Source organism: Arthrobacter sp. Sr24, assembly GCF_054511175.1.
Map to the genome: position 1 here is coordinate 57,672 of NZ_JBTNDB010000002.1, position 56,930 is coordinate 114,601.

The window sequence follows — 56,930 nt, forward strand, 5'->3', positions numbered from 1 at the left end:
TGGTCTCCGCCATCAACGGCGCAGCGCTGGGCGGAGGGTTGGAAATTGCCCTCGCCACTCATCACCGCATTGCCGCAGATACACGCGGCTCAGTCATTGGGCTGCCGGAAGTGACGCTGGGCCTGCTCCCCGGCGGTGGCGGCGTGGTCCGCACAGTGCGCCTGATGGGTATTGCCGACGCCACCATGAAGGTGCTGTTGCAGGGCCAAAAGTACAAGCCCCGCAAGGCTCTCGAGGTGGGACTGGTCCACGAGGTAGTTGACACGGTTGCGGAACTGCTCCCAGCGGCGAAGGCGTGGATCGCAGCCAACCCGGACGCCATCCAGCCGTGGGACGCGCCCAAGTACCGCATTCCTGGTGGCACACCCACCACGCCCGCCTTCGCCGCGAACCTGCCAGCCTTCCCGGCGAATCTGCGCAAACAGCTCAAGGGCGCCAACTACCCGGCGCCACGGGCCATCTTGGCCGCGGCGGTGGAGAGCACCCAAGTGGATGTGGACACAGCGTTTGAGATCGAGTCGCGCTACTTTGTTGAGGTGGTGACCGCGCCGGTCTCCTCCAACATGATCAAAGCGTTCTTCTTCGACATGAGCCACATCAGCTCAGGAGGCAGCCGCCCGCAAGGGTTCGACAAGTACACCGCGAAGAAGGTGGCAGTTCTCGGCGCCGGCATGATGGGCGCGGGCATCGCCTATATATGTGCCCGCGGTGGCATGGACGTAGTGCTCAAGGATGTCTCCTTGGAAGCGGCGGAGCGGGGCAAGAGCTACTCCAAGACGCTGACCGAGAAGGCTGTGTCCCGCGGCCAGCAAACCCAGGAAGCTGCGGACGCGCTGCTGGCCAAGATCACACCCACGGCTGACGCCGGTGATCTCGCCGGAGCTGATCTGGTCATTGAGGCCGTATTTGAAAACGTAGCCGTCAAGCAGGCAGCGTTTCAGGAGATCCAGGACCTGCTCGGGGCGGATGCGGTGCTTGGTTCCAACACCTCCACTCTGCCCATCACCACGTTGGCAGAAGGCGTGAAAGCCCAGGAGAACTTCATTGGTCTGCACTTCTTCTCGCCCGTAGATAAGATGCCGCTATTGGAAATCATCGCCGGTAAAAACACCTCCGACGAGACCCTGGCCAAGGCCTTCGACATCGCCCAGCAGATTCGCAAAACCCCCATTGTGGTCAACGATTCCCGGGGTTTCTTCACTTCCCGCGTCATTGGAACGTTCATCAATGAGGCCATGGCGATGCTCGGCGAGGGCATTGCCGCCCCATCCATCGAGCAAGCGGGCCTGCAGGCCGGTTATCCGGCGGCACCGCTACAGCTGGCGGACGAGTTGAACCTTTCGCTGTTATCCAAGATCCAGAAGGAAACCAAGGAAGGTCTGGAGGCCGACGGCGGTGTGCAAAAGTACCAGCACCACGCCGGCTATGACGTGGTGGACCGCATGATCGAGGAGTTCGATCGCAAGGGCAAACTGGCTGGTGCCGGGTTCTACATCTACGCCGACGGGCACCGCACCGGGCTCTGGGAAGGCTTGAAGGAAAACTATGGCGGTACTGCGGACATCCCATTCGAGGACATGAAGGAGCGCATGCTCTTCGCTGAATCTCTCGAGACCGTCAAGTGTCTGGACGAGGGTGTGCTGCGCAGTGTTCAAGACGCCAACATCGGTTCCATCCTGGGGATTGGTTTCCCCGCGTGGACCGGCGGCGTGCTCCAGTACATCAACGGGTACAGCGGCGGTCCGGCAGGTTTCGTAGCCCGCTCCCGTGAACTGGCGGCCAACTATGGCGATCATTTCCTGCCACCGGCATCGCTGGTAGCCAAGGCTGAGAAAGGCGAAACGTACTAAATGAGCACTGTTGCCGCGGCCGGAGCCAACGACGTAACGCGAGAGGCCAACGGAGGCATGACGGGAGGCGCCGCATTCACCCAAGTCTGGACGGCGTTCACTGTGACTCAGGCACCCAGCCCAGGCGTGGCGCTGGTGCATCTGGTGGGGCCCGGCCGTGGCAACATGATGGGGCTGGCCTTTTGGGAAGAGCTGCCCCAGATTTTCGCGGCGCTGGATGCCGATAGTAGCGTCCGGGCAGTGGTGCTCTCCGGGGCCGGAAACCATTTCAGCACAGGCTTGGACGTGCAGGAGGTATTGGGCGAATGGCTGAACAGCTTCAGCGCGGATACCTTGGCACAGGCCGCCCAGCGCGCCGATTTTCTGGCCACGGTAGGACGGCTGCAGGCGGCCATCACTGCTGTGGCAGCGTGCCGCAAGCCCGTCATCGCGGCCATACACGGCTGGTGCATTGGTGGCGGAGTTGACCTGGTCAGTGCCGCCGATGTCAGGCTCGCTTCAGCGGATGCCAAGTTCAGTGTCCGGGAGGCGCGGCTGGCGATCGTGGCCGACGTCGGAAGTCTCCAGCGCCTGCGCGGCATCATCGGTGAAGGTCATTTGCGCGAACTAGCGCTAATCGGTAAGGACATCACGGCGGTCCGCGCGGAGAAGATCGGTCTGGTCAATGACGTTTTTGCCGACCAAGAAGAGCTCATGGCGGCGGCACTGGAGATGGCGGGCGAGATCGCAGCGAACTCCCCGCTGGCCGTAGCCGGAACCAAATCTGTGCTGAATGAGGACCGGGAAGAGCAGGTAGCGCGCGGGCTGCGACATGTGGCGCTATGGAACTCGGCATTCTTGCACAGCGATGATCTGTTGGAGGCCGTGGCAGCAATGGGGGAGCGCCGCCAAGGTGTGTTTACTGGCAAATAGCCTCTAATCATTAGGAATTTCCACTCTAAAATTTAACGTCTATTTTCTCAAGGAGCCTTTGATGTACCTCACCCAAGGATTACACCCTTCACTGCCGGGCTGCATGGACGCGCAGGATCAGGGGTAGCCCATGACTGGTCCGCTGCAGGGTTTGAAGGTGGTGGAACTTTCCGCCATGGGGCCGGCGCCGCACGCTGCCATGATGCTGGCGGATATGGGAGCGACGGTGGTGCGCATCGTTGGGCCCGCACCTCCCGTGGGAGGGTACGACGTCGACACTCACCTGCAGCGTGGCCGCACCACTGTCCGTGCGAACCTGAAGAACCCCGCGGATCTGGCTGGGGTACGTGAGCTGGTGGCCGAAGCTGATGTTTTCTTGGAGGGATTCCGGCCCGGAACCACCGAACGGCTGGGGTTGGGGCCTGCTGAATGCTTGGCTTTGAATCCGCGCTTGGTCTATGGGCGGATGACGGGATGGGGGCAGCACGGGCCCTTGGCTCAGAGGGCCGGGCACGATATCAACTACATCGCGCTGACCGGGGCCCTGCACGCCATGGGCCCAGCGGAAACCCCCCTGCCACCGATGAACCTCGTGGGCGATTTTGGTGGCGGCTCCATGTTTGTGGTGACCGGTATTTTGGCCGCGTTGTGGGAACGCGAGCGCTCGGGGCACGGCCAGGTGGTAGACGCCGCCATGGTGGATGGCGTCAGCGTGCTCTCACAGATCATTTTGGAATTGCGCTCCGTCAAGATGTGGAGTGACACTCGAGCCGTGAATCTACTCGATGGTGCCGCACCGTTTTACCGGACGTACGCCTGCTCCGATGGCGGCCATGTTGCTGTTGGCGCCATTGAGCCGCAGTTCTACGCTTTGCTGATTGGCGGCCTGGGGCTCTCGCTGGCGGAGCTGCCTGACCGCGACGATCCGCACCAGTGGGCAGCCCTCACCGAGCTACTTGCTGGCGCCTTTGCCACCCGGAGCCGGGATGACTGGGCTGACGTGTTCGACGGCGTAGACGCGTGCGTGACGCCTGTGCTCAGCTACGCAGAGGCTGTCGAAAACCCTCATCTGAGCGCTCGAGGCACCCTGTCGGGTTCGGGGCGACACATAGCTGCGGCGCCGGCTCCCCGTTTTTCTCGGACGCCCTCCGCGGTAAGGGAACCCGAGGGTGACACTGATTTTGCCAACATTCTGAGCTCTTGGAGGACATTATGATCACCGTTAGCGCCCCGGCGCAGTTTCAGGCTTGGCAGGCCAAAGTCATACCGCCTGTGGAGGAGATTCGTCCCGGTGTCTGGTCCATTCCCGTCCCCTTCACCGGCAACCCGATGCGTTACACCCTGTGTTATCTGTTGGTGGGAGCTGGGGAGGCTGCGCTTGTTGATCCCGGGTGGGATTCGGATGAGGGCTGGGAAATGCTCACGGCAGGGCTGGCTGTTGCTGGCGTTGCTCCCCAACAAATTACGGTCATTGTTGTCACACACTTTCACCCGGACCACTTAGGTATGGCGGCACGCCTTCGGGAAGCGTCGGGTGCTCCAGTGGCCATGGGGGAGCACGAGCCGCTCCCAGCGCAGTGGCGCGAGAATCCTGCTCGCTTTGTCACCGAAGACAGAGAGCAGTTCCTAGCCTGGGGTGTGCCCGCTGAGTACCTCGACGAGGTCACTTTCCATCCGGACGACTGGGCGCAGATGACTAGGGTTGCCGAGCCACAATTCCGGTTAGCCGATGGCGATCTGCTGCCGGTCGCTGGACTCACGGTGCGGGCGCTGTCCACGCCCGGGCACACCCCCGGCCATATCTGTTTGGTGGATGAGGCGAACCAGCTCATTCTCACCGGAGACCATGTGCTCCCGCGCATCACCCCGCACGTTTCCCTGGAAGCCCAGAGCCAGCTGAACCCGTTGAGCGATTACTTAAAATCTTTAGAAATTATGGGTGCTGGCGCCGATATGGAGGTGTTGCCGGCTCATGAATACCGATTCTTGGGGCTCATGGATCGTGCTGCTGAGTTGACAGAGCACACCCTTGAACGTTCCCGGGAGGTCATCGCTGTATTGGACTCCCGTGCGGCCTCATCAGTCTGGGACATCTCCAAAGAATTGACTTGGTCCCGAGGATTCGAGTCACTGCGCGGTTTCACGTTGCGCCTGGCGCTCGCAGAAACAGCGAGTCATTTGGTGTATCTTGCGACGCAGGGCCAGATGGTGGATGTTAACGTGTCCAGAGGCGCCCCGGCCCGCCCCTCCCGACGCTAGCGCCCCTCCCGACGCTAGCGCAGCAATGGTTGAAAAGTCCGGGACGCTAGCGCAGCAGTGGTGTGATTTTCGCGGACGTTATCTCACCGGGGCCCGGGCCACCGGCCAGTGCAGCGCTAGCGTTCCTGAAAAAGTGACCATTGCTGCCCTAGCGTTGTAAGAGCGTTGCAGACGCGTTGCAGATGTCTAGAGGGGGTCGGGGTATTGCACGGGCTCGGTGAAGTCGCCCGATTCACGCCGGTAACGGGCCATAATCGCCGTCATGGTCCGCAGATCTTCGGCCGGGATACCCGGTCTGGCGAACACGGTGCTGTTCAAGGCATCGGTCGCTACCTCTACCAGCTCCCGACCCGTGTCACTGAGGACCACCAACGTTGCGCGGCCATCGCTTGGGTGAGCTTCGCGTCGCACCAACCCATCACGTTCCAGCCGATCCACCACACTGGTCACGGATGTTGGATGGACCTGCAGGCGGGCGCTGGCACTGGCCATCGGCAGGGCGCCGTCGCGCGTGAAGGACAGCAGACGCAACAATTCGAGCCGAGCGTAAGAAAGGCCCAGCGGTTTCAGCACGGCATCCACCCGGCTGTACATGATCTGGTGGGTCCGCATGACGGAGGAAAAGGCGGCCATAGCGTCGGCGGCATCGGACCATCCGTGGGCGATCCACTGCCGCTTGGCTTCGGCAATGGGATCCATCGGCAGCGGGGAGGCGGGAGCCATGCGAGCTCCTTTCGGGCCGGATAACGAATAGAAGAAATAGCAGAAGTAAGCGTCGCATAGAACGCAAACAACAATTTACTTGGGATACCTAGTAAATACTAGTACTACCTAGTATTGTCCTAACTGAGACCCATAACACGTTGAGCATGAAGGGGCAGTCAATGAAGATCGTCGTACTTATTAAACAGGTGCCGGACACCGCGCAGGAGCGCACGCTCGCGCCGGACACCGGATGGCTGGACCGCGAGGCCGCAGATAACGTGGTCGATGAAATTAACGAACGCGCCCTCGAAGTGGCATTGCGCGTGAAGGATGCGGATAAATCCACCGAAATCGTGGTGCTGGCCATGGGCCCGGATGAGGCCACCAAGGCCATCCGCAAGGCTCTGTCCATGGGCGCGGATTCCGGTATTCACGTGCTCGACGACGGATTGGCTGGCTCCGATGCGGCACGCACCGCCGCGGTTCTCGCCGCTGCCCTCAGGAGCACCAGCGCCGACGTTATTGTGGCAGGCAATGAGTCAACGGATGGCCGCGGCGGCGTGGTTCCGGCCATGATTGCCGAACATCTGGGCTTGCCGCTGGTAGGTGGGCTCTCCGCCGTCGAACTTGGTAGTGGAAGCGTGAGCGGCGAGCGATCAGGGGACAGCGGCTCGCTGCAGGTCACCGCTGCATTGCCGGCCGTGGTGACAGTGACGGAGCGGACCGCAGAGGCCCGATTCCCGAACTTTAAGGGCATTCTGACGGCCAAGCGCAAGCCCGTCACCACGCTCACCCTCAACGATCTTGACGTGGCACCCACTCCGGCGCATGCAGTAGTTGTTTCGCACAATGAGCGTCCCGCCCGCGAGGCTGGGGTAAAGATTGAAGACGACGGCACTGCTGGCACGCAACTAGCCAGCTACCTTTTCGATTACCGCTTGGTCTAGGAAGGCACATCATGGCGAATATTCTTGCTCTCATTGAACTCACCCACGCCGGCGATGTTGCCCCTTCGGCGCGCGGATTGCTGAGCGCGGCCGCCTCGCTCGGCACCCCTATTGCGGTGGTTGCTGCCACTGCCGAGGTCGACGCCGTCACCTCCGCCAGACTCGGACAGCTCGGTGCCGCTGTGGTGTACCAGGGCGTTGGCCCGGGTGCCGGATCGGTGCTGACCGGCCCCGCCGTCGAGGCCCTCGAAGCGGCTGTTGCGGCGTATGCCCCAGCTGCAGTGTTGACGGCCAACTCGGTGGACGGGCGCGAAGTAGCTGCACGGCTCTCCGTGCGGGTGGGCGGCGCGCTGCTAGTTGATGCAGTATCAGTGCGTTTGGATTCAGCGGGTGCGGGTGGCGAGCGGATCGTGGCCGGACACTCGATCTTTGGTGGCGCTTACGACGTGGAATCAACGGTGGAGGGTGGGCTGCCCATCATCACTATCCGTCAGGGTGCCATCGAAGGCAATGCTCCAGAAACCACAGACGCGACCGGCGGTGCCGCGGAACTCGTGACCACCGCGCTGAGCGGCACCGTCCCGAGCGCCCACATCACCGCCGTCAACGAGGCTCCAGAAACCAGCAGCCGCCCGGAACTACGCAGCGCCAAAACCGTTGTCTCCGGCGGGCGAGGTCTAGGGTCCAAGGAAAAATTTGTCCTGGTAGAAGAGTTGGCCGACGCACTCGGAGCAGCCATTGGCGCTTCCCGTGCAGCCGTCGATGCCGGGTACGTGGACCAGCATGCGCAGGTGGGGCAAACAGGTGTCAGCGTTTCCCCGCAGTTGTACGTGGCCCTCGGTATTTCCGGCGCCATCCAGCACCGGGCCGGCATGCAGACCGCCAAAACCATTGTGGCGATCAACAAGGACGGCGATTCACCCATCTTCGATGTGGCTGACTTTGGGATTGTTGGCGATGTATTCACCGTTGTACCGCAGCTCATCGAAGCGTTGGCGGCCCGCGAACGCTAATCGCATTACGGGGTGCCCGGCTACTCCAACAGCGGCGCCGCAAGCGACCCCACCAGCAGCCCCGCCGGGGCACGTGGCGGTCCATGACGGACAATGGATGGAAACGCACCCTAAACTGCTACAAATAAATGCTACAAACAGTAACTGTTGCAAAGCGGTGCCGACACCGCCCGGCTGCTCCCCTGGGAGCACGTGAAAGAGGATTCAAAAAGAATGTCGACCCCCAAGAATAAGCAGGCCGCCGGCATCACCGAGCGCTGGAAAGCGCTAGGCCTGTGGACAAAAATCGGCGTTTCTGCAGCCGGATTGGTCATTTTGTTCGCCATTGCCGTTCTGGCAGCGCGCTGGCTGACCGGCCTTGACGGCGTCAAAGACTTCATGGAAAGCTACCCGGGGCATTCGGAACTGCCCGCCAACGCCCCCGTGGGAATCCCCGCTTGGCTGGGTTGGCAGCACTTCATCAACATGTTCTTGATCCTGCTCATCATCCGCTCCGGCTGGCAGGTACGCACCACCAAGCGCCCAGCCGCGCACTGGATCCGCAACAACAAGGGCGTCATCAAGACCAAGGGCAACCCCACGAAGATCAGCCTGGACCTCTGGTTCCACTTGACCTTGGACGCGCTCTGGGTCCTCAACGGCGCCATCTTCATCGTGGCCCTCTTCGCTACCGGCCAATGGATGCGCATTGTCCCCACCAGCTGGGACGTTTTCCCCAACGCCATCTCGGCCGGCCTGCAGTACCTCTCGCTCAACTGGCCCACAGACAATGGCTGGGTCAACTACAACGGCCTGCAGCTCTTGGCCTACTTCATCACCGTCTTCATCGCCGCACCCCTGGCCATCATCACCGGCCTGCGTATGTCCGGCGCCTGGCCCAAAAACGCCACCACGCTGAACAAGATCTACCCCATTCAGGCAGCCCGCGCCATCCACTTCCCGGTCATGCTGTACTTCGTGCTCTTCATCATTGCGCACGTCACCCTGGTCCTAGCCACCGGCGCCCTGCGCAACCTGAACCACATGTATACCTCCTCCGACGTGGTCAACTGGTGGGGTTTCGGCATCTTCGCCGGCTCGCTGGTGGTCATGGCCGCCGCCTGGTTCCTCGCCCAGCCACTCTTCCTTCGCCCCGTCGCATCCCTGATGGGCAAGGTCACCAAGTAAAAGTACGACGCCGGACACCTCACCTTGGGTGTCCGGCCCCACGACGGCCCCACACCCTAGGGGCCGCCAGCTAACCACCCATACCGCAACGACGCGGTAGAAGGAGGCATCCCTCGTGAATCAGCAGACCGCCGAACAACAGGCCGTGGTGGAGATGGTGCGCGATTTTGCGGCCACCGCCATGGCTCCCCACACGGCCGAATGGGACGAGGAAAAGCACTTCCCCGTCGATGTGTTGGCTGAAGCTGGCTCCCTGGGCATGGGTGGTATTTACGTGGGGGAGGAGTATGGCGGATCCGGTCTGAGCCGGGTGGACGCCCTGTTGATCTTTGAAGAGCTCGCCGCCGTGGACCCCACCATTGCCGCCTATATCTCCATTCACAACATGGTGGCGTGGATGATCGACGCCTTCGGCAATCAAGAGCAGCGCGCCGCCTGGTTACCGGGCATCACGGCCATGACCGAGCTGACCAGCTACTGCCTCTCCGAACCAGGAGTGGGATCAGACGCCGCCGCCATCACCACCCGTGCCGTCCGCGATGGCGATGAGTACGTCATCAACGGAACCAAACAATTCATCTCCGGCGCGGGCTCATCCGCCTGGTATTTGGTGATGGTCCGCACAGCTGACAAAGGCGCCCGCGGAATCACCGCCGTCGTGGTTCCAGCAGATGCCAAGGGCCTCAGCTTCGGCGCCAATGAGAAGAAGATGGGCTGGCGTGCCCAGCCCACCCGTCAAGTGGTTTTCCAGGATGTGCGCATCCCGGTGGGGAACCGGCTCGGTGAAGAAGGCGATGGTTTTGGCATCGCCATGAAGGGCCTCAACGGCGGTCGCGTGAACATTGGCGCGTGTTCGTTGGGTGGTGGACGGGCCGCCTTGGAGCAGTCCATTGCGTACTTGAAGGAACGGCAGGCCTTCGGCGGCCCGCTTATTGAAAAGCAGCACCTCCTCTTTCAGATCGCCCAGATGGACACCGATCTGGAACTGTCGCGGACCATGCTGATGCGCGCCGCACAAGCGCTCGATTCCGGCGCCCCAGACACAGTGAAACTGTGTGCCATGGCCAAACTCGTTGCCACCGACGCCGGATTTGCCGTGGCCAACCAGGCCCTGCAATTGCACGGCGGCTACGGCTACCTCAGCGAATACGGACTGGAAAAACTGGTCCGAGATCTGCGCGTGCATCAAATTCTTGAAGGCAGCAATGAAATCATGCGTTTGATCGTTGGCCGTCTGGCCGTGGAGCGCTGAACCGTGGAGGATAGAAACATGGAGCACAACGACGTTCTCGTGGGACGCACCGGCCACTTGGGACACCTGATCCTGAACCGGCCAGCGGCCATGAACGCCCTCAACCACACCATGGTGCTGGCCATCGCCGCCGCCCTGGATGAGTGGGAAAATGATGATTCAGTCACCACCGTGCTCATCTCCGGCGCCGGAGAACGGGGCCTGTGCGCAGGCGGCGACATCGTCTCCATCTATCACGATGCCCGCAGCGGAGGTTCCGAAAGCGAGACGTTCTGGCGCGATGAATACCATCTCAACGCCCGCATCAGCCGCTATCCCAAACCGATCGTCACGCTCATGGACGGGGTGGTTTTGGGCGGCGGCGTGGGGATTTCCGCGCACGCCTCGCACCGGATTGTGACCGAACGTTCGCGGATCGGCATGCCGGAAACGGGCATCGGGTTCGTTCCGGACGTGGGTGGCACCTGGCTGCTGGCGCACGCTCCCGGTGAGGTGGGCGTCCACGCAGCACTGACCGGGGCCATGTTTAGTGGGGCCGACGCCATTCTCATGGGCCTGGCCAGCCACTATGTCGATTCCGCCGTTTTGCCCACGCTGGTAGCCGAGCTGGCGCAGCGGAACGCAAGCTCCGTCGTCGCACGTTATGGTCAGGTTCCGCCGGAATCCGCCCTGGGGCAGCAGCGCTGGTGGATCGATGAGGCCTATGCCCCGGACGACGCCGGAACCATCCTCGAGCGGTTGACATCCGTGAGTGACCCCGCGGCTTTGGCGGCAGGGGAGACTATTGCGGGGAAGTCGCCCACGGCAGTGAGCGTGACCCTAGCGGCGCTGCGGCGGGCGCGGCTGGCTGGTTCGCTGGAGGAAGCGCTGAATCAGGAATTCCGGGTCTCGCTGCGGGCTTTGCGCTGGCCTGATTTCGCTGAGGGTATCCGGGCGCAGCTGGTGGATAAGGACAGGAACCCTCAATGGCAGCCAGCATCTTTAGCGCAGGTTGACCCGGCGGTGGTAGAAGGCGCCTTTGCGGATTTGGGGGCCTTGGAGCTGGGGCTAACGGCGCCACACAAGAGTGCTCCGGATAGCCCGGTATCTGGAGCTTCGGTGGAAAAAACTGCGAGAGGGATCTGACAATGAGCCAGAACAATATGGGCCAGCAGGATGCTAGCGGCACCAGAGATACAGCAGTTGCCTTCATTGGGCTCGGACACATGGGCGGACCCATGGCGGCGAATCTGGTCTCGGCCGGATACTCGGTGACGGGATTCGATGTGGTGCCAGCTGCGTTGGAAGCGGCGGCTGCGGCAGGAGTAGTGGTGGCCGAATCTTCCGCTGCGGCAGCGCTGGGCGCCGATGTCATCATTACGATGTTGCCGGCCGGAAAGCACGTTTTTGCTGCCTTTGAGGGTGATGGGCCCGGGGGAGGATTGCTGGCTGCTGCTAAGCCGGGTGCCTTGTTCTTGGAGTGCTCCACCATTTCTGTGGAGGATGCCCGCACGGCTCACGAGATGGTAGTTGCCGGGGGTCACCGCGGTTTGGATGCTCCCGTGTCCGGCGGCGTCGTGGGCGCCGAAGCTGGCACCTTGACGTTCATGGTGGGCGGCTCCGAGGAAGACTTTGCCGCGGCAGCTCCTATTTTCGAGGTGATGGGCCGGCGGATCGTGCACTGCGGCGGACCCGGTGCCGGGCAGGCCGCCAAGGTCTGCAACAACATGATTCTGGGTGTGTCCATGATCGCCGTCAGTGAGGCTTTTGTCCTTGGCGAAAAGTTGGGACTGACACATCAGGCACTGTACGACGTGGCAGCCAATGCCTCAGGACAATGCTGGGCGCTGACAACCAACTGCCCGGTTCCTGGGCCCGTGCCCACTAGCCCGGCCAACCGCGACTACGTGCCCGGATTTGCTGGAGCGCTGATGGCCAAGGATCTGGGTCTGGCCGTTGAGGCACTCAATGCCACCGGGGTTGATGCCATACTGGGCCGCTCTGCCGAGGAGATTTACCGTGAGTTCGCCCTCGATGGGGGTGCTGGCACGGACTTCTCCGGCATTATCAACAGCATCAGAGCAGCCTCAGACCTCGCTGAAACTGACTAGATCCATCCACCGACCTTGAACCGATAAGGAACATTTCTTCATGACACAGCCTTCTTTGATCCTGACCGAACAACGCGGCCGGGTAGGCCTTATTACGCTCAACCGCCCTGAAGCGCTCAACGCTCTCAGTGATGCGATGGGCTGGGAGATTCTCGCAGCCGCGCAGACCTTTGATGATGATCCGGAGGTGGGAGCCATTGTTATCACCGGATCCTCACGTGCTTTCGCCGCCGGAGCGGACATCAAAGAAATGGCTGACAAGTCCTCCGTGGACATGTATTTAGCCAATTGGTTCTCGGCATGGGATGAGCTGGCCCGGGTTCGCACACCCATCATCGCCGCTGTGGCAGGTCACGCTTTGGGCGGTGGCTGTGAATTGGCCATGATTGCCGATTTCATCATCGCCGCCGACAACGCAAAATTCGGCCAGCCCGAAATAAAACTCGGCGTCATCCCCGGCATGGGCGGCTCGCAGCGACTCACTCGTGCCATTGGTAAGGCCAAGGCCATGGAAATGGTGCTCACCGGCCGGGTTATGGGCGCTGTGGAAGCCGAGCAGGCTGGACTTGTGGCCCGTGTTGTCCCCGTGGACTCACTGATGGAGGACGCTATGGCCACCGCCGATACCATCGCCTCGATGTCCAAGCCCGTGGCCATGATCGCCAAGGAAGCGGTCAATGCCGCCTTCGAGACCACCCTGGCCGAGGGAGTGCGGCATGAACGGCGCGGCATTTACTCTTGTTTCGCCACGGATGACCAAAAAGAGGGCATGGCAGCCTTCACGCAAAAGCGCCCAGCCAACTTCAAGCACCAATAGAAAGCGCTAGAACGCGCTAGAAGGCGCCTTCACTTCTCTTTTCGGGCGACGCTATCCCACCTCTGGTTGCCTTTTCGACGACGCTATCCCACTCCAAGGGCCCCTCGAGTTGGTGATTGGCCCAAAGTCATGTACTGTTGAGGACGCAACGCGGGGTGGAGCAGTTCGGTAGCTCGCCGGGCTCATAACCCGGAGGTCACAGGTTCAAATCCTGTCCCCGCAACCAGATGAGGAAAACCCTCGGCCACACGGCCGGGGGTTTTTCGTTTCCCGGGTGAAATAGAGGCCCGGATTTGAGACTGCAGCTGATGCGAGGAAAATCGTGGGAAAGTCACATCAGCTGCAGTTTCGAATGAGTGGAAGCGTTGCGGCGCCGGAATTAGGCCGGGTACAGCGCCACTTCGGCGGCTTTGACCACGAAAAATACCTCCGCGCCCGGCTCCAATCCCAGTTCGGCTATGGCCGCGGCGGAGACGTCGGCGGCGAGGTTTCCGGCCCGTACCCGGACATGTCCGCCCTGCGGTTCCAGTTCGGTCACCGTTACCAAGAAGCTGTTGCGCGGGCTTCCCGCCGGAGATGCCAAGAACACTGACACGGACGACGGCGGGAACGCGGCCAAGCCCTCTGACCCACCCTTCGACGGAGGTACTAGGGCACCTCCAACCGGTGAATCAAAACCCGCGTCGCCGGCAGGGCGGCCGGTGACCAAGACGCCGTCGGATGTTAGAAGAGTGGAGCCGGACAACGAACCAGTGAGGATATTGAGTCCAGCCAAGGAAGCCGCGAAGGCGCTACGCGGGTGTGCGAGAACGGCTGAGGTAGGCCCGGATTCCACAATGCGGCCGTGCTCCATGACGATGATTCGGTCCGCGAGCATGAGCGCATCGAGGACGTCGTGGGTGACGATGATGGCGGGCCGGCCGGCCAAAACCCGTTTGAGTAAGCTGCGCAGAAATGGGGTGGTGTTGACATCCAGCGCCGCCATGGGCTCATCGAGCAGGAGCAGCTCAGGATCGGTGGCCAGTGCACGGGCTAGCGCCACACGTTGTGCCTGACCTCCAGAGAGCTGTGCAGGTTTGCGTCCGGCGAGCTCGGAGGCGTCCACTTCACGGAGCCATTCCTTGGCTATTTTTGCGGCGCCAGCTTTGGGTGCTCCTTGACTGCGCGGACCGAAGGCTACATTGTCCAGGACGTTGAGATGCGGAAACAACAGAGGTTCTTGGGCCAACGAACCCACGCCGCGTTCGTGCGGAGGGAGCCAAGAACCACCGGAGGTGGCCGAAGCTAAACGGAACAAGGTGCGCCCGCCTAGGGTAGCGTGTCCGAAATCGGGCTTCACCAGCCCAGACAGTGCCTGCAATACGGAGGATTTTCCCGCGCCGTTAGCTCCCATGAGAGCTACGGTCTCGGTGGGGCCAACGCTCAAGCTCAGCTCAATATTACGGGCAGCGATGGCCATGCTCAGCTCGAGAGTCATGGCTGATCCTGTGATTTTTGTGGGCCGCCATCGCTGAGGCTGCGAACTGCTGCCCGGATGGGTGATCGGGGCGTGCGGTAAGCGAGGATCACTACCACTAGGGCTATGGCGATGAGCAGAAAGGAGAGCGCGATTGCAGCGTCGGGGTCTGTCTCGCGCTGCAGGTAAATTTCCAGCGGCAAGGTGCGGGTGACGCCTTGCAGGCTGCCGGCGAAGGTGAGCGTGGCACCAAATTCGCCCAGGCTGCGGGCAAAGGCCAGGACTGCTCCTGAGACCAATCCTGGCAGCACCAGCGGCAGCGTGATGCGGCGCAGAACTGTTGAGGGCCGCGCGCCAAGGGTAGCGGCCACGGCCTCGTACTTTTGCCCGGCAGTCCGCAACGAACCCTCAAGGCTGAGCACCAAAAAAGGTAGCGCCACAAACGCTTGGGCCATCACCACCGCTGTTGTGGAAAACGCAATGTCGATCCCGAGGGTGTTAGAGGTCCGGCCAATGAGACCGACACGGCCAAAGGTGAAGAGCAAGGCCAAGCCCCCGACCACCGGCGGCACCACTAGTGGCAGCAGGATCAGTGCGCGCAAAACACCCTGACCGCGAAAACGTGCCCTAGCCAGAACTAGAGCCAATGGAACACCAAAAATGATGCACAAAATGGTGCTCGCTGTGGCTGTTCTCAGACTGAGTGTCAGCGCCGCCACGGAAGATTCCGAGCTGATCAATGGGAAGAACTGTGCCCAATCGACTTGGGCAACCATGCCGAAAAGCGGCAGCAGAATAAACAAGGCGCCCACGGCCGCCAGCAGGAACACCCACCGCGGAACGGCCTGAAACTGCCACGGTTCCCCGGCTCTGCGAGGACCAAAGTGAGAAACACGGCGAGGACTATTAAGGGGTGCCAAAGCCGGCGTCCTGGAGGATTTTCTGGCCTTGGGCAGCGGTGACTAGGGCGATGAATGTCTGGGCCAGCTCCTGCTGCTTTGACCCTTGAACAACAGCAATCGGGTAATCGTTGACGGTGGGCGTGGTCAGTTGAAGGGGAATCGATTTGACCTTCTCGCCAGCGGATTCTGCATCGGTGAGATACACCAGCCCGGCATCGGCCGCTCCGGAGGTGACCTTGCCGAGAACGCTGGTGACGTTGAGTTCTTCGCTGACTGGGGCTAGTGTCAGGCCCGCAGTTTTGGCATCGGATAGTGCGGCTGCACCGCACGGAACCTGAGCGGCGCAGATGACCAACTTTGTACCGGTTTTGGTGGCATCGGCAAAGTTGGCAATGTTTGCCGGATTGTTAGGTGGGACCACTAGCGTCAAAACATTGGTGGCAAACTTAACAGGTTCTCCGGAGACCATCTTGGCATCACTGAGCTTGGTCATGTTCGTGGTGTCAGCCGAGGCAAGCACATCTGCGGGTGCGCCTTGGATGATTTGAGTGACCAGTGTGGATGAGCCATCAAAACTCAGTGACACCTGTACTTCCGGATGGGCTGCCTCGAACACGGCGGCCAGATCCGTGAAGGTATTTTTCAGCGATGCGGCGGCGAAAACGGTCAACGTTCCTGAGAAATCAGAGACGGACGAGGGCGATCCTGGTGGCGTGGAAGAGGTGTCACTAATGGGAGAACACGAGGCCAGAGACAGGGTGACTAAAGTGGCCGCCACCACGGCTGCGATCCACTGGAAGGAGAGCCTCATGCGGATTTTCCGCCGTTGGGTACTTCGATGATGACGTTGGTCGATTTGACCACGGCTGTTGCTACGGAGCCGGGCTCAAGCTTCAAGTCCCGCACCGCCTCACTGCTCATGAGGGAGACAACCCGAAAAGGTCCGCACTGCAGTTCCACCTGCGCCATGACCTTATCCATGATCACGTTGGTCACCAGCCCCACGAAGCGATTCCGGGCAGAGCTACCAATTCCCGTGGGATCATCAGGCAGCATCGACTGGGACTTGGCCAAAGCTGCCAGCTCGAGCCCATCGATGACCAGTTTGCCCTGTTGGTCCTTTTGGCCGCCGAGGGTGCCGTTATCGAGCCACCGCCGGACGGTATCGTCACTCACGCCCAGAAAGCGGGCCGCTTCGGAAACGCGAATATGTGTCATAGTCGCAGTCTATATCCGCATTTGCGGAATGAGAACCGTATTTATCCCGCAAACGCTGGATATAAAATGCGCTCTAGAGTGCAGTCAAACGATCCGAGAGCGCCATGTGCTCCGCATTCACCACGCGTGCTTCTGGATGCTCAACATGCCACGCCAGAATCGCATGGGCCGCATCCACAAAGCGGATGGTGGTCCCAAACGCGGGCACCAGGGACTTCACTCGGGAGTTGTCGAAAATGACCGAGTGCGCCTTATCACCCAGCAGCCCGGGTCCCAATTCCGGAGAAATGTCGGCGATTTTTTTGCTCGCCACATGCACCAGCAAGGGATCTGACACACCGGCCGCCGCGGCAACGCTGCGGTACACCGCATCCCACGGCAGCACGTCGTCGGAGGTGATCGTGAAGGCCTCACCCGCCACGGCTAGCCCGAACAGCCCCACAAACCCCACCGCAAAATCGTTAGTGTGCGTCAGTGTCCACAACGAGGTCCCATCGCCGTGCACCACCACCGGCAGCCCGGCCCGCATGCGGTGAACATCGGTCCAGCCAAAAAGCGACGGCAACCGGGTGTGATCATAGGTGGAGGACGGCCGGACAATGGTGACCGGGAATCCATCCTCCCGGTAGGCCGCGGTGAAAATATCCTCACAGGCGATCTTGTCCCGCGAATACTGCCAGTACGGGTTCCGCAGGGGAGTGGACTCCGTGATGGGCAAGCGGGACGGCGGCTTCTGGTATGCCGAGGCAGTGCTGATAAATAAGTATTGCTCTGTGCGGCCACGGAAAAGTTCCACGGCTGCGCGGGCATGCTCGGGCGTAAAGGTCACAAAGTCCGCCACAATATCAAATACCCGAGCGCCCAAAACGGCGGCAACGGCGGAGCTATCGCGGATATCTGCCACGAGAAGTTCGACGCCGGCTGGAACCGCCCGCACGGAACTCACCGAACGGTTCAGGATCGTTACGTTGCAGCCCAGCGCAACAGCCCTAGTTACGGAGGCCGCGCTGATGAGTCCTGTCCCGCCAATGAACAAGACTCGTCGGGGAGGCAGCCGCCACGAACCATCCGCTGAGCCGTGGCTATCGTTACCAGGAACCATTGCTGTAGCAAGCCGGGTGCGCAGAGCCTCGCCGACGCCGTCGTTGAATCCACTCACCAGGCGTAATCCTCTGGTGCAGTCTTCGGGCCGGGGAAGATCTTGTCCAAGGCGGTCAAGGCCTCCGCGTCGAGGGAAACCTCAAGTGCGCGCAGGCCTGCCTCGAGCTGGGCTGCGGTGCGCGGTCCAATGATGGGTGCGGTGACGGCCGGCTGGTGCAGGAGCCATGCCAAAGCAACCTCGCCCGGGGCATGCCCCAAATCCGCAGCGAAGGATTCAAAGGCGGCAATGGCGTCATGGTGCGTGGCCAACGCTTCGGCAGCGCGGCCCTCAAGCCTGCGGACGCCGTCGTTCTGCTTTTGCAGCACACCGCCCAGCAGTCCCCCATGCAAGGGCGACCAGGGGAGTAGCCCCAGACCGTAGTATTCAGCGGCCGGAATGACTTCGCGTTCCACACTGCGTTCCAGCAGGCTGTAGATGGACTGCTCGCTGACCAGACCAGTGACGGGGCGTCGCGCGGCGGCCTCCTGCGCAGCGGCGATGTGCCACCCCGCGAAGTTGGAACTACCGGCGTACAAGATCTTGCCCTGCTGCACGGCCACATCGATGGCCTGCCAGATCTCATCCCACGGGGTATTCCGGTCCACATGGTGGAATTGGTACAGATCGATGTAGTCCGTTTGTAGCCGCTTGAGGCTGGCGTCCAAGGAGCGCCGGATGTTCAGTGCTGACAGCTTCGAGTCATTGGGCCAGTCAGTCATGTTGGCGTAGACCTTGGTGGAAAGTACGGTCCGCTCGCGCCGGCCGCCACCCTTGGCGATCCAGCGGCCAATGATTTCCTCGGTCCAGCCGCGGTGGTCGTTGCCGCCATAGCCGTTGGCCGTATCGAAAAAGTTCAGCCCCGCCTCATGCGCCTGATCCATGATGGCATGCGCGTCAGCCTCGTCAGTATGCGGACCAAAATTCATGGTGCCTAGGCACAGCCGTGAAACGGACAGGCCGCTGCGACCCAATTGGGTGTACTTCATACTCACTTGATTCCTTCTGATTCGGTTGAAAGTGGCGAACCCGTGGAGTCAGATCGACCGGCCCAGGACGAGAGCAATTTGAGGGCGTCGTGCGATGGCGAGCCGTTCTTGGCTGTATAGATGCGCAGGCTTTGATCCGTGTCGTCGGGCAGGATCAAGTGCTCAAAATCTAGCGATAGATCGCCCACGATCCCGTGGTGCAAGGACAATGTGCCGGAGGCTTTGCGGGCCACCGTGTGCCGTGCCCACCACTGCCGGAACTCTTCGCTGTTCACGGCGAGCTCACCGACCAAGGCCGTGGCAGCCGGATCTCCAGGGTGGCGGCCAACGTCGGCACGTAAGGCGGCTACGGCGTCGGACGCTGCCCCATGCCAGTCACGGAACAATACCCGGGCACCCGGATCCAGCATGATCCAGCGCGTGTAGTTTCGTCGTTCGCGCCCCATGGCCGGGAAGTCAGCAAAGAGCAGACGGGCCATGCGGTTGCTGGCCAGGACGTCGGTTCGCCTACCCAGTACGACGGCGGGTACCTCACCCACCGCGTCTAGAAGTTGCCGCATGGAGGCCCGTACACGTTGAATTTCCGGTGGGGTGCTGAGCTGACCACCGCAGTTTTCGAGCAGATCGTACATATGGGAAGATTCTGAATCATTGAGTTGCAGCGCCCGGGCCACCGACGCCAGCACCGAGCGCGAAGGGTGAATATTACGCCCCTGCTCCAGCCGCGTGTAGTAGTCGGTGGAGACACCAGCCAGCTGAGCCACTTCCTCACGGCGCAAGCCCGGGACTCGGCGAGTGGTCTGAACGGTTGCCGGATCCGGTGCCAGACGGGCACGCATGGCTGAGAGGAAACTACCGAATTCTATGCTTTGTCCCATAATTCCATTCTGCCCCGGCACCACCAACGAACCTAGTATGAAGGTAGGACTGCTAATCCTAGGATCGTTTCAAACACCCTAAGGTACTGCAGTGGATCACTTTCGCGCCTAGGCTGAAAGAAACAGCCCTTGATGATGGGCACAATGAAAGGAATCAATTTCCGTGACTGATATGAACCCAGCAGCAGCAGCCGTTCCGGAACTGACGTTGAACAATGGAGTGAAGATCCCGCAGCTCGGCTTCGGTGTTTTTCAGATCCCGCCGGAAGAAACTCGAGTGGCTGTGGGCCAGGCTCTGGCTGCGGGCTACCGCCACATTGATACGGCAGCGGCGTACCGCAACGAATCCGGCGTCGGCGCTGCCATTGCTGAATCGGGACTGGCCCGCGAGGACCTATTCATCACCACCAAGCTACGCAACGGAGAACAGGGCACTACCCGCGCTGCCTTGGAAGCCAGCCGCAAAGCACTGGGTCTGGACTGGATTGATCTGTACCTGATCCATTGGCCCGTGCCCTCGCAGGGCCTGTTCACTCAGGCGTGGAAGGACATGGAAGCGCTCTACGCTGAAGGGCTGATCCGTGCCATTGGCGTCTCCAACTTCCTGCCGCCGCACTTGGATGAGCTATTGGCCAACTCCACAGTGATCCCTGCCGTGAACCAAATTGAACTCCACCCCACCTTGCAGCAGAGCGAGTTGGCGAGCAAGAGCCGCAGCCACGGTATGGCGGTGGAAGCGTACAGCCCACTCGGGCAGGGACAGGATCTGGACAACCAGGTCATCGCCGCGTTGGCTGCCAGCTATGGCGCGACTCCTGCACAGGTGGTACTGGCCTGGCATCTGGGCACCGGCAACATTGTGATCCCCAAAACCGTCACGCCCGAACGCATGAGTGAAAACCTCGCAGCTGCTCAGATACAGCTCAGCGACACGGATCTACAGCGTATTTCTGCGCTGGAAAATGGTAGCCGCATTGGCGCCGACCCGGCCGTGGCAGCGTTCACCCAGATGTAAGACTTTCTGGCTTTAACCGCAAGACAGAACTTCAACCGCAATAAAGAAGGGTGCACCATCGTTGACCGATGGTGCACCCTTCTTGTCGTTCTTGTCGTTCTTGTCCTGGTGGCTCGCTATGACAGCGTCAAACTCAGACACCGCAACCAGACACCGCAACTACTTACCGCGGCTACTTACAGCTTGTCGAAGTCTGCTTCGTCAACACGATCCGAAGCAGCAATGGCTGCCGGTGCCGGTGAACCGCCAGCCTTCAGAGCAGCCAGCCGGGCCTCAATCTCTGTCTGCTCGCCCAAGTCCTCGAGGGAGTTGAACTGGGCGTCCAAGCTCGAGGCAGCGAGCTCATTCTGGCCCCGGACCTTAGCTTCTTCGCGACGGATCTTCTCTTCGAAGCGGCTGACCTCGCTGGTGGGATCCATGATGTCAATGCTCTTGAGTGAATCGTGGACCTGAGTCTGCGCGGCAGCAGTCTTGGAGCGGGCCACGAGCTCATTGCGCTTATTGGCCAGCTCAGTAAGCTTGCCGTTCATCTGCTGCAGCCCGGTCTTGAGCTTGTCAACGACCTCGTTCTGAGCCGCGATGTTCGGCTCTGCAGAGCGAGCCTCGTTTTCCGAAGACATCTGTCGCTGCAGGGCGACCTTGGCCAAGTTGTCGAACTTCTGCGCATCAGCATCATTACCGGCGGCACGGAATTCATCGGCTTTACGGCTCGCGGCGAGGGCCTTGGAACCCCAGTCCTGAGCGTTCTTCACATCCTCGTTGTAATCGTCCTCGAGCATGCGCAGATTACCGATCGTCTGGGCAACAGCGCCTTCGGCCTCCTGAATGTTGGCCTTGTAATCGCGCACCATCTGATCGAGCATCTTCTGCGGATCCTCAGCCTGGTCCAATAGCGCATTGATATTGGCCTTGGCCAACTGTGCGATCCGGCCGAAAATTGACTGCTTTACCATTCTTTTCCCCTTATTTTTCGTCTTCTTGTTACGAACAAAATGTTGAGTTTGCGTGCCCGGAACGCTCCACCTGAGGTGAGCTGTTCCCATTCTTGCCTTAGGGGCCCGTGCGGTGCAATGCCGTGACACACGACGCCGGAACTTGCCCTAGAGTCTTTCCGCAGCCTTGCACCGTGGCCTCCCCGGTGACGAACAGAGGGCGAGGGTAGGCAGCGAGCCAGCTCTAGAAGTTTCCGCCGCTGCCGCCAAATCCTCCACCGCCTCCACCGCCTCCTCCGAAACCGCCGCCGCCTCCGCCTCCTCCGAAACCGCCGCCGCCGAAGCCACCGCCGCCTCCGCCGGAGAGGAGCCCGCCAATGATGCCACCGAGGATGGCCCCGCCCATGCCGCCACCCATGGAACTGCGCCCACCGCCGCCGTAACCTCCGCCGCCACCGAAACTGTCGACGTCGTTCTGGGCGTACTGGATGGCTTGTTTGGCCAGCGCTTGCGCCTGCTGTGCATAGATTAGTGCGTTGGTGGGATCCGAATCGGAGATGCTCACGGCGTAGTCGAAGTTACGTTCTGCTTCTGAGAGCCGGGTCCTGGCTGCAGAACCGACGCCGCCACGGCGGGCGGCAATGAAATCCTTGGCCGTGGCAATGTTGGCCTGCGCCCCAGCAAAGGCCTGCTGTAGTGCCGCTTGAGCTCGCAATGCCTGCTGCTGCTGATCCCGAATACCGGTCAAAAGCTCATCGAGCTGATTGTGGGCATCCTGCACGGTAGCCAGCAGGGCCACCGGATCGGGCTTGCCGGCGGCAGCATTCATACGCACCTCATTGAGCGATGCTTCCGCTGCCTGAACCGTGGGTGCGTAGCGGGAGAACTCGGGGGAGGCAACCATCGACTTGGCCTGCTGCAAATCAGCAAGAGCTGCCGGAAGTGCCGTATCCAACGTGGCCGCTGCATCACGGATGCTTGCTTCGGTGTTTGCAATCGCGTCCAGAAGAACCGTGGACTGCAGCAGACTTTCCTCCGCAGCCTTGACTGCCACAGCTGCTCCCGCAGTATCCGAAGCCGCCAATTTTGTGTCGGCCTCAGTGGCCGCGGTATCCACAAAATCAAGCCGTTCTTTGGCCTCTGCCACGTTGTCACGCACAGTTGCCAGCGCCGAATCGGAGTAGTGCGACGTCAAAGCAGACAATTTCTGCTCAGCAGCAGCCACGGAGGTCCGAGCCTCAGCAGCTTGAGATCGGATGCTGGCCAAGACTTGTGGAGCGGTCCGTTCCAGTTCACGCAACTCATCGAAGGCAGACTTTTCTGCATCAAGCGCCGCGTTGGCGTCCTCGCTGCGCTTGATGATTTCACCGAGCCAAGAACGCTGCTCTTCAATGGTGTCGGGAATTTCGTCGTCGAGCTGCTGCTGAAGTTTGAAGGATTCGGAGAGGTGAGTCTTGGCGCTCTCCAGTGCGGCCTGGAATGGTTTGACGGACTCATTGCCGTACGATGCCTGCGCGAATCCAATTTCGTGCTCGCTGGTCTTGATGGCATCATCGGCTGCAATCAACAGGGAGCCGGCCTTGGCACGCAGCTCCGGGATGGTCATGCCAGCGTTGGGATCCAGCGGCTTTCCATCAGGTCCATAGCCCTTTGCGGTTGCCTCAGCTGCACCCTTTTTGCGCTTGTTGCGAATGTACAGAGCAGTTCCAGCACCACCAACGACGACGACGCCGCCCACTCCCAGCGCTACGAACCCGCCGGTGGCATCCGGCACGTCACCCTTACCGCCGCCGGCTGCATCTCCCAGAGCTGCGGCCGCATCGATGGCAGCCTGGGCCCAGTTGCCAGCCGAGAGCTGGGGTTTGATGGCGCTCGATTGGATGGCGGAGCCTTGGGCTGGCGATAGGAAGGTATCGGTGCCGCCAATGAATGCGTACTGTTTGTCTTGAACCGCCACTGCCAGTAGAGCATCGAACTGGCCCATGTTTTTCTCCGCGGCGACAGTGTTGGCCCACGTCTGTTGATCTTGACCGTCAAAGGAGTCGACATACACCACGAAGAGCGTGACGCCGTGGTCCTTGCTCAATTTCGTGATCGCGTTTTGAACCTCTGTCTTTTGGCCGCCGAGCACATTGGCGTTGTCCACAATATAGGTGCCTCCGGGAATACTCACCGGTGGCTCGGCCTGGGCAGCGCCGGCTGGGAACAGCAAGAGTGCCATCAGGGCAAAGACTGCCAGAACTGGGGGAAATACTTTCAACCGTGAAAACATCGCTCACCTTTGGTGTGTGACCACTACAGGACCACTCTGGGAATCGGGCCTATTACTTCAAACGATACTATGGCGCGGATTTGATTGGGCTAGGTTTGCCCGGCCGGTATTTCGCTGTCCGGATAATGCTGCTGCAGCCTGCGTGGGAGATAATGGAACTAGATGAACCTTCACAGCTACCTTCCAGCGAACGTTCGTCAAGGCTCCAGCCGCGGAGACCATGATGATACTCAAGCAAGGATTCGTCACACAGGATTTCAATGAAGGGAAAGCTGATGTCTGAGAACAATGGTGAGCACACCACTGGCAGCAACGATCGGTCAGAACAGCCCGAGCAGTCTGATGCAGCACCCGAGCAGTCTGATGCTGCACAGGCAGGACAGCCAGATGCTGGGCAGGCAGGACAGCCAGATGCTCGGCAGGTTGAGACTTCGCATGTTGAGACTTCGCAGTCCGAGACAGCAGCGTCGGAGGTAACTCCCCGGTCCTCTGCGGCACATGCCGCTCCGGCAACCCCGACCACGGCACCCCGTCCGGTACAGCAGCCGTGGGGCCAGGCGGCCCCGAGCCAGCCTGCGCAGGCCCAGCCGGCCCAATCTCCTCATACGCAGCCCCAAACTCAGCAAGACTCCGGGCAGTACGGATACGGCGTCCCGGTCCCGCCGGTAGAACGGCCCAGCGGATACGGCGCACCGACTCCAACAAGCAACTCTTACGCCAATCCCACTGAGCGGATTCCGGCCTCACCGGCCCACAGCGCAGGATCTCACAGCGCAGAGCCCAACGGCGCACAATCCAACACTGCAGAGTCCCAGAGCGTGGGCTCACAGAACCCCACCGAGCCCATCCCCAACGGATTTGGTGCAGGTAGTTATGGCACCAGCAGCTTCGGAAACACCAGCCATGACAGTGCCCAGGGCGCCGGGAACCACAACACCAGTACCCCGAACTATGGTGAGGGATACGCGGGACCGGGCTACCCGGCGTCGAACATGTATCCCCAGAGCCAGCCGCAGCCTCCCGGTGTGTCACCGCAGCGCAATACTAAGGGTGGCAAAAAGGTGGGCATGGGCATGTTCACCACTGGTGTTCTGGCGGCGGCGCTGGTTGGCGGGTTGGTGGGCGGAGGGTCGTTGTTCCTGCTCAATCAGCAAACGGATAACTCCTCGGCGAACACCACTTCTCAGAGCGCGCCGTTGGTGGTCAACAACACCAACTCGGTCAACCAGGTGACGGCTGCTGCGGCGAAAGCGATGCCGTCGGTGGTTACAATTTCGGCCACGAGCGGGAGCTCCGGTGGAACGGGCTCGGGGATCATTTTAGACACCGAGGGTCACATCCTGACCAACACGCACGTAGTCACGTTGGACGGCGCTGCCGCGCATGCCGCCATTCAAGTGCAGACCAGTGATAACAGGGTTCACGAGGCCACCATTGTGGGCACGGACCCGCTTTCGGACCTCGCTGTGATCAAAATTGATGCGCCCGACCTGGTTCCGGCCGCATTGGGCGAATCCAGCCAGATCAACGTGGGCGATACCGTCATTGCCATCGGCTCTCCGCTGGGTCTGAACGCCACCGTCACCGAGGGTATTGTTTCCACGCTAAACCGCACCATTCAAGTGGCCTCCTCCGCCGTTCCGGATGACAGCGGCGACTCTTCACAGGACCCAGATAGTGGAGACAATGGGTTCCAGTTCTCCCCTCCAGGCGGCGGGGCAGACAACACGGCAGCTACCGGCACGGTGAACCTGAACGTGATCCAGACCGATGCAGCCATCAACCCCGGCAACTCCGGTGGTGCGCTGGTTAACGCTGAAGGTCAGATCATCGGTGTCAACGTGGCCATTGCCTCGACCGGTAACTCTTCCAAATCCAGCGGCCAGGGCGGCAACATCGGAGTGGGCTTCTCCATCCCCATGGATCACGCCAAGCGAGTCGCTGCTGACATCATCGAGACGGGTTCGGCCACCCACGGCCAGCTCGGTGTCTCGGTCAGCGGCACCTCCGCATCCGGAACAAGTAGTGCCTTCTCCTCCGGTGCAACGGTAGCGGATGTGACCGCCGGCAGCGCTGCAGACAAGGCCGGTTTGAAGAAGGGCGATGTCATCAGCAAGCTGGGCAACCGCACCATTTCTGATCCGTCGGATCTGACTGCGGCTGTCCGCGAGCAGCCAGGCGGTGCCACCGTGAAGATGGATTTCACCCGCGATGGCAAGGCGCAGAGCATTGACATCGCGCTGGACACCATGCCGACCGACTAAGCGGTACCGACTCCGGCCCATCGCAGCCAAATAGTTTGAAGCTGCGGATGGTTACGCTGCAACGGTGCGCTACTCAGTGAGTAGCGCACCGTTCGCCGTTAACGAAGCGCAGGCTCAGGGTCAGTATCAGGGGACGACGCCGGTGCGGGGCTAGCACGGGAGCGGCGCGGGAGACCGGTAGTTTACTGGGCCAGGACCGCGTCCAGAACCGGTGTTGAGGCTAGGAGGCCCAGCCAAACCACAACACTGCCGAGGACCAACATCGAGGCAATGATCAAGAGCGAGAGTGGGGCCACGAGCAGAGCCATCCCGGTCAACGGGAACACCAACGCAGCCGCCATAACGGCCGATCCCACGGTCACGCTACGCACTGGCCACATGACCGCGCGTTTACGGGCGGCATCCATGACACTGCGCGGCATCCCCAGTCGGTCCAGGCTCACATATAGTTCCCTGCGGTCAACAATGGCGGCAGACTGATTCACGCCGGCGCTGCAGGCAACCAGCAGAAATGAGGCCACCACCGTAATAAGCACACCCGTGCGCATATCGGCGTAAAGCAGTTTTTCGATCGGGTCAGTGACCTCGCCGAAGGCTTCCATTGAGGACAGCGCAACCCCCGTCACAACAGCAATGAAGCTGGTCATAGACAGCGCGCTGACCTGCCGCCACGCTGCTTTGGGCGATTCCAAAATGGTCCTGGCAGCCAACAAGCGCACAGGAGTTTGTGCCCGACGCAGCCCACGCCCGGCCAGCCACTTCAGCACATACGGGCCTATCAAGTTCAGCAGCGCCATCCCGCCTGCGAAACACGCGCAAAGTATGACGATCATGAGCGCAGCCGAACCGCTGGCCGTCAGATTATTCATGACCACGAAAAGTACGACGGCGGCGCCAGCCCCGAGCGCCAAGCGTTGCCACCGAACGGTGGGAGGTTGTTGACGAGTACGGACTCCAAGAGGTGAAACCACCACTTGTCGCAGGCCAATTGCGGCACTGACTGCAGCCAGCAGAATAAGGGCCGTCACAGCATTGAGGAGCACGCCAGCAGGGAGCCACAAATTTGCCAGCCCCAGAGCCTCACCTCGGAAGTGGATCAACGCCACGGCCGGGAGTGTCACGGCGTAGAGAACAACACCAGCGAGCACACCCACCAAAGCAATAAGCGTTGATTCCACCACGGTCAGCACCGCAACGAACGTGGGGGTGCCGCCCAGTAGGCGCAAGGTTGACAGCCGTTCATCACGGCGTCGGGCCGAAAGTCTGGCCGCCGACCCGCCCAAGGTGAGTAAGGGGAGAATCATCAACGAGACGGCAAAACCTGCCAACATCTGGTACGTACCGGTCGTGTCCCTCCCGTCTTCGGGAGGGATGTTCGTGAAGAAACTCAAACCACCGGCGAGGACAATCAGAAGCAGCGCCGTAACCAAGGCGAAGGCTGTGGCGGGCAGAGCCATCGCTGCCTTACTTCCGGGCGCGGGGCGAGACAACATCCACAGGATTGAAAAGGTGGATTTCATGGGGTTCACGGCTGGGCCGCCCAGGTTTGTGCCGGGGTGCGGTGAGCTGAGAGCTCAAGGGAGAGAACGCCGTCGTGCATGTACAAAGTGCGTGAGCAGCGGGCGGCCACGAGGGGATCGTGGGTGACGAGGATCAGCGTGCGGCCGCGTCCGGACGTGGCGGCCAAGAGGGCTCCCATGACCTCGGCGGAGGTGTGCGAGTCCAGTGCACCGGTGGGTTCATCGGCGAAGACAATTCCGGCGCCGGTGACCTGGGCGCGGGCGATGGCCACGCGCTGCGCCTGGCCACCGGAGAGTTCGCCAATCCGCCGTCCCTCCATGCTGGCCAGCCCCAAGTGCGTCAGCCAAGAGGCTGCCTGGGGTTCGGCGTCGCGCCGTGAAACGCCGTTGAGCATCAGGGCCAAGGCCACGTTTTCAAGGGCCGTGAGTTCCGGGATCAGCAGCCCGGATTGGAAGACAAAACCGAAGGCCTCGCGCCGCAGTTTGGAGCGCTGCGTTTCATTCAATGTCGTGATCTCGGTACCCGTGTAGTTGACGGTTCCGGAGTCGGGGGCGGTGATGCCGGCAAGGGTGTGCAGCAGGGTGGTCTTGCCGGAACCGGAGGCACCCATGATGGCCACGGATTCGCCGGCAGCAATGTCTACGTCCACGTTGTTCAGAGCGATACCTGCGCCGTAACGTTTGGAAAGGGAGCGTGCGCTCAAGATTGTTGAAGTCATACTTCCACTGTGCCCGTCAGTGGTGGTGGTCAGCATCGGGCCGCAGACGGAAATATTTGGCGCCAATATCCACCCTCGGGAGGAGCCGATGTTCGCTGGGAGTAAAGTTTTGACGCGGAAAATTCCGCCCCTGAGCCACCACGAACTAAGCTGTGGAAGTAGGCCAAGGGCGAAGCGGGGCGCACCTGCCCCGACACGGGGCTGCGCACACCATCCGTTCATGACACAAAGGACAGCAGTGGAAAATTCAGCACTGAACATTGTCGTACTGGTTAAATATGTGCCAGATGCGCAGTTTGACCGGCAACTCGCCGGCGACGCACACGAACTCGATCGCAGCGAAAGCATCCTTTCTGAGCTTGACGAATACGCTTTGGAAGCAGCTCTTGCGCTGACCGACGCACGCGGTGGAGTCAAGGGTGGAAACACCGTTACGGCACTCACCGTGGGACCGGCATCGGCCGCTGTGGCCGTGAAAAAGTCGCTCCAGATCGGCGCAACTCAAGGCCTGCATGTCTGCGACGAAGCGCTTGCAGGCTCTGATGCCTCGGCGACCTCGCTGGTCTTGGCCGCAGCCATCAAGTCCCTCGGGGCGGTTGACCTGGTCATCACAGGTATGGCGTCCACCGACGGAGAAACCTCCATTGTTCCCGCGCAGCTTTCGGCCCGGCTGGGTCTGCCGCAGGTCACGTTCGCCTCAGCGTTGGACGTTGCTGGCAACACGCTCACGGCCCGCCGCGATGGGGATGAATTCTCAGAGGAAATTCAGGCCACCTTGCCTGCGTTGGTTTCGGTCACCGATCAGGCCAACGATCCTCGTTACCCCAACTTCAAGGGCATCCTCGCCGCGAAGAAGAAGAAGGTGACCACCGTGTCCCTGGCGGATTTGGGAGTCTCAGCAGACGCTGTCGGACATGCCGGATCCCTGACTAAGGTCACCGCGGCAGCCGAGCGCCCCGCCCGCGTCGCTGGCACCATCATCACCGATTCTGGCGATGCTGGCATCCAGCTTGTTGACTTCCTGGCCGCTGCGAAACTGATCTAAGGACCTAACATCATGAGTGCAATTGTTGTTTACATTGATCAGCTGGATGCTCCGGGCAAGCTTTCCGCCACCGTCAACCAGCTACTGACTCTGGCCCGTGGCGCTGGGGAACCCGTGGCCGTTGTGGCCGGTCCGGTGAGTGCTGCGGTGCTGGCCGAGTTGGGTGCCCAGGGCGTTTCCCGCGTGCTGCATTCGGAGCAGGCTGAGCTGGGTCAGTTCCTAGTCGCCCCCAAAGCCGACCTCCTGGCCCAAGCCGCGGCAGCCGTCTCCGCAAGCGCCATACTGGTGGACAATAGTGCCGCTGGTAAGGAAATTGCGGCTCGCGCTGGCGTCACCTTGAATGCTGGGGTGATCACCGATGCCGTCTCCGTGACGTACGACGTCGGCACCTTGGTTGCGCATAAATCCATCCTTGCGGGGTCCTGGACTGTTGAGGCGCGGGCTACCTCGGCGATCGCCGTCGTCAGTGTCAAGGCACACAGCGTTGAGGCGGTCCCTGCGGCTGAACCGGCTTCCCCCGTGGTTGAGGTTTTGAACGTGGCCTTCGCGCCGGCAAGCTTGGGCGCACGTGTTGTCTCCCGCACGCCGCGGGCAGCGTCCGGACGCCCCGAGTTGGAAGATGCGCGCATCATCGTGGCCGGTGGCCGCGGCGTTGACGGCGATTTCGCTCCGATCGAGGAGCTCGCTGACGTTCTCGGTGCCGCCGTTGGTGCTTCACGTGCAGCCACTGACGCGGGCTGGATTTCTCACGCTTCGCAGGTGGGCCAGACTGGTAAAAAGGTCTCCCCGCAGCTGTACATCTCGGTAGGTATTTCCGGTGCCATTCAGCAGAAGGCCGGTATGCAGACCTCCAAGTTGATTGTTGCAGTGAACAAGGATTCCGAGTCGCCGATCTTCGAAATTGCCGATTTCGGCATCGTGGGGGACCTGTTCCAGGTGCTGCCGCAGGCCGTAGCGGAAATCAAGAAGCGCCGCGCCTAGCGCAGCCTCGCTGGGAAATGCCGCCGTTTGACGTAAATGCCAAGGTTTGAACTGTGGCATTTGCGTCAAACGGCGGCATTTTTGTCATCGTGCAACGGAGGCTTCGGTGCCGGGGCCACGGAGACCAGCTGTGGGAGTTATCCACAGACCGGAAGATGCCACTGTTTTGCGCCGGCAAAGGGTGGAAGCCTTGACCGCATGAAGAAACCCAAGCTCATTAGGTCAGCAGAGTATGACCACCTTGGCCAGGACCGCCGGAAGTTGGCCACCTTGCAGCGGAAGGGTGTGCTGGTTCGGGTGCGGCGAGGCAATTATGTGGATGCCGCTGAATGGCAAACCCTCTCGCGACGAGAACAGTACGGATTGCGTGTCCTAACATTCGGGCAGCAGGCAGTGCAAGAACCCGTCTACTGTCATGCCACAGCGGCTCTTCTATGGGGATTGTGGATTGTGGGCATGCCGCAGAAAATTCACACTCGAACTGAAGTTACAACCAGTGGACGAAGCTCGAAGGAGGTCACCCGGCACATTGGCTCCTGCACAGAAGGTATCCAACGTTGTGGCCCCTTCCTTGTCACTGACAAACTCAGCACCACAATGCAACTCATTGACACCTTGGCCTTCCCCTATGCCGTGGCCGTGTGTGATTCGAGTTTGCGGCCGCGGGCAAGTAAAGGGAACCAGAACGTATTTACTTCGCCAGAATCGGATCCCTTCCAACACTGGCCGGAGTGGGATCCCGAGGTGCCGCAGGGCTTGCCGTTGACGGTGGCTCAATTGCGTGCTGCGGCAGACGCGTTGCCCAGCAGAGCCGCCCGAGACAGGGCGTTGAAAGTCATAGAGTTCGCCTCAGCCTTGTCAGGATCAGCAGGAGAATCACTGAGCCGCGTAAAAATGTTCCGGCTGGGATTTCCCACACCGATTTTGCAAGAGCCGTTTGAGCTCCGAGATGGAAAGACAGCCAAAGCCGACTTCTGGTTCAAGGAGAAACGGATCGTCGGGGAAATCGACGGGCTGGGGAAATACCTCAAAGCCAATTGGAGCGGCGGGCTGTCCCTTGCCGACCGGATCATTGCCGAAAAGCGACGAGAAAACCAGATTCGGGCTCAAGGTGTGGGCTTTGCCAGATGGGACTGGAAAGAACTCATGGACACGGAGACGTTTGCAAGCATTTTGCGGCAAGCGGGGCTGCGGCAGAGTGGACCAAGGACGGGGCCTTGGGGCCATTCGCGAAAAATGCCATAGTTTGACGTCGATGCCATAGTTCAAACCTTGGCATCCACGTCAAACTATGGCATGTGCGGAAGTGCGGCGCAGAGTACGGTGCAAAGTACGGTGAGCAGTCCAGTCCGCTCCGGTCCGGCGCGGAAGTGCGGCGCAGATTAGGCCCGAGGCGCCGAGGCCGTGGCAATCAAAGCGTTGGAGTTCATTTCACTCACCGGGCCCACAGACGCCATGAAGTCACGCCGAACGCGGGCAATAGCCTCCGGATCGCGGGGGAGTAGGGTACGCCAACCACTTCCCATGACCAGATTCCAGGCCATGACGTCATCCACGGTGAGAGTCAATGGATGCTGAGTGACAGAGATGTCTTCCAGACCTCGTTCGCCAAGCCATGCGGTCAACTTCTCTACGGAGTTCACTCGGCCCATGTTCTGGTTTGGCAGTGGTTCCACACCAGCCAACCGTGGGCGTTCCTTGATCGCGGCCGCCAGAATGAGAGCGGCGAAGGGTTCCAACGCGCCCTCTACCCAGGTGCTCATGACGATTCGTCCACCGGGGCGCAACATGGAAGCGAGATGTTCTACGCCTGCTTCCATATCAGCGAAGAAGAACATGCTGTAGGAACACAGCACGGCGTCGAAGGTGCGGTGTCCGCGCCATTGAGTAACGTCTGCCTCGGTGAGAGTGGTGTTTAAGATGCCACGTTCGCCGAGGTTCGCCGCCGCGATGCGGAGCAAGCCGGTGGAGAGGTCCACGCCGTCGACCGTTCCTTCTGGGCCCACAGCTAAAGCGGCCGGAAGAGTTGCCGCCCCCGTTCCACAGCAAGCATCCAAAACCTTTTCGCCCGGCTGCAGGACAGCTGACTCAACCACGTCGCGGCCCATGGGGTCCCAGAGCTTGTCCGCCCAGGCCTCAAATTGCAGGGCGCCATCAGTGAACGCCAGGCCAGGATCGCGAGCGGACATGCATGCCTCCAGTTGATGATGCGGTAGATGAAGTGTGGCCGTCAGAGAGCCGGCAACTCGATGATTAAGCCTGGATCTGCGCCCCGGCAAATCCGTTTTGGCGCCATGCCTCGAAGACGGCGATGGAGGCAGCATTGGCTAAATTAAGGGATCGCAGTGCCGGTAGCATGGGCAGGCGGACTCGGGCAGTGATGTGCGGATCGGCCTTGACCTCGACGGGTAAGCCGTCAGATTCGCGGCCAAACATCAGCACGTCTCCGGGTTGGTAGGCGATGTCCGTGTAGGTAGCTTCGCCGTCCGAGGTAAAAGCGAAGACGCGCTCAGGGGCCAGCGCCGTCCAGGCCGCCTCAAGAGTTTTGTGGATCGTCACCACGGCAAGATCATGGTAATCGAGCCCGGCCCGGCGCAGTTTGGTGTCTGAAAAGTCGAAGCCCAGAGGCTCCACCAAGTGCAATTCGGCGCCGGTGATGGCTGCCAATCGAATGGCGTTGCCGGTGTTGCCGGGGATCTCGGGCGTTAGGAATAGGATGCGAAACACGCCTTTTATACTACCGCCCTCGACCGCTATGCGCAGACCCGCTGGAAATACCGGGGTTGCCATGCCGTCGGGGTTGCAGGCCTGCATGCTTGCAGGGAGAAGCTAGTACATGCCGCCGAGGAGGCGGTCCAGAACGCTCAGGTCAACCACGTTAGGTGCCGGGCCAGAGGCCAGGAACTGTTTGACCTCGCGTACAAACCGGGCAGCGTTGGCGACATTGAGCATGTTGGAGCCGTCGGGCTCGGTGCCGCGGGCGTAGTCAATGACCGGTTCGAAGAGGTTACCCGTGTTGCTGTGGACACAGACCCAAGCCGTGACATTACACTCTGGGAACAGCTCTTGGAATTGTCTGGTGGCGGCAATGAGCTGCGGCGGTGCGGCGACTTTGCTGCCGTGGATCAACATGGTGCCGTCCCAGCGGAAGGCTCCATCAGGTACCAGCATTGAACCGATGATGGCGATCCTGTACCCGGAGACCAAGACATGATCCAGATAGCCGTTGCTGCGCGGTGAGGTCAAACCGTTGACAAGCCGTGCCGCGGGGATGGCAGGTTGCACCTGCTGCATGATGAGCTGAGCGGTACGAGCTTCTCGGGCCAAACGTGAAGCAGCACCAAAAACGCCGCGCTTTCTGGGTGCGCCGTGGACGGGCTGGGCAGCAGTGGGGCGTGGCAGAAGCGGCATTTCACCCGGTGCCAGTTCCTCATACGCGGGCACATAGATGGCCGGATCTCCGGCAGTGTTGCGCTGCTCTTGGCTGCGACGGGTGCTGAATCCGCTGAAGCCACCGGTGCCTGAACCTGAACCTGAACCCGAACCTGAACCCTGACGCGAAGAAGACCCGGAGTTCGACGGGCCACGTCCAGCCCCCTGAGATCCGGCCCCATAGGATCGGTCATACTTTTGCCGTTTGGCAGGGTCCGCCAAGACCTCGTACGCCTCCGTGATTCGCCGGAACAAGGCAGGATCGCCGCCGCGATCGGGGTGGGCAATCCGGGCGGCCTTCCGGTAGGCGATCTTGACCTCGCGTTCGGTGGCGGTGCGAGAGAGTCCCAAGACTTGGTAATGCGTGAGAAATTTCTCGCCCACTGGTGGCCTTTCGATAGCCCGGCTGTGCCAAGGATTCATTCTAACGGCAGGCCCTGAAGATAAAGTCAGGACCCAGAACAGAAACCCAAGAATGAGAACACAGTGCATAAATACGGACATAAATTCGGTGCCTGTGCCGGGCGCTGACATACTGTCCTTGCCATGAACACTTTCCCAGCCCCCGCGGCGAACACCGCCCTGAACATTGCTGTGGCTGTCAATCCTCGCGCAGCTCTTGGTGGCAACCGCAAAAAGTCCCCTGGCAGCACGGGCGACATGGTGGTGGCGCGGTTGCGGGACGCCGGTCATAACGTGACGGTGCTGCGCCGCCGGGACTATGCGGCCCTGCGAGAGGCGGTCGACGCCGAAATTGCGGCAGGTACGCAGGCCTTGGTGGTGGTGGGTGGGGATGGCATGGTCCATTTGGCCGCGAACGCGCTGGTGGGCACGGGCATCCCGCTGGGCATTGTCCCCGCCGGCACTGGCAATGACGCCGCCCGCGGTCTGGGCCTTGACCCGCACGACGCGAGTGCCGCCGTCGAACATTTCATCCAGCGATGCCAGCAGCCGCCGCGCACCGTAGACCTAGGGCGGATCGATCGCGATGGGCAAGATCCGGTGTGGTTTATGGGCGCGTTCTCGGCCGGATTCGACGCGTTGGTCAATGAGCGGGCCAACGGTTGGCGCTGGCCGCACGGACCCATGCGCTACAACCTGGCGATCCTGCGCGAACTGGCCTTCCTTAAATCGCTGCACTACGCCGTGCGGGTGGATGGGGTGGCGCGCGATCAACCGGCGCTTCTGATTGCGGTGTCCAACGGGATCTCCATTGGCGGTGGCATGAAGATCACCCCGGATGCCAAGTACGACGACGGATGGCTGGATTTGTTTGTTGTCTCAGCTGTGCCGCGGCGAACCTTTTTGCGTATTTTTCCGCTGGTGTTCTCCGGGCGGCATACTGGCCATCCCGCGGTGTCGATCGAGCGGGTGCATGAGGTGGTTTTCACGGCACCCACGCTGGTGGCCTACGCCGACGGTGAGCGAATAGGTGCGCTGCCGGCCAAGGTGGTGGTCGATCCGGCTGCGCTGCAGCTGTGGGTGTGAGCAGTCAAGACTAGTGCAGTCTCCTTCAGACGCACGGGAAAGTGCCGTGGTCGGTGCGGTGGATGCTGTGAACTTTAGAGTTGGAACGCGGAATAGCGCTGCTGTAGCCGCAGTGTTGGCAGCTACCTTGAGCGGCTGCACGATTGCCATACCCGAGGGCCCGTCCACAGCGACTGACGCTGTAAGTTCAGCTCCGCCCAGCTCCGCAGCACCAACAGTGGTGGCTGGGCATGGCGCCGCCGCCGGTTGCCAGCTGGCGCGCTGGAGTACCGCCAACCAGGGCCCGCTCAGTGTCGACGGTGTTGACAAAATCTCCACGAGCAATCTCATGAAGTACTTAATTCCCTCGGTGACGGAATCGGCGCTGAACGAATCCACGCTGCCTTGGGTTGTTGAAGCCGGTAAGAAAGGGCAGGGCATCTCTTCCCTGAGCTTTACAAGCTCAGCCAGTAAAGACGTCATGGCCAGCACAGTGTGGGCACGAATGTTGGGCACCGCCGATACCGGCTTAGTGGTGTCGTTGGCCTGTCCCAGCGACGGTCTGCTTAGCGACACCACAGCGAAGATCATGACGAAATTGTCGTGGCACCGCCCACAAACTAGTCCAGTTGGGATTGGGATTGGGATTGGGCTGTTCGAGTTGAAGCTAAAGGATTACTCCACGGGGCGGACGTAGCGCAGGAACAGCATTGAGTCAGCTTTGAGGATTCGGGTTAGTTCCATGGTGCGGGCAATGTCAGCTGCGCCTCCTGCGCCACCGGTGGAGGTGGCGGCGTCGGCTGAATTTGATACAGGCTGGCCGTTGGCTATCCGCCCGGCCGCCCCTCCCACCAGCAGCGGGGACACCGTGAGGTTGAGTTCATCGACCCTGTTAGCTGCAGCGAAACTGCCCAGCAGCGTAGGCCCACCTTCGGAACGAATGTTCTTGTATCCGCGGGCCGCAAGTTCGGCGATGATCTGCTCAACGTCTAGGGAGTTTTCCCCGACATTGACCACATCGGCCACCTCGGAGAGGGCTTCCCGGCGTTCTTGCGGTGCAGAGCCAAGCGTAAGGATCAGGGGCCGCACCGGCGCTAGGGTGAACACCTCAAGATCACTGTCCAGATTCAAGGAGCCGGAAACGATCGCCAGCGGCGGGTGCTCCGAGAGCCAGTTCTCGGCACGCCAGGCCTGGGCTGTTTTGCTGAGCAGCTCCCCGCCGTAGCCTTCGGATCGGACGGTTTGGGCGCCCACCAAGATGACGTCGGCGGTTTGCCGCAACAACGCGAATACGCGCTGGTCCCAGGCGTTGCCTAGTTGCCCAGAAACCCCGTCCAAGGACGCCGCGCCGTCAATGCTGGCGATGAAGTTGAAGCTGACCCAAGGCCTATTACTGCGCCGGTTCTCCGGAGGAGCGGCCAGAATCTCATGGTCCAAGGCGGCCCCAGAAAGCAAGGCGGCGTCGGGAAAGATCCGCTCCATCATGGGTTACCTTTTCCGGTCTGGCTTTCCCTCCCAGGGTGGGCGGGCTCATTGATCTCACCCATATTGTGCTTGAGGAACGCCGGTTCTCGCCACCCCAAGACGGTTTCCGTCATGCGGATGGCGGAGTTGGAAGCTGCCACGTTGTGCATGCGTAATATCCGGGCTCCGCCCAGAATGCAGATCACCCCGGTGGCGATGGAGCCCTCCAGCCGATCTTCCTTTTTCTGGTTCAGCGATTCGCCAATGAAGTCCTTGTTGGACACGGCAGCCAAAGTGGGGAAACCCAAGGCGGCAATCTCGTTGAAACGGCGCGTGATGGCCAGAGTGTGCAGCGTGTTTTTGTTCAGATCGTGCCCCGGATCAATGATGATCTTCTCCGCCGGAACACCTAACGACAACGCCAGGTCAATTTTCTCTGTCAAGAAGGCAACCACCTCGGTGACCACATCGTCATAGTGCGGCCGCGGGTAGACGGTGCGCGGGGCAGCCAAGGAGTGGGTGATGATCAGATGGGCCCCGGACTCGGCCACCACGGAGGCGAGGTCGGGATTGGACAGCCCCGTGGTGTCGTTGATGACGTGGGCCCCGGCGGCAATGCTGCGGGCGGCCACCTCGGGTAGGAACGTGTCCACGGAAATGATCACATTACTGGCTCCGGCCACGGCGGCAATCACCGGCACTACGCGATCGGCTTCCTCATTGGCGCTCAACGCCGGCCCCGGTGCAAAGGGGACGCCGCCAATGTCAACCCAGTCGGCGCCGTCGTCCACGGCAGTGAGCGAGGCGGCCACTGCCGCATCGAGGGCAAAGGTGGCTCCGCCGTCGTAAAAGGAATCCGGAGTGCGGTTGACGATCGCCATGAGAGCCACTTGCCTGCTGAAGTCCAGCGTGCGGGGACCAAAGTGATGGACCGGATGCAGCAGCGGCGGAGAGTAAAACGGCGCAGCGGTGGTTGGCGATTCGGTGGAAGTGGCAGGGGTGGTCATAGTCTCCATCAAAGCCTCTCGAGCGGTGTTTGTGGGTCAGCCAGTGCGGCCGTGTCGATAATACGTCGGGAGGAAATAAGGTTCTTGATGGCATCCTGAACGTCCCAAATGTTCACATTCATGCCCGCCACCACATGGCCCTCGAGTACCCAGAAGGCAATGAATTCGCGCTTTGTCAGGTCGCCGCGGATCACCACTGCGGCCTCCTTGGTCAGTGCGCCGAATCCGGAATACTCCATGCCCAAGTCAAACTGGTCGGTGTAGAAGTAGGGGATGTCATCGAGCGCGGCGTCCTTGCCCAGCATGGATTTAGCCGCCACTTTGCCGCTAGCGATCGCGTTGGCCCAGTGCTCGGAGCGGGCATGCGTGCCGGTCACGGGGTGCATGGCATTGGCCACATCGCCGGCGGCAAACACATCCGGGGCCGAGGTTCGCAGCGCGGAGTCCACCTCAATGCCGTTGTTAATCGTGAGCCCGGCGTCCTGCGCGAGGGCAATATTGGGGACCACGCCCACGGCCACGATCACCACGTCCGCCGGGATCGTGACGCCGGTGGTGGTCAGGACCGAGCTCACGCGCCCGTCGCTTCCCAGGATTTCGGCGGCACTGGCAGGCAGCTCAAAACGAACGCCAGCTTCCTTGTGCCGATCGGTGAAGACCGTGCCCAGCTGCGCGCCAATCGCCGCGGATAGCGGTACTTCCTCGAGTCCCATGAGCGCCACATGGTTGCCCATCTCGGTGGCCGTGGCTGCAATTTCCATGCCAATCCAGCCCGATCCGATCAGCACCACATTCTTGCCGCCACCGGTGAATAGCTGTTTCAAGGCAACGCTGTCGGCCTTGGTCCGGAGAGTGTAAACACCCTGAAGGTCGACGCCGGGAAAAGGGATCCGGCGCGGGGCGGCCCCTGTTGCTAAAAGTACCTTGGCATACGGAAGCGTGGTTCCATTGGCCAAGGTTACGGTGCGGGACTGCTGGTTCAGGGCCGTTGCCGCAGTCCCGGTCATGAGTCTCACGTTGTTCTCCGGATACCAGGTGGCGGGCAAGGGGAGCAAAGCGTCCTCAGCCTCCTTGCCCGCCAGAAATCCCTTGGACAGCGGCGGGCGCTGGTAGGGGACCTCAGGCTCGTCGGCCACAATGGTGATTGGACCATTCCAGCCTTCCTTGCGCAGGGTTTCGGCGGCTGTGGCTGCCGTGAGACCGCCACCGATAATGACCATGCCAGGCGCTTGTGTGGCGCTTGCTGATGTGATTTCGCTGGCTGCTGATTCAGCTGCAGGTGCAGCTTCTGGAACGACGGGGCTGGTGGTCTGACTCATGATGGAAACTCTTTTCCGGGGAAAATCCTTATGTCTGTGTTGTGGTGGCCGGATGGGGGATTTTTTGTTGCCTAGGTGAGTCAGGTGTCAGTGCGGGAATTGGGCTCGCAAGGGTCCGTCGTCGTTCAAGAGGCCGGTGAAGACTGAGGTGCGGGTCAATGTCCCAGCCGTGTGGACGCCGCGCAGGGACATGCACATGTGTTCGGCTTCCATGACGACGCCCACGCCGCGTGGGGCCAGGGTGGTCTCGAGCCAGTCGGCGATCTGCTGGGTGAGGCGTTCTTGGACTTGCAGATCGCGGGAGAAGAGCTCTACGCCCCGGGCTAATTTGGAGAGGCCAAACAGGCGATCGCCCGGTAAATAACCTACATGTGCCACACCTCGGAAGGGGAGTAAATGGTGTTGACAGAGTGAGTGGAACGGGATGTCTTTGACCAGAACCAGACCTTGGTAGCCGTCCTCGTTAGGGAACGTGGTCCAAGAGGTTTTCCGCGGCGTGAGCATTTCGGCATAGGCCGCGGCAAGCCGGCGGGGAGTGTCGAGCAAGTGGGGATCGGTCTCGTCCCGGCCCAGCGCTCTCAGGAATTCGGCGATGGCTGCCTGAGCCCGGGGGAGGTCAATCCCAGCTGTGGCAGAGAGTTCTGGGTCTTCAAAAGCTAGGAGGTCCGGCAGGGACGCACTGGTGATGGACATATCCAACCCTTTCTAAATCTTGTATTATTGACTTTAGAAGCGCAGACCCACAGCGTCAAGCCATTAGACATATTCCGCAAACTGCCCGTCCCATGAGGCAAGGTAGTACGGCGCCATCAAGAGGGGAAGAGGTCAGTGGCCATGGATCCATCGGGGCCGGAATCAATAGCAGGACCACTTGGGCTGCCTAGGTCATCTGGGCCAACTGGCTACCCCGGAGCGACCGGATCGCGGCCAGGACCGTTTGCAACCGAACTGCCTAGTAATGCCGAACTCCCTATGAATCAAGGGCAGCGCCTGCGGGCGGTGGCGTCATTGGGGGATCCGGTGCGCAAGAAACTCTTCGAGCTGATTCAGGATGGTGGTGCGTCGATGAGCCGCGACGAGTGCGCTGAGGCTCTTGGCGTACCGAAGAGCACCATCCGTGTCCATCTGGATCGTTTGGTGGAGGAGTCCTTGTTGCGTGTGGAATTCCGCAAGATGGGGGAGCGGACCGGACCAGGCTCGGGCCGGCCCAGCAAGCTGTACGCCGTTGCACGCAGTGAGGTGGGCGTTTCTGTTCCGCCACGTCACTATGATCTTGCCGCCAGCCTGTTGGCCGCCGGTGTGCAGCGTTCCATCGACACAGGTGATGGAATTGAAGCCTCCCTCGCCGAGGTTGCCCGCGAACAAGGAATGCGAATGGGGCAGGCGGCAGGAGATATTTTCGCGTTGCTGGCGGATACCGGTTACAGCCCCGAGCCCGACGGCGACGGCGGCACCATCATGGCCAATTGCCCTTTCCATCGGTTGTCGCGGGATCACCAAGGCGTAGTGTGCTCGCTCAATGGTGCGCTGCTGGGCGGAGCCTTGGAGGGGTGTGGCGATGACCGCCACGCTTTGGCTCCTGACCAGGAGATCTCGCATTGTTGCGCCAGGCTGGTGCCGAAGATTTCCAAATAGATTCGCAACCCAAACAGCTCCGGCGGCCACCCCTGAGGATGGCCGCCGGAGTCGTCAGAGCAGACAGGCTGATTGCTGACAGGCTGCGACTGGAATTACTGCTGTTAGCGGACTGCTCGCAGAGCGTCCACGATGCCCTCGCCGTAGTAGCTGTTATTGGCCTCCGTGCCCACACACTCTGAGCCGGTGGGTGTTGCGGACGGGATGCAGAGACGATCCTGTGCCTGCGAGCGCAGCTGCGCGATCATCTGCTGTGGAGCCCATTCCGGGTGCTCGGACTTCATCAGTGCCAAGACGCCTGCAACCTGGGGCGAGGCCATGGACGTGCCGCTCAACAGGCCGTACTTGTTGTTCGGGAGCGTTGAGAGGATGCGTGAGCCGGGAGCTGCAACGTCAATGACGTCCAGGCCGCGGTTCGAGAACGAGGAGAGCTTGCCGGCCTGATCCGTCGAGGAAACAGTCACCACCCCGTCGAGTTCAGTGGGGATGTCCTTGCAACCATTATTGATCTGGCGGTAAGTGCCGGAAACGTCATTGGGGCTGACATCGTCAGTGGTCTTGTTGGCCAGATCGTAGGAGGCGTTGCCAGCAGCAGCGGCATGTACCACGCCCTGCTTCGTGGACCATGAAACGGCTTTGTCAACAGCGTCTAGGACCGCCTTCTGATCGGGCTGGTCATCGCACCAGAACTGCATCGGGTCAACGTAGTAGCTGTTATTGGTGACGTCCATGCCCTGCATCCCTGCCCACATGAAACCGCAGATGGCGTATTCGGGGTAGATGGAGCCGGCGTCGTTAACTACCTTGACGGAGGCCATGCGCACGTTCGGGGCCACACCCGTAATGCCAACACCGTTGCGGGGCGCGGCAATGATGCCGGCTACGTGAGTTCCGTGGGATGAGGTGGTGGGGAACCAGCCTGTAGCTGAGGTATCGGGCCGTCCTGCATTGGTGCAATTCACGGAGGCAGCCACATCAATGTTGGCTTGCAGGTCGGGGTGGACCGGGTCGATCCCACTGTCCAGGACGCCGACCAAAACATTGCGGGAGCCATCGGTGATCTGCTGAGCTTCGTTGGCCTTGATCTGCGCCTTGTCCCACTGTTCACCTTCGCGCGGATCAACTGTGACGCCGTCAAACGCGGCATCCCCGTAGAGCAGATCAGTATTTGCCATCTGCCTGCTGCGCAATTGCGGCAACTGGGATTGCTGGACCTGCTGCCACGGGACGTCAATGCCGTCCGGGGTGCCTTCGGCGACGGTGATGGTGCGGGTTGCGCCCACCGAGGCCACGTGCGACTTGCCCTGCTTGAGGACGTCGGCGCGGAAGTTGGCGCGATCGGACTGAGCGATTACCACCCCAATTTCTGGCCACTCCTGGACGGCAACGCCGCCGGCTGCTTGGACGGCTCGCACGGCCTGCTTGGTCTGGCCTTTGTTGGCCGCCTTAGCGTTGACCACGTAGCTCATGAGCTGGCCGTCCGCGGCGGGAAACTCGATGGGTGTTGATGGAGTTTGCGACGGGGCAGCTACGGCGCTGCCTCCGATGAAGGTTGTTGCTGCCATGGTCACGGCGCAGACGGCGGTAGCCGCGGCACGTCGGAAAGGGACTTTTTGCATGGATTCAATCTCCCGAAATCATTGTGTGATGTGGAACACCATGATCCTGCCAGTGGCTGGCGATGCAGAGCAAGGTGAAATGCGGGGTTAAGCCAAGGTCAAGCCAAAAGGATAGGGCCCTCTCCTCTCGGCTTCCACTCTGCGGCGCGGGGTGCGGTTGGGAGGCGGTGCAGTGCCGAGCTCATGCCGTAGAATTGAACCCGTGCCCGTGTATCTAGATCACGCGGCGACCACGCCAATTTCGGCCCCGGCCCTCGCCGCACTCACTTCCGTTATCGCCCGTAGCGGCAATCCGTCCTCCCTGCACGGATCGGGCCGTCGCGCCCGAGCCACGGTGGAGGCGTCCCGCGAGACCATCGCCAAAGCTGCCGGCGCCCACCCCACCGAGGTCATTTTTACCTCCGGCGGCACCGAGGCGGACAACCTCGCTGTGAAGGGGCTGTTCTGGTCCCGCAACGCAGCCGAGCCTGCCCGCAACCGCATCTTGGTCTCCAGCGTTGAACATGCTGCCGTGCAGGACACCGTCGAATGGCTCGAGAAGCATGAAGGTGCCCAGGCCGTGTGGCTGCCCGTGGATCAGGACGGCGTGGTCAGTATTTCTGCCTTGAAAAAGGAACTGGACGACGGCGGAGCAGAGTCTGTCGCGCTGCTCACCTGCATGTGGGCCAACAATGAGGTGGGCACCATTGAGCCGATCGCCGAGATCGTGGCGCTCGCCGATGCATACGGCATCCCCGTACATTCCGACGCCGTTCAAGCGTTCGGCTCGGTGCCCATTAACTTCAAAGAATCTGGTCTTGCCGCCATGTCCATCAGCGGCCACAAGATCGGTGGACCCGTTGGGGTGGGTGCGCTGCTGCTAGGCCGCGCCGTGAAACTCATGCCCGTCCAACACGGTGGGGGTCAGGAACGCAGCGTCCGCTCCGGCACGTTGGATGCTGCAGGCATCGCTGCCTTCGCTGCAGCCGCAGCAGATGTCACAGCCAACTTGGACGCAGAAAACGCACGTATTTCTGGCCTGCGCGATCAGATCATTGCCGCAGTCCGCGACGCTGTTCCGGAAGCGGTGTTGCGCGGCATCGATCCAGCCGCGCAACCGGCCGCGCAGCCCACCGGGAAACCGGCCGGCCGGCTCCCCGGCAACGCGCACTTCACCTTCCCCGGCTGCGAAGGCGATTCCCTGCTATTCCTGCTCGACATGGCAGGAATTGAATCCTCCACAGGCTCGGCCTGCACCGCGGGAGTGCCCCGTCCCTCGCACGTTTTGTTAGCCATGGGTCTAGATGAGGACATTGCACGTGGCGCACAACGCTTTAGTTTGGGGCATACATCGAGCCAAGAAGACGTTGACGCTTTCGTGGCCGCGTTGCCCGACGCTCACGCACGCGCAAAACAGGCCGGCATGGCCGGGCGCAAATCAAGTATAGAAACGGCCAGCACACGGGCCGCAGGCTGACCCGTCGCAAACCGGCACCACAGCTACACAGCAACACAAAACAGTAATGAATTGGAAGGTACGTAATGCGAGTATTGGCCGCCATGAGTGGTGGAGTTGACTCCGCCGTCGCCGCAGCACGAGCAGTAGATGCCGGGCACGACGTCGTCGGTGTTCACCTGGCGCTGTCCCGCATGCCCGGAACCCTGCGCACCGGCAGCCGCGGCTGCTGCACTGTGGAGGACTCCAACGATGCTTGGCGGGCCTGCGATCTACTCGGCATTCCTTACTATGTGTGGGATTTCTCCGAACGGTTCAAGGAAGATGTTGTCCAGGACTTCATCGATGAATACGCTGCCGGCCGCACGCCCAACCCCTGCATGCGCTGTAACGAGCGGATCAAGTTCGCGGCGCTGTTGGAGAAGGCCATTGCCCTCGGCTTCGACGCCGTCTGCACGGGCCATTACGCCAAGGTCATCACCGATGCCGACGGCAACCCCGAGCTGCACCGCGCCGCCGATTGGGCCAAAGACCAGAGCTACGTGCTCGGCGTTTTGACCCACGAGCAGCTCAAGCACTCCATGTTCCCCCTGGCCGATACCCCGTCCAAGGCCGAAGTTCGTGCCGAAGCCGAAGCCCGCGGCCTGTCGGTGGCCAAGAAGCCCGACAGTCACGACATCTGCTTCATCCCCGACGGCGACACCGCCGGCTGGTTGGCCGAGAAAATCGAGATGACCGACGGCGAGATCGTCGACGAAACCGGTGTAAAAGTTGGCGGCCACACCGGCTCCAACCAATTCACCGTGGGTCAGCGCCGCGGCCTCAAGCTGGGTACTCCCGCAGCCGATGGCAAGCCACGTTTCGTGTTGGAAATCCGGCCCAAGGAGAACAAGGTCATTGTTGGCCCGCACGCTCTGCTGGCCATCGATTCGATCGAGGGCATCAAGGTTTCCTGGGCTGGGCTGCCCATCGCCGAGGTCGCCACCGGCGTTGAGTTCGATTGCTACGCCCAAGTTCGCGCCCATGGCGATCCTGTCCCGGCCCGCGCTTTTGTCACCGAAGAGACGGACGACGCCGGCACTCGCCAGCAGCTTCACGTCACCTTGGTGGAGCCGCTGCGCGGCGTAGCTCCCGGCCAGACCATTGTGCTGTACCAGGGCTCGCGCGTGCTGGGTCAGGCCACGATCGATACGGCGCGTTCACTGGCCCGCCCCGACCTCCCCTAACCACCAGACGCTAGTGCAGTAGTGGTTGGAAATTCCAAGACGCTAGTGCAGCAATGATGGGTAAATCAGCGACCCTATCGCAGCAACGGTTGGAGCTGAGTCTCTTCATGGCAGCAAGCGCGAGAGCGATGCTGAAAATGCAACCGTTGCTGCGCTAGGGATGGGAAAAAAGTAGCCATTGCTGCGCTAGCGATGGTGGGTGCCGGAGGGGTCTTGCGGGGCTGGCGTAAACTTCCTTTAAGGTGACTTGGCCCACGGAAGGTTTATAAAATGCCCCCGCATACAATTCCCAACCCGCTGCAACACTTGGACAGTGCTCTGAACCAATGCGCTGAAGTTATTAGCGCCATCTCGGCAAATCAAGCAGAATGGCCTACGCCATGCGCCGACTGGAATGTGCAGGACCTCCTACACCACCTAGTGGTCTACGATCTACACAAATACACGCTCATGGCCAGGGGCAATAATATTGATCCGCTGGCTGCCGATGCCACGGTAGGGGCTGACTGGTCAACCCGATTCAGTGATGGTGCCGCCTTACTCATGAGGGCCTGGGCATCGGCCGACCTGAGCACCCAGGTGGCCCTGCCCGGAGGTGGCGAAGCTCCCCTGCGCAGCCGGATCGGCCTGCAGATTACCGAATTCACCGTTCACGCGTGGGATCTAGTCAAGGCCACTAGTGTCCCTATCATTTTGGATCCCGTACTGGCTGAGCAATCCCTGGCCTGGTCCCAACGCATGCTGAAGATGGAACACCGCGGAGCGGACCGCGGCATCGGCTTGGAGGTCCGGGTCCCCATAGCCTCGGATCCCTACACCCAGCTTGCCGGCTGGTTCGGGCGTAGCCCCTACTTCCGTGCGGGGCCGCGCGTGGAATCACTCAGCCAGCCCTAGCTCTGTCTCGGAAGAGTTTTGGCAAAGTCATAGCAAAGTCATGGAAAAAAATAGTCCAGCGGTAGCAGAGCTTCCCTCAGCAGGCAGCGCGCCGCGCCGTCTTGCTTCTTGGGTATTCTTTGGCAACGCTACCCTTTGGTAACCTTCTGGTTGCAAGTTCCCCGTCCATGCAGGCTCGCGCGCGCAAGTCTGGTATTCATTAAGTATCAAATACGTGGGAGCCGTCACACAAGGGTGTGTGGCGGCTCTCCATGTGAGGCACAAGAGAAAGTACTCGGATGGCTAAGAATAAGTTTGGATTTAGCTCGGTGATCGCCGTGGCAGGCGTCTCCATGCTCGCCATGACAGCATGCACGGGCCCCGCAGGTGGAGATAACGACGCTGGCTCCACGGGCGGCTCCGCAGGCGGACCGGTTGTTGTCGGCACCACTGACAAGACCACCTTCTTGGACCCGGCTGGGTCCTACGACAACGGCTCGTTCATGGTCATGAACCAGATCTACCCGTTTGTGATGAACTCCGAAGCTGGCAGCGCAGACCCCAAGCCGGACATTGCCGAATCGGCAGAGTTCACCTCACCCACTGAGTACACGGTGAAGCTAAAAGCTGGCCTCAAGTGGGCTAACGGCACCGAGCTGGACTCCAAGGATGTGAAGTTCTCCTTCGACCGTCAGGTCAAGATCAATGACGTCAACGGGCCGGCTTCCCTCTTGGGCAACTTGGACAGCGTTGAAGCTCCGGACGCCACGACCGTGGTCTTCAAGCTCAAGGTCGGCAACGACCAGACCTTCCCCCAGGTGTTGACCAGCCCGGCCGGTCCCATTGTGGATGACAGTGTCTTCTCTGCAGATGCCATTACCCCCGACGAAGACATCGTTGCGGGGAAGTCTTACGCTGGACAGTTCACCATTGACTCGTTCAAGAAGAACCAGCTGATCTCCTTCAAGAAGAACCCTGACTACATGGGCCTGCTGGGCCCGGCCAAGTCTGAAACGGTGACGATCAAGTATTTCGCCGATTCCAATAACTTGAAGTTGGAAGTCCAAAAGGGCAGCATCGACGTTGCTTGGCGCTCCCTCACGGCAACCGATATTGAGAGCCTGAAGGGCGATAAGAACGTCAAGGTTGATGTTGGACCCGGTGGCGAGATTCGCTACATCGTGTTCAACTTCGACACCATGCCGTTCGGTGCCAAGACAGCCGAAGCTGATGCTAAAAAGTCGCTGGCTGTCCGCCAGGCTATGGCTGACTCGATTGATCGCGCCAAGCTAGCTGATCAGGTTTACAAGGGCACCTACCTGCCCCTGTACTCACCGGTCCCCGCCGGATTCACCGGAGCGATTGAACCGTTGAAGTCCGAATACGGTGACGGCAACGGCGGCCCGGATATTGACAAGGCCACCAAAGCACTCGCTGACGCCGGTGTCCAGACACCCGTGAAGTTGGATCTGCAGTACAACCCGGACCACTACGGTTCCTCCTCAGGCGATGAGTACGCGGCCATCAAGTCGCAGTTGGAAGCAACCAAGCTCTTCACGGTCAACCTTCAGTCGACTGAGTGGGTTTCCTACGCTAAGCAGCGCACCGAGGACGTTTACCCGATGTACCAGCTCGGTTGGTTCCCGGACTACTCCGATGCTGATAACTACCTGACCCCGTTCTTCAGTGAGAACAACTTCCTCGGCAACCACTACAGCAACCCGGAAGTTCAGAAGATGATCACCGAACAGGTGACCACCAATGATCCGGCTGAGCGCACCAAGCTGATCGAAGACATTCAGACCGCTGTGTCTAAGGACCTCTCTACTCTGCCGCTGCTGCAGGGTGCCCAGGTTGCAGTCTCCGGTGCCAACGTCAACGGAACCAAGGACACCTTGGACGCGTCCTTCAAGTTCCGTCTGGGCGTTCTGTCTAAGTAAGGCCGCTTCGGTAGCCGCTAGATAAACACCACAGTGTATTGGGCGGGGCCATCTGAAACAGAGGCCCCGCCCTTTGCACGGATCAAACTTTTGCACGGCCACGATAAGTGCATCCCCAAGCACAGCATCAAAAGAAACAGGCGCACATGACCGCAATGATTGACCTGCCGGCGGAAGAACCCGCACTGCAGGCCCCCAAGAGTAAAAAGAAGGCGGGCGGCAGCCTAGGTAAATACCTGGCCATCCGCTTTGTTCTGATCTTCCCCACCATCTTCATCCTCGTCTCCATGGTGTTCTTCCTCATGAGGCTCACCGGCGACCCCATCACGGCAGCCCTCGGTGGGCGGCTCCCCGCGGACCAGCTGGCCATACGCATTCACGAGGCTGGTTACGACAGGCCCCTCTTCGTCCAGTACATCGAGTACTTGGGACAGGTTGCCACTGGAAACTTTGGCCGCACCATCTCAGACAACCTGCTGATCTCCGACATGCTGGCCACCTATGGCTCGGCAACACTGGAATTGGCCCTCAACGCACTCGTCGTGGCACTGCTGATCGGTATCCCGCTGGGCATGCTCGCCGCCTACAAGCGCGACAAGTGGCAGGACGCCATCTCCCGCGTGGCAGCCATCGCCTTCTACGCCACCCCCGTGTTCTTCGCAGGCCTGATCCTGAAGCTCGTGTTCTCCATCTGGCTCGGCTGGTTCCCCGTAGCGGGCCGCGGCAACACCAGTACGGAAATTTACATGGCCCAATTGGAAGCGCCCTCGGGCATTTACTGGCTGGATGCACTGCGCAGCGGCAATATGACCGTGTTCTGGGACGTCGCCCAGCATGCCGTCCTGCCAGCTGTGGCACTCGGTCTGCTCACCGCCGGCATCTTCTTGCGACTGGTGCGCACCAACATGATCGGCACCCTGAGCCGGGACTATGTTGAGGCCGGCCGCTCCCGCGGTGTCAGCGAATTCCGCCTCATCACCAAGCACGCGTACAAGCCTGCGCTGATCCCCATCATCACCGTCATGGGTCTGCAGATCGCGCTGCTCCTTGGCGGGGCAGTTTTGACCGAGACCACCTTCGAATGGAAGGGACTGGGCTTCCAGCTGGCCCAATACCTCACCGCGCGTGACTTCGTGGCAGTGCAAGGCATCGTGGTTCTGCTGGCCGTCATCGTGGCCGTCACCAACTTCATCGTGGACGTCATCGCCGCGCTGATCGACCCGAGGGTGAGGTACTAGGCCATGGAGACCAAAAAATCGCTTTTCAGCCGCTTGCCCGTCATTTCCCAGCTCAAAAAGAGTATGGGTCTCCAGCGTGGCATGCTCGTCGCTGGCATCGTCCTGACGCTCATCTTCCTCCTGACCGCCGCGTTGGCGCCGTTGATTTCTCCCTATGGGCCCACCCAGCGCTTCGACTTAACTCAGTCACCGCCGTCGTCCACTCACCTGTGGGGTACGACGGCGGGAGGTTACGATGTCCTGTCCCGCACTATTTGGGGGGCCCAGACTGCGGTCTTCGTGATTGTGATCGCTGTTGCGCTGTCCATTTTCATTGGCGTAATTTTGGGTCTGCTCTCCGGCTACTTGGGTGGCTGGCTTGACCGCATCCTGGTAGTGGTGGCCGATGCCATTTACGCCTTCCCAACGTTGTTGCTGGCCATGGTCATGTCTATTGCCCTGACACAGGGAAGCTCGGATATTTGGGCAGGTATTTTTGCTGCCGCCATCTCCATCACCGTCGTGTTCATCCCGCAGTACTTCCGCGTGATCCGCGCCGAAACCATTCGCCTCAAGGCCGAACCGTTTGTGGAATCCGCCATTGTTGTGGGCGCTTCCACGGTGCGCATCATGGCCCGGCACATTTTCAAGAACGCCACGAGGACGCTGCCGCTGATCTTCACACTCAATGCATCCGAGGCGATTCTGACGCTGGCCGGACTTGGTTTCTTGGGCTTCGGTATTGAGCCCTCTTCCGCTGCGGAATGGGGCTACGACCTCAACCATGCGCAGTCGGACGCCACCGCAGGTATTTGGTGGACCGGGGTATTCCCTGGTGCAGCTATTGTGCTGACCGTGCTGGGCCTGACCCTGTTGGGCGAGTCCATGAACGATCTCAACGACCCTCGCCTGCGTGGACGTAAAAAGACAAAGAAGAACGCCAAGCAAGAGGAGTTGGTGGAAGCATGAGCAGCTCCCCAGAAAACGCAGCAACCGGCGCTACGCCAACTGGCACCACCTCAACCGGCGCCACCCCGAAGGGTGAAAGTTCCCCGCGGCCGGTTCTGGAAGTCAACGATCTCAAGGTCACCTTTGCCACAGATCAAGGCGATGTTCCGGCTGTAAAAGATGTCTCGTTCACCGTGGCGCCGGGTGAAATTGTTGCCATCGTGGGCGAATCAGGCTCGGGCAAGACCGTCACGGCAAAGACCATCTTGGGTCTGCTGCCGGAGACTGCCCAGAGCAGCGGCGCCGTGATCATCACCGGTAATGACGTGCTGAGCGTCAGCGCCCAGGAGATGCGGCAGATCCGTGGCCGCGACGTGGCCATGGTGTTCCAGGAGCCGTCTACGGCACTGAATCCCGTGTACACGGTGGGCTGGCAGATCGCCGAGGGCTTGCGCGCCCACCGTCCCGCAGGAAAGCGAGTGGGCAAGAAAGAAGCCCGCAAACTGGCCATCGAAGCGCTGGCCAAAGTGGGGATTCCGGAGCCGGAGAAGCGGGTTGACTACTACCCTCACCAGTTCTCTGGAGGTCAGAAGCAGCGCGTGGTCATTGCCGCAGCGCTGGCCCTGAATCCGGGCCTGATCGTGGCCGATGAGCCCACCACGGCACTCGATGTCACGGTGCAGGCGGAGATTTTGGAACTGCTGCGAGATCTCCGTGATCGTTACGGAACCTCCATTGTGCTGATTACACACAACATGGGCGTGGTGGCAGATCTTGCTGACCGCGTGGTGGTCATGTTCCAAGGCGATGTTGTGGAGGAAGCCAGCTCGGCAGTGCTCTTCGACGCACCCAAGCAGGCTTACACGCAGGCACTGTTGGCCGCCGTTCCGCACCTAGGCCGCAATTCTGCATCCGCAGGTTTCACGGAACGGGCCTTCCAAGATAAGGAAGTACTGGTCCGCGCCACGGATCTGGAAATTGAATATCCGGGACGTCTGGGCAGCCCTGCGTTTAGGGCTGTAGATCAGGTCTCCTTCACCATTAGCGCCGGCGAAGTCTTCGGGCTGGTGGGGGAGTCCGGTTCGGGCAAGACCACCATTGGCCGCGCAATTGCCGGGTTGAACCGCACCACAGGCGGTTCGCTAAACGTGCTCGGCTACGAAATGCTCAATTACAAGGAGCGATCGTTCCGGCCCCTGCGCAAGGACATCGGCTTTGTCTTCCAAGACCCGGCCGCATCGTTCAACCCGTATTTGAGCATTGGCGAATGTGTTGCTGAGCCGTTGCTCATCCACACCGACCTCACCGGCCAAGCCGTCACCAAGCGTGTGGGCGAGTTGCTGGAGTCGGTTCAGTTGCCGGCAGCCTACGCCAAGCGGTTCCCGCATGAGCTTTCCGGTGGGCAGCGTCAGCGTGCCTCGCTGGCTCGTGGTTTGGCGCTCAAGCCCAAGCTATTGATCGCCGATGAGCCCACCTCAGCATTGGATGTTTCAGTCCAGGCGAAGGTGTTGGAACTGTTCCGTGAAATTCAAGCGGAAATGGGTTTCGCGGCGCTGTTCATCAGCCATGACCTGGCTGTGGTGGATATCCTGGCCGAATGGGTCGGCGTGCTTTACAAGGGAAAAATGGTGGAACAGGGGATTGGACATCAGGTCATGGGCAACCCACGGGCCGATTACACTAAGCGCCTGATCGCATCGCTGCCCGTGCCCAACCCGGCGGAGCAGGCCAAACGCCGCGCCGCCCACCAGGCTCTCTTGGCAGCAAAGTAGCGTAGTTCGGCTCAACGCAGTTGTGAAGTGCACTCGTCACTTCACCGGTGCATCCCGAAGTGTACGTTGAGGCGGTGCCCGGCATGGACAGTGTTTTTGTCCCCGCCGGGCACCGCCTAAACTGTTTCCATGACCGAATCGAGCCACGCAGAGCACTTGTCCGTCGAAGATTTTGACCCGGCCGCCAGTTCCCTCAGTGGAGCCGTGGACCCGGCCATCATGGCGGAGCTGCTGTCCATCCGCTCCAGCATCGATAACTTCGATGCCACGCTGGTCTACCTGCTGGCCGAGCGTTTCAAAGCGACCCAACGCGTGGGTATCCTCAAGGCCAAACATCAGCTTCCTGCGGGCGATCCGGGTCGCGAGAAAGCACAGATTCAGCGTCTTCGCGCCCTCGCCGAGTCCGCCCACCTGGACCCCGCTTTCGCCGAGAAGTTTCTGAACTTCATCATCAGCGAGGTCATCCACCACCATCAGGCCATTTCGCAAAGCCACCTTGCAGCAGCCGCCACCGGTGGCGTTCCAGTGGTCAGCCAAGACGGTCTGGGCTTTGTGGCAGATACCCAGGCGCAGCCTGCCGCTGGGACGGACGACGACGGCACGCAGCTTCCGTGACACCCTCACCGCAGCACAGCTCCAGTCCCATCACGGAACCGGCCAGTGCCAGTGCCACAGCTTTGGGCTCATGGCCCGGCACCGACCCTGTAGAGGCCGCCAAAGTTTCAGTCGGCATATTTCCTGGCCCAAACCTGCCGTTCCTGCCGCAACTACCGGCCCGCGGTGTTGGCTCGGACCATATAGGCCGCACCGCCGCGCTCCTTACCGAACTGCCTGTTGACGTCCAGCCCTACGGTTGGCGCTTTGTGGACAGGCCGGGGCTGGATTTCCGGCGCGCGGAATCCGCGCTGTCCACCGACATTAACGTGCTCGCCGATGTGGTGGGTGCCGGAGAGCTCTCACCAGCAGCGTTCAAAGTCCAAGTGACCGGCCCGTTTTCTATGGCCGCCTCCATTCATCTGCATTACGGTGAACGGGCCGTGCGCGATTACGGTGCCCGGCGCGACATTGCGCAGTCGTTGGCTGCCGGTCTCCACATTCACGCACTCAAGATCCAGAGCGCCCTTCCGGGTGCTGCACTAACGTTGCAAATTGATGAGCCGCACATTGCTGCGGTCCTCGCTGGCAGCATTCCCACAGCCTCGGGCTACAGGACCCTGCGCGCCATCCCGCGCTCGGAGCTGCGTCAAACGTGGAGTGACCTGGTGGCCGCGGCACGCCTAGCGGGCTTCAGTCAAGTGGCCATCAACGTGGCGCCCGCACAGCAGGCCCTAACCGAAACGGCAGCTGCCGCGAAGCTGGCAGGGACCCCCGCGCAGAGCACCACAAGCGATGGGACACCCACGGCCGAAGCTACCGCGTGGCGACAAGCTCTAGAAATCGCACTGGAATGTGGAGTCGATGCTGTAGCTGTGCCCCTGAACTTGCTCGATGGCGGGCACTGGGAAATGCTGGCAGGCGCCCTGGAGTCTGGTGTGGGAGTGTGGGCTGGAACGGTGCCGGCCAGCGCAGGACAGGTGCCGCCGTCGTACGCTGCTTTGGTGGAGCGGATCATGCGGCCCTGGCGGAAGCTGGGACTAGCTGAATCGGGGCTGAATCAGCTGCGCATCACGGAAGAATCCAGCCTCGCAGCGCTCACGCCGCAGGAGGCGCGGGCGGTGCTGGGCAGGTCGCTGGATGTGGCGCAGGCGCTGGGGGATATCCGCAACGCCTAACGGCGCTGCCCCAGTGCACAAGGGAAAAGCGGCGCGGGAGTGTCGAAAGTAATTTTGCGTCAGCGGCCTCGTTGGTAGGGGAGAATCTGTTTCATGACCGGGGGAAAATTGCTCAGAGGGGTGCGTCAAAGAGCCGTTGTGCTGCTGGTGGTCTCCACGGTACTGCTGGGTCTCGGGCCAGGCGACGTTGTCCCCACGGCGAAGAGCGAGAGGGTCGCCCCTAGTGATTCCGTCCCCGTCGAGGTAGCCGCGTTCCCGCCGCTTCCCGTGAATTACCCAGAACGCAACACCGTGCCCGACGGCGGCCGGGCCAGCGCCGCAGCGGTCACGGCTAAAGCCACCACCGTGTGGGACCTGCCGCCTGGATCACTGGTGCTCAACCCCGCCTCGGGGCGGCGCGAAGTGATCAATCCGGAGGTGTGGAGAACTGCTGTTCTGATTGGGGACTCGCAGTCATCCGGAGCTGCCGGCGTCACCTCTGCTCAAACATGGGTGGTGCACGGGCTGGCGGAGCGTGGCTACACCGTTGACTTTGTTGGCGGTGGTGGCACCGGTTTCACGGCTGCTTCTGAGCGCCGGGGTAACTACCCTGATGCGCTGGATAGCGGCCAAATGCTCCTTCCCTATGGGGATCCGGCCCTGGTAGTGATTCAGGGCGGCGGCAACGACGCAGCAAGGGGAGCCAGTGACGCCCAAATTCTTGCCAATGCTGACAGACTGCTGCGTCAACTCAAGGCAAGCTATCCGCAGGCAGAATTCTTGCTGATCGGCACGCTGGCCCGCGGCGGCAGGGACGGCGGCCGGCGCACCCAAGTGGACACGCTGCTGGCCGGATTCGCCAAAAGCAACGGTGTGCCCTTTATCAGCACCGGTGATTGGATCACCCGCTACGGCGTGGGGAACAAGATGACCGACGGCGTCCACCTCACCGCGAGCGGGCACAGCGCGCTGTCTAGGGTTCTAGCGGACCGCCTGAAGACTATGAAGCTTCAAGGGCCAGTAGAGGGCTGAGCTGTGGGCCAATGCGGGGCTGATGTGCCGAGAGAATGGGCGGTGCGGACCTGGGCCGACCAGCTGCACGCTGTCTAGAGCCGGCCAGCTGCCTTGAGTTTGATATATAAATCTGCCAACTTCGGGGGCAGATCCTGGGGTGCTGCATCAACTACCTCCACACCGGTCCGCTTGAGATACGCAGTGATGGCTTCACGGCGGTTCAGAGTATGTTCAGCCGCCGCCGCACGGTAGGCCAGCGTGCTTGTGGATCGTTCTAGCCGGGCGCGTTCCAGCGCTGGATCGCGGACTGCAGCCACAACCACCAAGTGTTTTTGGGAGAGCGTGGTGACCAACGGAATCAGGCCTTCTTCGGCCGCCCCGGCGTCGAGTGAGGTCACCAAAACCACTAACGCGCGGTGGGCTGTGACATCGCGGACTTGCCCTGCAACTCCTTGGGCGTTGAACTCGATCAGTTCCGGTTCTAGAGGAGCCAGGCCCTGCACCATGGCATTAAGCATATTGCCCTTACCCGTGGAAGAAACCTTCGCCCGAACTCGGCGGTCGTAGGCCACTAAACTGACCCGGTCCCCGCCGCGTTCGGCCAAAACAGCCAGAAGGAGTGAGGCCTCAATACCGGTGTCGAGGGCCGTTTCATCGTCAATTCGGGTGGCCGAGGTTCGCGACGTATCCAACACGATGACCACTCGACGGTCGCGCTCGGGGCGCCAGGTGCGCACCACCACGTCTTGGCGCCGGGCCGTGGCACGCCAGTCGATGGAGCGCACGTCATCGCCGCGGACATAGTCGCGCAATGAGTCGAACTCGGTGCCAGCCCCACGGATTTGTACCGCGGCCTTGCCATCCAGCTCGCGTAGTTTACGAAGCTTGGAAGGAAGATGCCGTTTGGAATGGAACGGGGGCAGCACTCGCAAGATTCCGGGCGCCGTGATGGTGTGTTGCCGGGCAGCCATACCCAGCGGACCAAAGGAGCGGATGGTGAGGTGGTGTGTTGCCAAATCTCCGCGACGCGATGGCAGCAGATCTACACTCATAGCCGCCCGTTCACCGGCCCGGATGCGGAGCTGCTGCAAGGCGTTGCGGGCACCAGCGGAGGGCTGCCAGCCGTCCTTGACCTGGGCCCGCAACACCATAGATGAGTTGTTCGAAAGTCGCACAACAGCGGTGGCCGGTTCACCCAGCCGGACCCCGGAAGGTATGGTGCGGCGGAGCGTCACTGCCCGTGGCGAGGCAGCAAATATCAGGTCCACCACCACTAGCAGCAGCAGCACCGAGACAGCCACCACCCAGGTCACCAGTGTCGGAAAGATGACAACTGGAATCAGAGCTGTCAGCGCCACCCAAAAAAACCTGCCTGAAATAGCCATGGTGTTACGCCCGGATCAGCGCGGAACCGGCACGGTGGCCAAAATGGAGAGCAGGATGCCGTCCACGGCAACGCCGTCCATCTCAGCTTCGGGGCGCAGCGCCACACGGTGACGCAGGGTGGGCAAGGCCAATGCCTTGATATCGTCCGGGGTCACAAAGCTCCGGCCTGACAACCAGGCATAGGCGCGGGCAGATTTCAGGATGGCCGTTGCACCACGGGGTGAGACACCCAGTTGGAATGATGGCGCCGTGCGGGTGGCCCGGACCAGATCCACCACATAGGCCAGGATTTCCCCAGCCACGTTGACTTGCGCGACTTCTTCGCGGGCCTGGGTCAACTCGGCTGCACCAGCTACTGGGCGCACTCCCGCCGCATGCAGATTCTGGGGATCAAAGCCCAAGCTGTGCCGGCGGATCACTTCGATTTCATCGTCGCGCCCGGGCAAATCCATGGTCAATTTGAGCAGGAAACGGTCCAATTGTGCCTCGGGCAGCGGGTAGGTGCCCTCATACTCGACTGGGTTTTGGGTGGCGGCCACCATGAAGGGGGCCGGCAATTTGCGTGAGACTCCGTCAACGGAAACCTGGTGCTCTTCCATGGCTTCCAGCAAGGATGCCTGGGTCTTCGGAGGGGTCCTGTTGATTTCATCGGCCAGCAGGATGTTGGTGAATACCGGGCCTTCACGGAACGTAAATGAGGAGGTGCTGGCATCATAAATCAACGAACCGGTGACGTCTCCTGGCATCAAGTCGGGAGTAAATTGCACCCTCTTGGTGTCCAGGCTCAAGGCAGTGGATAGGGCCCTAACCAGCAAGGTCTTGGCAACACCGGGCACGCCTTCGAGCAGTACATGCCCGCCAGCAAGCAAGGCAATGAGCAGGCCCGTCACGGTGTCATCCTGTCCTACCACGGCCTTTGCTACTTCGGTCCGGACCGCCAGCAAGGCCTGAGCTGAGGCGCTCGGTGCTGGCTGTTGCTGTTGCTGATACTGCGGCGCGGGGGAGCCGGGGTAGCCAGGCTGGGGGTAGGATTCCGGGTTCGTCTCCGGGCTGCTGTCCGGGTAAGGCATAGTCATCGACGTGC

General features: G+C 61.1%; 53 protein-coding genes, 1 tRNA gene and 1 pseudogene (2 of these 55 cut by a window edge). 30 read left to right on the plus strand and 25 right to left on the minus strand.

All coding sequences use genetic code 11. The features are described 5' to 3' along the window. From ACX80D_RS02265 to ACX80D_RS02280, 4 genes are all read left to right on the plus strand, one after another. Positions 1-1,850: the 3' portion of a 3-hydroxyacyl-CoA dehydrogenase NAD-binding domain-containing protein gene (locus ACX80D_RS02265; RefSeq protein ID WP_459320946.1), read on the plus strand. Its footprint begins 331 nt before the window's first position; the window shows 1,850 of its 2,181 coding nt (coding positions 332-2,181); its start codon lies off the left edge, out of view; the stop codon is at positions 1,848-1,850. Beyond that, on the plus strand, positions 1,851-2,762 hold the full coding sequence (locus ACX80D_RS02270; RefSeq protein WP_459320947.1) for a crotonase/enoyl-CoA hydratase family protein: 912 nt from the start codon (positions 1,851-1,853) through the stop codon (positions 2,760-2,762). It begins immediately after the preceding gene. A gap of 130 nt (positions 2,763-2,892) precedes the next feature. After that, complete coding sequence (locus ACX80D_RS02275; protein ID WP_459320949.1) at positions 2,893-3,978, plus strand: CaiB/BaiF CoA transferase family protein; 1,086 nt, start codon at positions 2,893-2,895, stop codon at positions 3,976-3,978. Continuing rightward, positions 3,975-5,021 (plus strand): MBL fold metallo-hydrolase, encoded by a 1,047-nt coding sequence (locus ACX80D_RS02280; protein ID WP_459320950.1) that lies wholly within the window; start codon positions 3,975-3,977, stop codon positions 5,019-5,021. Before ACX80D_RS02275 ends, ACX80D_RS02280 begins: the two co-directional genes overlap by 4 nt. 186 nt (positions 5,022-5,207) lie before the next feature. Here ACX80D_RS02280 and ACX80D_RS02285 read toward each other — a convergent pair whose 3' ends face one another. Beyond that, positions 5,208-5,744, minus strand: a complete 537-nt coding sequence (locus tag ACX80D_RS02285; protein WP_459320951.1) for a MarR family winged helix-turn-helix transcriptional regulator — start codon at positions 5,742-5,744, stop codon at positions 5,208-5,210. A 161-nt stretch (positions 5,745-5,905) separates the two neighbouring features. Here ACX80D_RS02285 and ACX80D_RS02290 point away from each other — a divergent pair, with 161 nt between their 5' ends. The 8 genes from ACX80D_RS02290 (at position 5,906) to ACX80D_RS02325 (ending at position 13,238) form a co-directional block, all read left to right on the plus strand. Then, positions 5,906-6,673 carry an electron transfer flavoprotein subunit beta/FixA family protein gene (locus ACX80D_RS02290; RefSeq protein WP_459320952.1) on the plus strand — a complete coding sequence of 256 codons (768 nt, stop codon included), beginning with the start codon at positions 5,906-5,908 and terminating at the stop codon, positions 6,671-6,673. Positions 6,674-6,684: 11 nt separating this feature from the next. Beyond that, on the plus strand, positions 6,685-7,686 hold the full coding sequence (locus tag ACX80D_RS02295; protein ID WP_459320953.1) for an electron transfer flavoprotein subunit alpha/FixB family protein: 1,002 nt from the start codon (positions 6,685-6,687) through the stop codon (positions 7,684-7,686). A 213-nt stretch (positions 7,687-7,899) separates the two neighbouring features. Further along, on the plus strand, positions 7,900-8,853 hold the full coding sequence (locus tag ACX80D_RS02300; protein ID WP_459320955.1) for a cytochrome b/b6 domain-containing protein: 954 nt from the start codon (positions 7,900-7,902) through the stop codon (positions 8,851-8,853). Between the two features lie 115 nt (positions 8,854-8,968). After that, on the plus strand, positions 8,969-10,105 hold the full coding sequence (locus tag ACX80D_RS02305; RefSeq protein WP_459320957.1) for an acyl-CoA dehydrogenase family protein: 1,137 nt from the start codon (positions 8,969-8,971) through the stop codon (positions 10,103-10,105). Between the two features lie 18 nt (positions 10,106-10,123). Continuing rightward, complete coding sequence (locus ACX80D_RS02310) at positions 10,124-11,230, plus strand: enoyl-CoA hydratase/isomerase family protein (protein ID WP_459320958.1); 1,107 nt, start codon at positions 10,124-10,126, stop codon at positions 11,228-11,230. 2 nt (positions 11,231-11,232) lie between these two features. Continuing rightward, positions 11,233-12,195, plus strand: coding sequence for a 3-hydroxyisobutyrate dehydrogenase (gene mmsB, locus ACX80D_RS02315; RefSeq protein WP_459320959.1), 963 nt, complete (start codon positions 11,233-11,235; stop codon positions 12,193-12,195). Positions 12,196-12,235: 40 nt separating this feature from the next. Further along, positions 12,236-13,012 carry an enoyl-CoA hydratase gene (locus ACX80D_RS02320; protein ID WP_459320960.1) on the plus strand — a complete coding sequence of 259 codons (777 nt, stop codon included), beginning with the start codon at positions 12,236-12,238 and terminating at the stop codon, positions 13,010-13,012. Positions 13,013-13,161: 149 nt separating this feature from the next. Further along, positions 13,162-13,238: transfer RNA gene (locus ACX80D_RS02325), tRNA-Met, on the plus strand. A 153-nt stretch (positions 13,239-13,391) separates the two neighbouring features. Here the strand turns inward: ACX80D_RS02325 and ACX80D_RS02330 are convergent. From ACX80D_RS02330 to ACX80D_RS02365, 8 genes and pseudogenes are all read right to left on the minus strand, one after another. After that, entirely contained in the window at positions 13,392-13,997 is a 606-nt protein-coding gene (locus ACX80D_RS02330) for a TOBE domain-containing protein (RefSeq protein ID WP_459321138.1), read from the minus strand. Next, positions 13,982-14,489 (minus strand): annotated as a pseudogene (locus tag ACX80D_RS02335) (sulfate/molybdate ABC transporter ATP-binding protein); the annotation flags it as partial. The pseudogene ACX80D_RS02335 and the gene ACX80D_RS02330, both read right to left, overlap by 16 nt. Next, positions 14,486-15,298 (minus strand): ABC transporter permease, encoded by an 813-nt coding sequence (locus tag ACX80D_RS02340; RefSeq protein ID WP_459321140.1) that lies wholly within the window; start codon positions 15,296-15,298, stop codon positions 14,486-14,488. The pseudogene ACX80D_RS02335 and the gene ACX80D_RS02340, both read right to left, overlap by 4 nt. Positions 15,299-15,374: 76 nt before the next feature. After that, positions 15,375-16,181 (minus strand): molybdate ABC transporter substrate-binding protein, encoded by an 807-nt coding sequence (gene modA / locus ACX80D_RS02345; protein WP_459320961.1) that lies wholly within the window; start codon positions 16,179-16,181, stop codon positions 15,375-15,377. Beyond that, positions 16,178-16,588 carry a TOBE domain-containing protein gene (locus tag ACX80D_RS02350; protein WP_459320962.1) on the minus strand — a complete coding sequence of 137 codons (411 nt, stop codon included), beginning with the start codon at positions 16,586-16,588 and terminating at the stop codon, positions 16,178-16,180. Before ACX80D_RS02350 ends, modA begins: the two co-directional genes overlap by 4 nt. 73 nt (positions 16,589-16,661) lie before the next feature. After that, positions 16,662-17,690 carry an NAD-dependent epimerase/dehydratase family protein gene (locus ACX80D_RS02355; RefSeq protein WP_459321141.1) on the minus strand — a complete coding sequence of 343 codons (1,029 nt, stop codon included), beginning with the start codon at positions 17,688-17,690 and terminating at the stop codon, positions 16,662-16,664. Positions 17,691-17,743: 53 nt separating this feature from the next. Continuing rightward, a complete protein-coding gene (locus ACX80D_RS02360) occupies positions 17,744-18,715 on the minus strand; it encodes an aldo/keto reductase (RefSeq protein WP_459320964.1) in 972 nt (323 codons plus the stop codon). Positions 18,716-18,717: 2 nt separating this feature from the next. Further along, a complete protein-coding gene (locus tag ACX80D_RS02365; protein ID WP_459320966.1) occupies positions 18,718-19,593 on the minus strand; it encodes a helix-turn-helix transcriptional regulator in 876 nt (291 codons plus the stop codon). A 172-nt stretch (positions 19,594-19,765) separates the two neighbouring features. Here ACX80D_RS02365 and ACX80D_RS02370 point away from each other — a divergent pair, with 172 nt between their 5' ends. Continuing rightward, complete coding sequence (locus tag ACX80D_RS02370) at positions 19,766-20,608, plus strand: aldo/keto reductase (protein WP_459321142.1); 843 nt, start codon at positions 19,766-19,768, stop codon at positions 20,606-20,608. A gap of 12 nt (positions 20,609-20,620) precedes the next feature. On the opposite strand, the gene ACX80D_RS02375 is transcribed toward ACX80D_RS02370, so the two are convergent. The 3 genes from ACX80D_RS02375 to ACX80D_RS02385 all read right to left on the minus strand — a co-directional run bounded on the left by ACX80D_RS02375 (position 20,621) and on the right by ACX80D_RS02385 (position 23,812). After that, positions 20,621-20,749: a hypothetical protein gene (locus tag ACX80D_RS02375; RefSeq protein WP_459320967.1), complete on the minus strand. Its 129-nt coding sequence runs from the start codon at positions 20,747-20,749 to the stop codon at positions 20,621-20,623. A 35-nt stretch (positions 20,750-20,784) separates the two neighbouring features. Further along, positions 20,785-21,561 (minus strand): PspA/IM30 family protein, encoded by a 777-nt coding sequence (locus ACX80D_RS02380; RefSeq protein WP_459320968.1) that lies wholly within the window; start codon positions 21,559-21,561, stop codon positions 20,785-20,787. 223 nt (positions 21,562-21,784) lie between these two features. Then, positions 21,785-23,812, minus strand: a complete 2,028-nt coding sequence (locus tag ACX80D_RS02385; RefSeq protein WP_459320969.1) for a TPM domain-containing protein — start codon at positions 23,810-23,812, stop codon at positions 21,785-21,787. A 275-nt stretch (positions 23,813-24,087) separates the two neighbouring features. Between ACX80D_RS02385 and ACX80D_RS02390 the strand changes: the two genes are divergently transcribed. Beyond that, positions 24,088-26,076 (plus strand): S1C family serine protease, encoded by a 1,989-nt coding sequence (locus ACX80D_RS02390; protein ID WP_459320970.1) that lies wholly within the window; start codon positions 24,088-24,090, stop codon positions 26,074-26,076. Between the two features lie 182 nt (positions 26,077-26,258). Here ACX80D_RS02390 and ACX80D_RS02395 read toward each other — a convergent pair whose 3' ends face one another. Then, positions 26,259-27,569 carry a permease gene (locus ACX80D_RS02395; RefSeq protein WP_459320971.1) on the minus strand — a complete coding sequence of 437 codons (1,311 nt, stop codon included), beginning with the start codon at positions 27,567-27,569 and terminating at the stop codon, positions 26,259-26,261. Between the two features lie 32 nt (positions 27,570-27,601). After that, positions 27,602-28,315: an ABC transporter ATP-binding protein gene (locus ACX80D_RS02400; RefSeq protein ID WP_459320973.1), complete on the minus strand. Its 714-nt coding sequence runs from the start codon at positions 28,313-28,315 to the stop codon at positions 27,602-27,604. 220 nt (positions 28,316-28,535) lie between these two features. Here ACX80D_RS02400 and ACX80D_RS02405 point away from each other — a divergent pair, with 220 nt between their 5' ends. The 3 genes from ACX80D_RS02405 (at position 28,536) to ACX80D_RS02415 (ending at position 31,586) form a co-directional block, all read left to right on the plus strand. Beyond that, positions 28,536-29,360, plus strand: a complete 825-nt coding sequence (locus ACX80D_RS02405; protein ID WP_459320975.1) for an electron transfer flavoprotein subunit beta/FixA family protein — start codon at positions 28,536-28,538, stop codon at positions 29,358-29,360. Positions 29,361-29,372: 12 nt separating this feature from the next. After that, positions 29,373-30,341 (plus strand): electron transfer flavoprotein subunit alpha/FixB family protein, encoded by a 969-nt coding sequence (locus ACX80D_RS02410; protein WP_459320977.1) that lies wholly within the window; start codon positions 29,373-29,375, stop codon positions 30,339-30,341. A gap of 198 nt (positions 30,342-30,539) precedes the next feature. Beyond that, positions 30,540-31,586, plus strand: coding sequence for a hypothetical protein (locus ACX80D_RS02415; RefSeq protein WP_459320978.1), 1,047 nt, complete (start codon positions 30,540-30,542; stop codon positions 31,584-31,586). A gap of 137 nt (positions 31,587-31,723) precedes the next feature. Here the strand turns inward: ACX80D_RS02415 and ACX80D_RS02420 are convergent, their stop codons facing one another. The 3 genes from ACX80D_RS02420 to ACX80D_RS02430 all read right to left on the minus strand — a co-directional run bounded on the left by ACX80D_RS02420 (position 31,724) and on the right by ACX80D_RS02430 (position 34,157). Continuing rightward, positions 31,724-32,530, minus strand: coding sequence for a class I SAM-dependent methyltransferase (locus ACX80D_RS02420; RefSeq protein WP_459320979.1), 807 nt, complete (start codon positions 32,528-32,530; stop codon positions 31,724-31,726). A 64-nt stretch (positions 32,531-32,594) separates the two neighbouring features. Further along, positions 32,595-33,068 carry a tRNA (cytidine(34)-2'-O)-methyltransferase gene (locus tag ACX80D_RS02425; RefSeq protein WP_459320980.1) on the minus strand — a complete coding sequence of 158 codons (474 nt, stop codon included), beginning with the start codon at positions 33,066-33,068 and terminating at the stop codon, positions 32,595-32,597. Positions 33,069-33,170: 102 nt separating this feature from the next. Continuing rightward, the gene (locus tag ACX80D_RS02430) at positions 33,171-34,157 is read right to left on the minus strand and encodes a J domain-containing protein (protein WP_459320981.1); all 987 of its coding nucleotides are present in this window, start codon (positions 34,155-34,157) and stop codon (positions 33,171-33,173) included. Positions 34,158-34,319: 162 nt separating this feature from the next. Between ACX80D_RS02430 and ACX80D_RS02435 the strand changes: the two genes are divergently transcribed. After that, positions 34,320-35,261, plus strand: coding sequence for a diacylglycerol/lipid kinase family protein (locus ACX80D_RS02435; protein ID WP_459320982.1), 942 nt, complete (start codon positions 34,320-34,322; stop codon positions 35,259-35,261). 13 nt (positions 35,262-35,274) lie between these two features. Beyond that, the gene (locus ACX80D_RS02440) at positions 35,275-35,937 is read left to right on the plus strand and encodes a hypothetical protein (protein ID WP_459320983.1); all 663 of its coding nucleotides are present in this window, start codon (positions 35,275-35,277) and stop codon (positions 35,935-35,937) included. On the opposite strand, the gene ACX80D_RS02445 is transcribed toward ACX80D_RS02440, so the two are convergent. The 4 genes from ACX80D_RS02445 to folE all read right to left on the minus strand — a co-directional run bounded on the left by ACX80D_RS02445 (position 35,916) and on the right by folE (position 39,723). After that, positions 35,916-36,725, minus strand: coding sequence for a pyrimidine reductase family protein (locus tag ACX80D_RS02445; protein WP_459320984.1), 810 nt, complete (start codon positions 36,723-36,725; stop codon positions 35,916-35,918). The two genes, ACX80D_RS02440 and ACX80D_RS02445, sit on opposite strands and share 22 nt — an antisense overlap. Next, the gene (gene folP, locus ACX80D_RS02450) at positions 36,722-37,711 is read right to left on the minus strand and encodes a dihydropteroate synthase (RefSeq protein WP_459320985.1); all 990 of its coding nucleotides are present in this window, start codon (positions 37,709-37,711) and stop codon (positions 36,722-36,724) included. Before folP ends, ACX80D_RS02445 begins: the two co-directional genes overlap by 4 nt. Positions 37,712-37,719: 8 nt before the next feature. Continuing rightward, positions 37,720-39,030, minus strand: coding sequence for an NAD(P)/FAD-dependent oxidoreductase (locus ACX80D_RS02455; RefSeq protein WP_459320986.1), 1,311 nt, complete (start codon positions 39,028-39,030; stop codon positions 37,720-37,722). Positions 39,031-39,117: 87 nt separating this feature from the next. Beyond that, on the minus strand, positions 39,118-39,723 hold the full coding sequence (gene folE, locus ACX80D_RS02460; RefSeq protein ID WP_459320987.1) for a GTP cyclohydrolase I: 606 nt from the start codon (positions 39,721-39,723) through the stop codon (positions 39,118-39,120). A 279-nt stretch (positions 39,724-40,002) separates the two neighbouring features. Between folE and ACX80D_RS02465 the strand changes: the two genes are divergently transcribed. Then, a complete protein-coding gene (locus tag ACX80D_RS02465; RefSeq protein ID WP_459320988.1) occupies positions 40,003-40,665 on the plus strand; it encodes a helix-turn-helix transcriptional regulator in 663 nt (220 codons plus the stop codon). A gap of 104 nt (positions 40,666-40,769) precedes the next feature. On the opposite strand, the gene ACX80D_RS02470 is transcribed toward ACX80D_RS02465, so the two are convergent. Beyond that, on the minus strand, positions 40,770-42,284 hold the full coding sequence (locus ACX80D_RS02470) for a S8 family serine peptidase (RefSeq protein WP_459320990.1): 1,515 nt from the start codon (positions 42,282-42,284) through the stop codon (positions 40,770-40,772). Positions 42,285-42,486: 202 nt separating this feature from the next. On the opposite strand from ACX80D_RS02470, the gene ACX80D_RS02475 reads away from it, so the two are divergent. The 10 genes from ACX80D_RS02475 (at position 42,487) to ACX80D_RS02520 (ending at position 54,478) form a co-directional block, all read left to right on the plus strand. Beyond that, entirely contained in the window at positions 42,487-43,740 is a 1,254-nt protein-coding gene (locus tag ACX80D_RS02475; RefSeq protein ID WP_459320991.1) for a cysteine desulfurase family protein, read from the plus strand. A 65-nt stretch (positions 43,741-43,805) separates the two neighbouring features. Continuing rightward, positions 43,806-44,945 carry a tRNA 2-thiouridine(34) synthase MnmA gene (gene mnmA, locus ACX80D_RS02480; protein WP_459320992.1) on the plus strand — a complete coding sequence of 380 codons (1,140 nt, stop codon included), beginning with the start codon at positions 43,806-43,808 and terminating at the stop codon, positions 44,943-44,945. Positions 44,946-45,215: 270 nt separating this feature from the next. Then, the gene (locus ACX80D_RS02485; protein WP_459320993.1) at positions 45,216-45,839 is read left to right on the plus strand and encodes a TIGR03086 family metal-binding protein; all 624 of its coding nucleotides are present in this window, start codon (positions 45,216-45,218) and stop codon (positions 45,837-45,839) included. Between the two features lie 278 nt (positions 45,840-46,117). Beyond that, positions 46,118-47,758 (plus strand): ABC transporter substrate-binding protein, encoded by a 1,641-nt coding sequence (locus ACX80D_RS02490; RefSeq protein ID WP_459320994.1) that lies wholly within the window; start codon positions 46,118-46,120, stop codon positions 47,756-47,758. A 146-nt stretch (positions 47,759-47,904) separates the two neighbouring features. Beyond that, entirely contained in the window at positions 47,905-48,996 is a 1,092-nt protein-coding gene (locus ACX80D_RS02495; protein WP_459320995.1) for an ABC transporter permease, read from the plus strand. A gap of 3 nt (positions 48,997-48,999) precedes the next feature. Then, positions 49,000-49,944, plus strand: a complete 945-nt coding sequence (locus tag ACX80D_RS02500) for an ABC transporter permease (RefSeq protein ID WP_459320996.1) — start codon at positions 49,000-49,002, stop codon at positions 49,942-49,944. Then, complete coding sequence (locus ACX80D_RS02505) at positions 49,941-51,695, plus strand: dipeptide ABC transporter ATP-binding protein (RefSeq protein WP_459320998.1); 1,755 nt, start codon at positions 49,941-49,943, stop codon at positions 51,693-51,695. Before ACX80D_RS02500 ends, ACX80D_RS02505 begins: the two co-directional genes overlap by 4 nt. Before the next feature lie 129 nt (positions 51,696-51,824). Further along, positions 51,825-52,310, plus strand: a complete 486-nt coding sequence (locus ACX80D_RS02510; RefSeq protein WP_459320999.1) for a chorismate mutase — start codon at positions 51,825-51,827, stop codon at positions 52,308-52,310. Next, positions 52,307-53,467, plus strand: coding sequence for a uroporphyrinogen decarboxylase/cobalamine-independent methonine synthase family protein (locus ACX80D_RS02515; protein ID WP_459321000.1), 1,161 nt, complete (start codon positions 52,307-52,309; stop codon positions 53,465-53,467). The genes ACX80D_RS02510 and ACX80D_RS02515 overlap by 4 nt, the downstream gene beginning before the upstream one ends. A 93-nt stretch (positions 53,468-53,560) precedes the next feature. Continuing rightward, on the plus strand, positions 53,561-54,478 hold the full coding sequence (locus tag ACX80D_RS02520; RefSeq protein ID WP_459321002.1) for an SGNH/GDSL hydrolase family protein: 918 nt from the start codon (positions 53,561-53,563) through the stop codon (positions 54,476-54,478). Between the two features lie 74 nt (positions 54,479-54,552). Here the strand turns inward: ACX80D_RS02520 and ACX80D_RS02525 are convergent, their stop codons facing one another. The 3 genes in view from ACX80D_RS02525 to ACX80D_RS02535 are tightly spaced (at most 15 nt apart) and all read right to left on the minus strand, a layout consistent with a single transcriptional unit that may run on beyond the window. Next, entirely contained in the window at positions 54,553-55,845 is a 1,293-nt protein-coding gene (locus tag ACX80D_RS02525; RefSeq protein ID WP_459321004.1) for a DUF58 domain-containing protein, read from the minus strand. 15 nt (positions 55,846-55,860) lie between these two features. Further along, the gene (locus ACX80D_RS02530; RefSeq protein ID WP_459321005.1) at positions 55,861-56,922 is read right to left on the minus strand and encodes an AAA family ATPase; all 1,062 of its coding nucleotides are present in this window, start codon (positions 56,920-56,922) and stop codon (positions 55,861-55,863) included. Then, positions 56,919-56,930, minus strand: partial view of a DUF4350 domain-containing protein gene (locus tag ACX80D_RS02535; protein ID WP_459321007.1) — the end only. It continues 1,308 nt past the right edge of the window; 12 of the gene's 1,320 nt are visible here — the last part of the coding sequence; its start codon lies off the right edge, out of view — the gene reads right to left on this strand; its stop codon occupies positions 56,919-56,921. Before ACX80D_RS02535 ends, ACX80D_RS02530 begins: the two co-directional genes overlap by 4 nt.

Coding starts and splice junctions, on each gene's coding strand:
- ACX80D_RS02320 (WP_459320960.1), top strand. CDS start 12,236: ATGACACAGCCTTCTTTGATCCTGACCGAACAACGCGGCCGGGTAGGC.
- ACX80D_RS02385 (WP_459320969.1), bottom strand. CDS start 23,812: ATGTTTTCACGGTTGAAAGTATTTCCCCCAGTTCTGGCAGTCTTTGCC.
- ACX80D_RS02495 (WP_459320995.1), top strand. CDS start 47,905: ATGACCGCAATGATTGACCTGCCGGCGGAAGAACCCGCACTGCAGGCC.
- ACX80D_RS02270 (WP_459320947.1), top strand. CDS start 1,851: ATGAGCACTGTTGCCGCGGCCGGAGCCAACGACGTAACGCGAGAGGCC.
- ACX80D_RS02285 (WP_459320951.1), bottom strand. CDS start 5,744: ATGGCTCCCGCCTCCCCGCTGCCGATGGATCCCATTGCCGAAGCCAAG.
- ACX80D_RS02330 (WP_459321138.1), bottom strand. CDS start 13,997: ATGGCGGCGCTGGATGTCAACACCACCCCATTTCTGCGCAGCTTACTC.
- ACX80D_RS02455 (WP_459320986.1), bottom strand. CDS start 39,030: ATGAGTCAGACCACCAGCCCCGTCGTTCCAGAAGCTGCACCTGCAGCT.
- mnmA (WP_459320992.1), top strand. CDS start 43,806: ATGCGAGTATTGGCCGCCATGAGTGGTGGAGTTGACTCCGCCGTCGCC.
- folE (WP_459320987.1), bottom strand. CDS start 39,723: ATGTCCATCACCAGTGCGTCCCTGCCGGACCTCCTAGCTTTTGAAGAC.
- ACX80D_RS02415 (WP_459320978.1), top strand. CDS start 30,540: ATGAAGAAACCCAAGCTCATTAGGTCAGCAGAGTATGACCACCTTGGC.
- ACX80D_RS02505 (WP_459320998.1), top strand. CDS start 49,941: ATGAGCAGCTCCCCAGAAAACGCAGCAACCGGCGCTACGCCAACTGGC.
- ACX80D_RS02350 (WP_459320962.1), bottom strand. CDS start 16,588: ATGACACATATTCGCGTTTCCGAAGCGGCCCGCTTTCTGGGCGTGAGT.
- ACX80D_RS02275 (WP_459320949.1), top strand. CDS start 2,893: ATGACTGGTCCGCTGCAGGGTTTGAAGGTGGTGGAACTTTCCGCCATG.
- mmsB (WP_459320959.1), top strand. CDS start 11,233: ATGAGCCAGAACAATATGGGCCAGCAGGATGCTAGCGGCACCAGAGAT.
- ACX80D_RS02510 (WP_459320999.1), top strand. CDS start 51,825: ATGACCGAATCGAGCCACGCAGAGCACTTGTCCGTCGAAGATTTTGAC.
- ACX80D_RS02420 (WP_459320979.1), bottom strand. CDS start 32,530: ATGTCCGCTCGCGATCCTGGCCTGGCGTTCACTGATGGCGCCCTGCAA.
- modA (WP_459320961.1), bottom strand. CDS start 16,181: ATGAGGCTCTCCTTCCAGTGGATCGCAGCCGTGGTGGCGGCCACTTTA.
- ACX80D_RS02395 (WP_459320971.1), bottom strand. CDS start 27,569: ATGTTGTCTCGCCCCGCGCCCGGAAGTAAGGCAGCGATGGCTCTGCCC.
- ACX80D_RS02300 (WP_459320955.1), top strand. CDS start 7,900: ATGTCGACCCCCAAGAATAAGCAGGCCGCCGGCATCACCGAGCGCTGG.
- ACX80D_RS02445 (WP_459320984.1), bottom strand. CDS start 36,725: ATGATGGAGCGGATCTTTCCCGACGCCGCCTTGCTTTCTGGGGCCGCC.
- ACX80D_RS02500 (WP_459320996.1), top strand. CDS start 49,000: ATGGAGACCAAAAAATCGCTTTTCAGCCGCTTGCCCGTCATTTCCCAG.
- ACX80D_RS02405 (WP_459320975.1), top strand. CDS start 28,536: ATGACACAAAGGACAGCAGTGGAAAATTCAGCACTGAACATTGTCGTA.
- ACX80D_RS02360 (WP_459320964.1), bottom strand. CDS start 18,715: ATGAAGTACACCCAATTGGGTCGCAGCGGCCTGTCCGTTTCACGGCTG.
- ACX80D_RS02485 (WP_459320993.1), top strand. CDS start 45,216: ATGCCCCCGCATACAATTCCCAACCCGCTGCAACACTTGGACAGTGCT.
- ACX80D_RS02490 (WP_459320994.1), top strand. CDS start 46,118: ATGGCTAAGAATAAGTTTGGATTTAGCTCGGTGATCGCCGTGGCAGGC.
- ACX80D_RS02355 (WP_459321141.1), bottom strand. CDS start 17,690: ATGGTTCCTGGTAACGATAGCCACGGCTCAGCGGATGGTTCGTGGCGG.
- ACX80D_RS02435 (WP_459320982.1), top strand. CDS start 34,320: ATGAACACTTTCCCAGCCCCCGCGGCGAACACCGCCCTGAACATTGCT.
- ACX80D_RS02465 (WP_459320988.1), top strand. CDS start 40,003: ATGAATCAAGGGCAGCGCCTGCGGGCGGTGGCGTCATTGGGGGATCCG.
- ACX80D_RS02310 (WP_459320958.1), top strand. CDS start 10,124: ATGGAGCACAACGACGTTCTCGTGGGACGCACCGGCCACTTGGGACAC.
- ACX80D_RS02525 (WP_459321004.1), bottom strand. CDS start 55,845: ATGGCTATTTCAGGCAGGTTTTTTTGGGTGGCGCTGACAGCTCTGATT.
- ACX80D_RS02365 (WP_459320966.1), bottom strand. CDS start 19,593: ATGGGACAAAGCATAGAATTCGGTAGTTTCCTCTCAGCCATGCGTGCC.
- ACX80D_RS02370 (WP_459321142.1), top strand. CDS start 19,766: ATGAACCCAGCAGCAGCAGCCGTTCCGGAACTGACGTTGAACAATGGA.
- ACX80D_RS02290 (WP_459320952.1), top strand. CDS start 5,906: ATGAAGATCGTCGTACTTATTAAACAGGTGCCGGACACCGCGCAGGAG.
- ACX80D_RS02530 (WP_459321005.1), bottom strand. CDS start 56,922: ATGACTATGCCTTACCCGGACAGCAGCCCGGAGACGAACCCGGAATCC.
- folP (WP_459320985.1), bottom strand. CDS start 37,711: ATGACCACCCCTGCCACTTCCACCGAATCGCCAACCACCGCTGCGCCG.
- ACX80D_RS02390 (WP_459320970.1), top strand. CDS start 24,088: ATGTCTGAGAACAATGGTGAGCACACCACTGGCAGCAACGATCGGTCA.
- ACX80D_RS02400 (WP_459320973.1), bottom strand. CDS start 28,315: ATGACTTCAACAATCTTGAGCGCACGCTCCCTTTCCAAACGTTACGGC.
- ACX80D_RS02470 (WP_459320990.1), bottom strand. CDS start 42,284: ATGCAAAAAGTCCCTTTCCGACGTGCCGCGGCTACCGCCGTCTGCGCC.
- ACX80D_RS02520 (WP_459321002.1), top strand. CDS start 53,561: ATGACCGGGGGAAAATTGCTCAGAGGGGTGCGTCAAAGAGCCGTTGTG.
- ACX80D_RS02280 (WP_459320950.1), top strand. CDS start 3,975: ATGATCACCGTTAGCGCCCCGGCGCAGTTTCAGGCTTGGCAGGCCAAA.
- ACX80D_RS02295 (WP_459320953.1), top strand. CDS start 6,685: ATGGCGAATATTCTTGCTCTCATTGAACTCACCCACGCCGGCGATGTT.
- ACX80D_RS02380 (WP_459320968.1), bottom strand. CDS start 21,561: ATGGTAAAGCAGTCAATTTTCGGCCGGATCGCACAGTTGGCCAAGGCC.
- ACX80D_RS02410 (WP_459320977.1), top strand. CDS start 29,373: ATGAGTGCAATTGTTGTTTACATTGATCAGCTGGATGCTCCGGGCAAG.